The 54429-nt window shown below is 73.0% G+C and carries 56 protein-coding genes, 2 pseudogenes and 1 riboswitch (2 of these 59 running past the window's edge); of the genes and pseudogenes, 32 read left to right on the top strand and 26 right to left on the bottom strand.

Going from position 1 to position 54429, the window contains the following annotated elements; genetic code table 11:
* Both AC07FJ_RS14860 and AC07FJ_RS14855 read right to left on the bottom strand, forming a co-directional pair.
* Window positions 1-1090 carry the 5' portion of an FUSC family protein gene (locus AC07FJ_RS14860; protein ID WP_479049506.1) on the bottom strand. The gene continues 872 nt to the left of window position 1, outside the view, so the window shows 1090 of its 1962 coding nt (coding positions 1-1090); its start codon is at window positions 1088-1090; the stop codon falls past the left edge of the window.
* 64 nt (window positions 1091-1154) lie between these two features.
* Window positions 1155-1382 carry a DUF2630 family protein gene (locus AC07FJ_RS14855; RefSeq protein ID WP_479049056.1) on the bottom strand — a complete coding sequence of 76 codons (228 nt, stop codon included), beginning with the start codon at window positions 1380-1382 and terminating at the stop codon, window positions 1155-1157.
* 145 nt (window positions 1383-1527) lie between these two features.
* Here AC07FJ_RS14855 and AC07FJ_RS14850 point away from each other — a divergent pair, with 145 nt between their 5' ends.
* Entirely contained in the window at window positions 1528-1929 is a 402-nt protein-coding gene (locus tag AC07FJ_RS14850) for a hypothetical protein (protein ID WP_479049055.1), read from the top strand.
* Between the two features lie 58 nt (window positions 1930-1987).
* On the opposite strand, the gene AC07FJ_RS14845 is transcribed toward AC07FJ_RS14850, so the two are convergent.
* A complete protein-coding gene (locus AC07FJ_RS14845; protein WP_479049053.1) occupies window positions 1988-3055 on the bottom strand; it encodes an LLM class flavin-dependent oxidoreductase in 1068 nt (355 codons plus the stop codon).
* 104 nt (window positions 3056-3159) lie between these two features.
* Here AC07FJ_RS14845 and cbiE point away from each other — a divergent pair, with 104 nt between their 5' ends.
* Complete coding sequence (gene cbiE / locus AC07FJ_RS14840; protein WP_479049050.1) at window positions 3160-4422, top strand: precorrin-6y C5,15-methyltransferase (decarboxylating) subunit CbiE; 1263 nt, start codon at window positions 3160-3162, stop codon at window positions 4420-4422.
* On the top strand, window positions 4419-5168 hold the full coding sequence (cobM, locus tag AC07FJ_RS14835) for a precorrin-4 C(11)-methyltransferase (RefSeq protein ID WP_361425580.1): 750 nt from the start codon (window positions 4419-4421) through the stop codon (window positions 5166-5168). Before cbiE ends, cobM begins: the two co-directional genes overlap by 4 nt.
* Window positions 5169-5172: 4 nt before the next feature.
* Here the strand turns inward: cobM and AC07FJ_RS14830 are convergent, their stop codons facing one another.
* Complete coding sequence (locus tag AC07FJ_RS14830; protein WP_479049047.1) at window positions 5173-6291, bottom strand: cobalt-precorrin-5B (C(1))-methyltransferase; 1119 nt, start codon at window positions 6289-6291, stop codon at window positions 5173-5175.
* 11 nt (window positions 6292-6302) lie between these two features.
* Between AC07FJ_RS14830 and AC07FJ_RS14825 the strand changes: the two genes are divergently transcribed.
* The 4 genes from AC07FJ_RS14825 (at window position 6303) to AC07FJ_RS14810 (ending at window position 9194) form a co-directional block, all read left to right on the top strand.
* The gene (locus AC07FJ_RS14825) at window positions 6303-7058 is read left to right on the top strand and encodes a cobalt-precorrin-6A reductase (RefSeq protein ID WP_479049045.1); all 756 of its coding nucleotides are present in this window, start codon (window positions 6303-6305) and stop codon (window positions 7056-7058) included.
* 81 nt (window positions 7059-7139) lie between these two features.
* Entirely contained in the window at window positions 7140-7481 is a 342-nt protein-coding gene (locus AC07FJ_RS14820; protein WP_479049043.1) for a hypothetical protein, read from the top strand.
* A gap of 5 nt (window positions 7482-7486) precedes the next feature.
* Window positions 7487-8869: a hypothetical protein gene (locus AC07FJ_RS14815; RefSeq protein WP_479049504.1), complete on the top strand. Its 1383-nt coding sequence runs from the start codon at window positions 7487-7489 to the stop codon at window positions 8867-8869.
* A complete protein-coding gene (locus AC07FJ_RS14810) occupies window positions 8862-9194 on the top strand; it encodes a hypothetical protein (protein ID WP_479049040.1) in 333 nt (110 codons plus the stop codon). The genes AC07FJ_RS14815 and AC07FJ_RS14810 overlap by 8 nt, the downstream gene beginning before the upstream one ends.
* Window positions 9195-9220: 26 nt before the next feature.
* Here the strand turns inward: AC07FJ_RS14810 and AC07FJ_RS14805 are convergent, their stop codons facing one another.
* Complete coding sequence (locus AC07FJ_RS14805; protein WP_479049037.1) at window positions 9221-9976, bottom strand: GntR family transcriptional regulator; 756 nt, start codon at window positions 9974-9976, stop codon at window positions 9221-9223.
* A 174-nt stretch (window positions 9977-10150) separates the two neighbouring features.
* Between AC07FJ_RS14805 and AC07FJ_RS14800 the strand changes: the two genes are divergently transcribed.
* Window positions 10151-10768 (top strand): hypothetical protein, encoded by a 618-nt coding sequence (locus tag AC07FJ_RS14800; protein WP_479049034.1) that lies wholly within the window; start codon window positions 10151-10153, stop codon window positions 10766-10768.
* A 105-nt stretch (window positions 10769-10873) separates the two neighbouring features.
* Here AC07FJ_RS14800 and AC07FJ_RS14795 read toward each other — a convergent pair.
* Window positions 10874-11071 (bottom strand): annotated as a pseudogene (locus AC07FJ_RS14795) (alpha/beta hydrolase); the annotation flags it as partial.
* Window positions 11072-11469: 398 nt separating this feature from the next.
* On the opposite strand from AC07FJ_RS14795, the gene AC07FJ_RS14790 reads away from it, so the two are divergent.
* Together AC07FJ_RS14790 and AC07FJ_RS14785 are read left to right on the top strand one after the other, a co-directional pair.
* Window positions 11470-12126: a hypothetical protein gene (locus AC07FJ_RS14790; RefSeq protein ID WP_479049032.1), complete on the top strand. Its 657-nt coding sequence runs from the start codon at window positions 11470-11472 to the stop codon at window positions 12124-12126.
* A 229-nt stretch (window positions 12127-12355) separates the two neighbouring features.
* On the top strand, window positions 12356-12628 hold the full coding sequence (locus AC07FJ_RS14785; protein WP_479049030.1) for a hypothetical protein: 273 nt from the start codon (window positions 12356-12358) through the stop codon (window positions 12626-12628).
* 24 nt (window positions 12629-12652) lie between these two features.
* Here AC07FJ_RS14785 and AC07FJ_RS14780 read toward each other — a convergent pair whose 3' ends face one another.
* Window positions 12653-14146 (bottom strand): alpha/beta hydrolase, encoded by a 1494-nt coding sequence (locus tag AC07FJ_RS14780; protein ID WP_479049027.1) that lies wholly within the window; start codon window positions 14144-14146, stop codon window positions 12653-12655.
* A 108-nt stretch (window positions 14147-14254) separates the two neighbouring features.
* On the opposite strand from AC07FJ_RS14780, the gene AC07FJ_RS14775 reads away from it, so the two are divergent.
* Window positions 14255-14419, top strand: a complete 165-nt coding sequence (locus AC07FJ_RS14775; RefSeq protein ID WP_479049024.1) for a hypothetical protein — start codon at window positions 14255-14257, stop codon at window positions 14417-14419.
* A 241-nt stretch (window positions 14420-14660) separates the two neighbouring features.
* Here AC07FJ_RS14775 and AC07FJ_RS14770 read toward each other — a convergent pair whose 3' ends face one another.
* The 3 genes from AC07FJ_RS14770 to AC07FJ_RS14760 are packed head-to-tail and all read right to left on the bottom strand — an operon-like array spanning window position 14661 to window position 18045.
* The gene (locus AC07FJ_RS14770; protein ID WP_479049023.1) at window positions 14661-16175 is read right to left on the bottom strand and encodes a precorrin-2 C(20)-methyltransferase; all 1515 of its coding nucleotides are present in this window, start codon (window positions 16173-16175) and stop codon (window positions 14661-14663) included.
* Window positions 16172-16819: a precorrin-8X methylmutase gene (locus AC07FJ_RS14765; protein ID WP_468286420.1), complete on the bottom strand. Its 648-nt coding sequence runs from the start codon at window positions 16817-16819 to the stop codon at window positions 16172-16174. The genes AC07FJ_RS14770 and AC07FJ_RS14765 overlap by 4 nt, the downstream gene beginning before the upstream one ends.
* Window positions 16816-18045: a cobalamin biosynthesis protein CobG gene (locus AC07FJ_RS14760; RefSeq protein ID WP_479049020.1), complete on the bottom strand. Its 1230-nt coding sequence runs from the start codon at window positions 18043-18045 to the stop codon at window positions 16816-16818. The genes AC07FJ_RS14765 and AC07FJ_RS14760 overlap by 4 nt, the downstream gene beginning before the upstream one ends.
* Before the next feature lie 48 nt (window positions 18046-18093).
* Window positions 18094-18216, top strand: a riboswitch (cobalamin riboswitch).
* A gap of 54 nt (window positions 18217-18270) precedes the next feature.
* On the opposite strand from AC07FJ_RS14760, the gene cobN reads away from it, so the two are divergent.
* The 3 genes from cobN to AC07FJ_RS14745 all read left to right on the top strand — a co-directional run bounded on the left by cobN (window position 18271) and on the right by AC07FJ_RS14745 (window position 23894).
* Window positions 18271-21909 (top strand): cobaltochelatase subunit CobN, encoded by a 3639-nt coding sequence (cobN, locus tag AC07FJ_RS14755; RefSeq protein ID WP_479049018.1) that lies wholly within the window; start codon window positions 18271-18273, stop codon window positions 21907-21909.
* Window positions 21906-22625 (top strand): GNAT family N-acetyltransferase, encoded by a 720-nt coding sequence (locus AC07FJ_RS14750; RefSeq protein WP_479049016.1) that lies wholly within the window; start codon window positions 21906-21908, stop codon window positions 22623-22625. Before cobN ends, AC07FJ_RS14750 begins: the two co-directional genes overlap by 4 nt.
* A gap of 87 nt (window positions 22626-22712) precedes the next feature.
* The gene (locus AC07FJ_RS14745) at window positions 22713-23894 is read left to right on the top strand and encodes a DUF418 domain-containing protein (RefSeq protein ID WP_479049015.1); all 1182 of its coding nucleotides are present in this window, start codon (window positions 22713-22715) and stop codon (window positions 23892-23894) included.
* On the opposite strand, the gene AC07FJ_RS14740 is transcribed toward AC07FJ_RS14745, so the two are convergent.
* From AC07FJ_RS14740 to AC07FJ_RS14730, 3 genes are all read right to left on the bottom strand, one after another.
* Complete coding sequence (locus AC07FJ_RS14740) at window positions 23895-24833, bottom strand: nucleoside hydrolase (protein WP_479049014.1); 939 nt, start codon at window positions 24831-24833, stop codon at window positions 23895-23897.
* Window positions 24834-24934: 101 nt separating this feature from the next.
* Entirely contained in the window at window positions 24935-25339 is a 405-nt protein-coding gene (locus AC07FJ_RS14735; RefSeq protein ID WP_479049012.1) for a hypothetical protein, read from the bottom strand.
* A 60-nt stretch (window positions 25340-25399) separates the two neighbouring features.
* Complete coding sequence (locus AC07FJ_RS14730; protein ID WP_479049010.1) at window positions 25400-26605, bottom strand: D-alanyl-D-alanine carboxypeptidase family protein; 1206 nt, start codon at window positions 26603-26605, stop codon at window positions 25400-25402.
* A 179-nt stretch (window positions 26606-26784) separates the two neighbouring features.
* On the opposite strand from AC07FJ_RS14730, the gene AC07FJ_RS14725 reads away from it, so the two are divergent.
* The 4 genes from AC07FJ_RS14725 (at window position 26785) to AC07FJ_RS14710 (ending at window position 28927) form a co-directional block, all read left to right on the top strand.
* Entirely contained in the window at window positions 26785-27207 is a 423-nt protein-coding gene (locus AC07FJ_RS14725) for an SsgA family sporulation/cell division regulator (protein ID WP_479049009.1), read from the top strand.
* A gap of 31 nt (window positions 27208-27238) precedes the next feature.
* Window positions 27239-27658: a fluoride efflux transporter FluC gene (locus AC07FJ_RS14720; RefSeq protein WP_479049008.1), complete on the top strand. Its 420-nt coding sequence runs from the start codon at window positions 27239-27241 to the stop codon at window positions 27656-27658.
* Window positions 27659-27704: 46 nt separating this feature from the next.
* Entirely contained in the window at window positions 27705-28049 is a 345-nt protein-coding gene (gene crcB / locus AC07FJ_RS14715; protein WP_479049007.1) for a fluoride efflux transporter CrcB, read from the top strand.
* A gap of 92 nt (window positions 28050-28141) precedes the next feature.
* Complete coding sequence (locus tag AC07FJ_RS14710) at window positions 28142-28927, top strand: (2Fe-2S)-binding protein (protein ID WP_479049005.1); 786 nt, start codon at window positions 28142-28144, stop codon at window positions 28925-28927.
* 3 nt (window positions 28928-28930) lie between these two features.
* On the opposite strand, the gene AC07FJ_RS14705 is transcribed toward AC07FJ_RS14710, so the two are convergent.
* The 4 genes from AC07FJ_RS14705 to AC07FJ_RS14690 form a co-directional block, all read right to left on the bottom strand.
* A complete protein-coding gene (locus AC07FJ_RS14705; protein ID WP_479049502.1) occupies window positions 28931-29542 on the bottom strand; it encodes a hypothetical protein in 612 nt (203 codons plus the stop codon).
* A 5-nt stretch (window positions 29543-29547) separates the two neighbouring features.
* On the bottom strand, window positions 29548-30777 hold the full coding sequence (locus tag AC07FJ_RS14700; protein WP_479049003.1) for an MAB_1171c family putative transporter: 1230 nt from the start codon (window positions 30775-30777) through the stop codon (window positions 29548-29550).
* A gap of 38 nt (window positions 30778-30815) precedes the next feature.
* Entirely contained in the window at window positions 30816-31376 is a 561-nt protein-coding gene (locus AC07FJ_RS14695; protein WP_479049001.1) for a toxin, read from the bottom strand.
* 75 nt (window positions 31377-31451) lie between these two features.
* Window positions 31452-31895, bottom strand: coding sequence for a hypothetical protein (locus tag AC07FJ_RS14690; RefSeq protein WP_479048998.1), 444 nt, complete (start codon window positions 31893-31895; stop codon window positions 31452-31454).
* A 447-nt stretch (window positions 31896-32342) separates the two neighbouring features.
* Between AC07FJ_RS14690 and AC07FJ_RS14685 the strand changes: the two genes are divergently transcribed.
* Window positions 32343-33152 (top strand): VOC family protein, encoded by an 810-nt coding sequence (locus tag AC07FJ_RS14685; RefSeq protein WP_479048995.1) that lies wholly within the window; start codon window positions 32343-32345, stop codon window positions 33150-33152.
* A gap of 49 nt (window positions 33153-33201) precedes the next feature.
* On the opposite strand, the gene AC07FJ_RS14680 is transcribed toward AC07FJ_RS14685, so the two are convergent.
* Window positions 33202-34443 carry a serine/threonine-protein kinase gene (locus tag AC07FJ_RS14680; protein ID WP_479048992.1) on the bottom strand — a complete coding sequence of 414 codons (1242 nt, stop codon included), beginning with the start codon at window positions 34441-34443 and terminating at the stop codon, window positions 33202-33204.
* Window positions 34444-34641: 198 nt separating this feature from the next.
* On the opposite strand from AC07FJ_RS14680, the gene AC07FJ_RS14675 reads away from it, so the two are divergent.
* The 5 genes from AC07FJ_RS14675 to AC07FJ_RS14655 all read left to right on the top strand — a co-directional run bounded on the left by AC07FJ_RS14675 (window position 34642) and on the right by AC07FJ_RS14655 (window position 40761).
* Window positions 34642-36570, top strand: a complete 1929-nt coding sequence (locus AC07FJ_RS14675; protein ID WP_479048990.1) for a hypothetical protein — start codon at window positions 34642-34644, stop codon at window positions 36568-36570.
* Between the two features lie 19 nt (window positions 36571-36589).
* A complete protein-coding gene (locus tag AC07FJ_RS14670; protein ID WP_468286474.1) occupies window positions 36590-37363 on the top strand; it encodes a bestrophin-like domain in 774 nt (257 codons plus the stop codon).
* Between the two features lie 31 nt (window positions 37364-37394).
* On the top strand, window positions 37395-37898 hold the full coding sequence (locus tag AC07FJ_RS14665; RefSeq protein WP_479048988.1) for a flavoprotein: 504 nt from the start codon (window positions 37395-37397) through the stop codon (window positions 37896-37898).
* Between the two features lie 76 nt (window positions 37899-37974).
* On the top strand, window positions 37975-40071 hold the full coding sequence (locus AC07FJ_RS14660) for a SpoIIE family protein phosphatase (RefSeq protein ID WP_479048986.1): 2097 nt from the start codon (window positions 37975-37977) through the stop codon (window positions 40069-40071).
* A gap of 66 nt (window positions 40072-40137) precedes the next feature.
* Complete coding sequence (locus tag AC07FJ_RS14655; protein ID WP_479048983.1) at window positions 40138-40761, top strand: DUF1326 domain-containing protein; 624 nt, start codon at window positions 40138-40140, stop codon at window positions 40759-40761.
* 77 nt (window positions 40762-40838) lie between these two features.
* On the opposite strand, the gene AC07FJ_RS14650 is transcribed toward AC07FJ_RS14655, so the two are convergent.
* From AC07FJ_RS14650 to AC07FJ_RS14635, 4 genes are all read right to left on the bottom strand, one after another.
* Window positions 40839-42794, bottom strand: coding sequence for a protein-arginine deiminase domain-containing protein (locus tag AC07FJ_RS14650; protein ID WP_479048981.1), 1956 nt, complete (start codon window positions 42792-42794; stop codon window positions 40839-40841).
* A 158-nt stretch (window positions 42795-42952) separates the two neighbouring features.
* Window positions 42953-43603 (bottom strand): NADPH-dependent F420 reductase, encoded by a 651-nt coding sequence (locus AC07FJ_RS14645; protein WP_479048979.1) that lies wholly within the window; start codon window positions 43601-43603, stop codon window positions 42953-42955.
* A gap of 70 nt (window positions 43604-43673) precedes the next feature.
* Window positions 43674-44459: a DUF72 domain-containing protein gene (locus AC07FJ_RS14640; protein WP_479048977.1), complete on the bottom strand. Its 786-nt coding sequence runs from the start codon at window positions 44457-44459 to the stop codon at window positions 43674-43676.
* A gap of 41 nt (window positions 44460-44500) precedes the next feature.
* Window positions 44501-44926: an ATP-binding protein gene (locus AC07FJ_RS14635; RefSeq protein WP_479048974.1), complete on the bottom strand. Its 426-nt coding sequence runs from the start codon at window positions 44924-44926 to the stop codon at window positions 44501-44503.
* Between the two features lie 160 nt (window positions 44927-45086).
* Between AC07FJ_RS14635 and AC07FJ_RS14630 the strand changes: the two genes are divergently transcribed.
* The 3 genes from AC07FJ_RS14630 to AC07FJ_RS14620 all read left to right on the top strand — a co-directional run bounded on the left by AC07FJ_RS14630 (window position 45087) and on the right by AC07FJ_RS14620 (window position 46967).
* Window positions 45087-45938, top strand: a complete 852-nt coding sequence (locus tag AC07FJ_RS14630) for a helix-turn-helix domain-containing protein (protein ID WP_479048973.1) — start codon at window positions 45087-45089, stop codon at window positions 45936-45938.
* A gap of 11 nt (window positions 45939-45949) precedes the next feature.
* Window positions 45950-46312: a DUF397 domain-containing protein gene (locus tag AC07FJ_RS14625; RefSeq protein ID WP_479048971.1), complete on the top strand. Its 363-nt coding sequence runs from the start codon at window positions 45950-45952 to the stop codon at window positions 46310-46312.
* Window positions 46313-46391: 79 nt separating this feature from the next.
* Window positions 46392-46967 (top strand): N-acetyltransferase family protein, encoded by a 576-nt coding sequence (locus AC07FJ_RS14620; RefSeq protein ID WP_479048969.1) that lies wholly within the window; start codon window positions 46392-46394, stop codon window positions 46965-46967.
* Window positions 46968-47013: 46 nt separating this feature from the next.
* Here the strand turns inward: AC07FJ_RS14620 and AC07FJ_RS14615 are convergent, their stop codons facing one another.
* From AC07FJ_RS14615 to AC07FJ_RS14605, 3 genes are all read right to left on the bottom strand, one after another.
* A complete protein-coding gene (locus tag AC07FJ_RS14615) occupies window positions 47014-47700 on the bottom strand; it encodes a DUF4232 domain-containing protein (RefSeq protein WP_479048967.1) in 687 nt (228 codons plus the stop codon).
* Between the two features lie 173 nt (window positions 47701-47873).
* Entirely contained in the window at window positions 47874-48440 is a 567-nt protein-coding gene (locus AC07FJ_RS14610) for a DinB family protein (RefSeq protein ID WP_479048965.1), read from the bottom strand.
* A 34-nt stretch (window positions 48441-48474) separates the two neighbouring features.
* Window positions 48475-49521 (bottom strand): hypothetical protein, encoded by a 1047-nt coding sequence (locus AC07FJ_RS14605; protein ID WP_479048963.1) that lies wholly within the window; start codon window positions 49519-49521, stop codon window positions 48475-48477.
* A gap of 236 nt (window positions 49522-49757) precedes the next feature.
* Here AC07FJ_RS14605 and AC07FJ_RS14600 point away from each other — a divergent pair, with 236 nt between their 5' ends.
* From AC07FJ_RS14600 to AC07FJ_RS14590, 3 genes and pseudogenes are all read left to right on the top strand, one after another.
* The gene (locus AC07FJ_RS14600) at window positions 49758-51041 is read left to right on the top strand and encodes an extracellular solute-binding protein (protein ID WP_479048961.1); all 1284 of its coding nucleotides are present in this window, start codon (window positions 49758-49760) and stop codon (window positions 51039-51041) included.
* Window positions 51042-51450: 409 nt separating this feature from the next.
* Window positions 51451-52188: pseudogene (locus AC07FJ_RS14595) on the top strand (dienelactone hydrolase family protein); the annotation flags it as partial.
* Window positions 52189-52302: 114 nt separating this feature from the next.
* Complete coding sequence (locus AC07FJ_RS14590; protein ID WP_479049501.1) at window positions 52303-52824, top strand: S1 RNA-binding domain-containing protein; 522 nt, start codon at window positions 52303-52305, stop codon at window positions 52822-52824.
* Here AC07FJ_RS14590 and AC07FJ_RS14585 read toward each other — a convergent pair.
* Entirely contained in the window at window positions 52821-53186 is a 366-nt protein-coding gene (locus tag AC07FJ_RS14585) for a PH domain-containing protein (RefSeq protein WP_361425465.1), read from the bottom strand. The two genes, AC07FJ_RS14590 and AC07FJ_RS14585, sit on opposite strands and share 4 nt — an antisense overlap.
* Window positions 53187-53430: 244 nt before the next feature.
* Between AC07FJ_RS14585 and AC07FJ_RS14580 the strand changes: the two genes are divergently transcribed.
* Together AC07FJ_RS14580 and AC07FJ_RS14575 are read left to right on the top strand one after the other, a co-directional pair.
* The gene (locus tag AC07FJ_RS14580; RefSeq protein WP_479048958.1) at window positions 53431-53877 is read left to right on the top strand and encodes a MarR family winged helix-turn-helix transcriptional regulator; all 447 of its coding nucleotides are present in this window, start codon (window positions 53431-53433) and stop codon (window positions 53875-53877) included.
* On the top strand, window positions 53864-54429 hold the 5' portion of the coding sequence (locus AC07FJ_RS14575; protein ID WP_479048956.1) for a saccharopine dehydrogenase NADP-binding domain-containing protein. The gene runs 493 nt beyond the window's last position; only the first 566 of its 1059 coding nucleotides appear in the window; the start codon lies at window positions 53864-53866; the stop codon falls past the right edge of the window. The genes AC07FJ_RS14580 and AC07FJ_RS14575 overlap by 14 nt, the downstream gene beginning before the upstream one ends.

Below are 54429 nucleotides of genomic sequence, written 5' to 3'. Positions count from 1 at the left end.
CCCAGTACGAGCGGGGGACGGCGATCAGGGAGACGAGCGACTGCGCGATGCCGATGCACACCGCGAGGCGCAGCCCGTAGCGCCATGAGCCTTCGGAGACGAGGGCGTCGCGGGCGGCGCGCCGGGCCCGTACGGAGAGCGCGGCGGGACGGTCGAGGCGGTCGAGCGAACCGGTCTCCGTGCCGTGGACGACGGTGGCGGCGTGGCGCAGGGCGTGGTCGACGGCGCGTTCGGAGGGGGTGGTGGGGTCGGGGAGCTCCGGGTCCGGGTACGGATCCGGGGCTGCGGCTGGGGCGGGCCGTTCCCGTTCGACGGCCGCCGCGAGGGCCTCCACCGCCGCCGGGATCGCGGCGGGCAGCGGGCGGCCGCGCAGATGGGCCGCGGGCGCCGCCTCGACGATCGGGATCACGGCGTTGAGCTGCGCCAGCTGCCGCACCAGCGTCGGGTTGCGGCCGTGGTCGCGGGCGCGGCGGGCGAGGACGAGGTCGTACGCGGTGTTGAGGGCCCGGGTGACGGCGGGGCGGCGGTCCTCGTACGCGGGGGTGCCCGCCGCCGCGAGGAGCGCGGCGATGGCGCGGTAGGTGGCGGCGACGGCCGCCCGTTCCGGTACGCCGCCCCGCAGGGGCCAGCCGAGCAGCGTGAGGGCGAGGACGACCGCGCCGCCGAGGGTGAGCAGCAGCGGCGCCTTCCACCAGGGGCTCGGCATGGGCAGTCCGGCGCCGACGACGGCGTTGAGGAGGAGCAGCAGCCCGGAGACGGAGGCGACGGCGCCGATCGACGAGATCATGCCGGAGGCGAGCGCGATCAGCGTGAGCACGGCGACGGCGGCCCAGCCCTCGCCGTACACCAGGGTGCCGAGGGTGACGCCGAGCGCGCCGAAGAGCTGCGGCACGGCGATGTTGAAGATCCGCATCCGGTACGCGTCGGCGGTGTCGCCGATGACCCCGGACAGGGCGCCCATCGACACCAGGGCCCCGTACAGCGGCTGCCCCACGGCGAGGCCGACCGCGAGGGGCGCGGTGAGCGCGACGGCGGCGCGGGCGACGGCGGCCCACGGGACGGGCGCGGGCTGCGGGCGCAGGGCCCGCATCAGCCACTCGGGCGGCGCGAGCCGGACGGCCCTGCCGGCGCCTCCCCCGGTGGGGGCCGGCGGCTCAGTAGGCCTCGTCACCGGGCGGGCGGACCGTCGCCGTGTCCGGGTCCTCGCCGACCTCCTCCTTGGCGCGCCCCTGCCGCAGCAGATCCCAGCACTGGTCGAGCTGGGCCCCCAGGGAGCGCAGACGCGCCTCCTCGTCGCCGGTGAGGGCGCCGGCGCGGTCGTGCAGCGCCCGTTCCTCGCGGACGAGCGCTCCGATGTGGTCGAGGATCTGCTCGTTGTCCATGGACTCCACCTTCCCGGATCGGGGGCGGGCGTGCAGGTCGGGCGCGACGGGCGAGGGCCGGTCCCGGCGACGCTGATCCACTTGCCGGACGGCCTTCGCAGGTGTGCTCTGAGGGAGTGAAGTGAGTGCGTGGAAGGAGCCACCCATGTCCGCACCCGCCACACCCGGATACACCCGCGCCCGCCACCGCGACGAAAGCCGGACCCGGCCTCGTACGGGCTGGAAGCTGCCCCTCGTCCTCGGCTTCCTCTTCGCCCTCTACGCCCAGCACATCGAACGCGACGGGCGCACGATCACCTTCGGCATCGCGATGCTGGGCCTCGTCAGCGGCGTCGTGTTCGGCGGCCTGTACTTCCTCCTGCGCCGCACCCAGGCGTCCCTGCCGCGCGAGCTGCGCGGGGCGGCGTACGGCGCGCTGGTCGGGCTGGGCGTCGGGTGGCTGTATAGCCTGAGCGGCGCCAGCGTCCTGACGGCGGCGGCGGTGTCGCTGGTGGTGGGGGCGGGAGCGGGACTCATCGCGTTCTACCTCTTCTACACGCACGAGTGAGTACGGGCACGAGTGAGCCGTCCGCGTTCGCGTCGCCGGCGCCGGCGGGTCGCAGGCGCTAGCGGGCGGTGGCCGGGTGCGGCGGGGCCGTCTCCGGGACGCCCGCCGGGCGCAGGGCCGCGAACTCCTCGCGCAGGACGGGGACGACCTCCTCGCCGAGCAGGTCCAGCTGCTCCAGGACCGTCTTGAGCGGCAGCCCCGCGTGGTCGAGGAGGAACAGCTGGCGCTGGTAGTCGCCGGCCGTGCGGCGGAAGGTGAGGGTCCGCTCGATGACCTGCTGCGGGGAGCCGACGGTCAGCGGCGTCTGGGCGGTGTACTCCTCCAGCGAGGCGCCGTGCCCGTACACCGGGGCGTTGTCGAAGTACGGCCGGAACTCCCTTACCGCGTCCTGCGCGTTGCGCCGCATGAAGACCTGGCCGCCCAGCCCCACGATGGCCTGCTGGGGGTCGCCGTGACCGTAGTGCGCGAACCGCTCGCGGTAGAGGGTCACCATCCGCTTCGTGTGCTCCTGGGGCCAGAAGATGTTGTTGTGGAAGAAGCCGTCGCCGTAGTACGCGGCCTGCTCGGCGATCTCGGGGGAGCGGATGGAGCCGTGCCAGACGAAGGGCGGTACGTCGTCCAGCGGGCGCGGCGTGGAGGTGAAGCCTTCCAGGGGCGTACGGAAGTGGCCCGTCCAGTCGACCGCCTCCTGCCTCCACAGCTTGTGGAGAAGCCCGTAGTTCTCGATGGCGAGCGGGATGCCCTGCCGGATGTCCTGCCCGAACCACGGGTAGACGGGCGGGGTGTTGCCGCGCCCCAGCATCAGGTCGACGCGGCCGTCCGCGAGGTGCTGGAGCATCGCGTAGTCCTCGGCGATCTTCACCGGGTCGTTGGTGGTGATGAGGGTCGTGGACGTCGACAGCACCAGGCGGCGGGTGCGGGCGGCGATGTACCCGAGGAGGGTCGTCGGGGACGACGGCACGAACGGCGGGTTGTGGTGCTCGCCGGTGGCGAAGACGTCGAGGCCGACCTCCTCGGCCTTGAGGGCGAGGGTCACCATGGCCGCGATCCGCTCGTGCTCGGTCGGCGCCCGGCCGGTCGTCGGATCGGGGGTCACGTCGCCGACGGTGAAGATTCCGAACTGCATCGCCCTCACACCTCTCGAGACCGGGGTCGGTACGGGCACGGGTACCCGGCGGCGGGGCCGCCCAGAGGCGGCCGCCGCACGACCACCCGATAGGGTTCGGGCCCGTGAGCAGCAGCCCCATAGCCATCCGTCATCCGGTCACCGTCGTCGGTATCGGCGCGGACGGCTGGGCCGGGCTCGGTGACGCCTCCCGGGACGCCCTGCGCGCCGCCGAGGTCGTCATCGGCGGTGAACGGCAGCTCGCCCTGCTGCCGCCCGCGGAGTGCCGTGGCGAGCGCGTGGCCTGGCCCTCGCCGCTGCGGCCCGCCGTCCCCCGGCTGCTGTCCGAGCACGCCGGGCGCCGGATCGCCGTGCTCGCCAGCGGGGACCCCATGTTCTACGGAATCGGCCGCGCCCTCGCCGAGACCGCCGGCCCCGAGCGGCTGCGCGTCCTGCCGCACCCGTCGTCGGTCTCTTACGCCTGCGCCCGGCTCGGCTGGCCCCTGGAGGAGACGGAGACCGTCACGCTGGTCGGCCGGCCCCTCGCCTCGCTGGCCGCCGCGCTGCACGACGGGCGGCGGCTGCTGGTGCTCAGCGCGGGCGCCGAGACGCCCGGCGAGGTCGCGGCGCTGCTGCGGGAACGCGGCTTCGGGCCCAGCACCCTGCGCGTACTGGAGCAGCTCGGCTCCCCGGAGCGCGAGCGCGTCCTCACCGGCACCGCCGACGCCTGGACCCACGCGCCCGGCGACCCGCTCAACGTCATCGCCGTCACCTGTGTGCGCGCCGACGGCGCGCTGCGCCTCGGGGCCGTGCCCGGCCTGCCCGACGCGGCGTACGAGAACGACGGCCAGCTCACCAAGCGCCATGTGCGCGCCGCGACGCTCGGCGCGCTGGCGCCCGCGCCCGGCGAGCTGCTGTGGGACGTCGGCGGCGGCTCCGGCTCGATCGGCATCGAGTGGATGCGCGCCCACCGCACCTGCCGCGCCATCGCCGTGGAGCGTTCCGCCGAGCGGGCCGCACGGATCACCCGCAACGCGGAGGCGCTGGGCGTCCCCGCCCTGCGCGTGGTCACCGGGCCCGCGCCCGGTGCCCTCGCCGGGCTGCCCGCCCCCGACGCGGTGTTCATCGGCGGCGGGCTGACCGCGCCCGGGCTCCTCGACGCCTGCTGGGACGCCCTGCGGCCGGGCGGGCGGCTCGTCGCCAACACCGTGACCCTCGAATCCGAGGCGCTGCTCGCCGACCGCTACCGGCGGTACGGCGGCGAGCTCGTACGGCTCGCGGTCGCGCACGCCGTCCCGGTGGGCGGTTTCACCGGCTGGCGCCAGGCCATGCCGGTCACGCAATGGTCCGTAACCAAGCCTGGAGCACCTGGAGCAGTTTCACGATGACCGTCTACTTCATCGGTGCGGGCCCCGGCGCCGCCGACCTCATCACCGTGCGCGGCGCGCGCACCCTCGCCTCCTGCCAGGTGTGCCTGTACGCGGGGTCGCTCGTGCCGCGCGAGCTGCTCGCCGAGTGCCCGCCGGGGGCGCGGCTCGTCGACACCGCGCGCCTCGACCTGGACGCCATCACGGCGGAGCTGGTCCGGGCCCACGAGGAGGGCCACGACGTCGCGCGCCTCCACTCCGGCGACCCGTCCGTCTTCAGCGCCGTCGCCGAGCAGATGCGGCGGCTGGACGCGGCCGGCATCCCGTACGAGGTCGTGCCAGGCGTCCCGGCCTTCGCGGCCGCGGCGGCCGCGCTGAAGCGGGAGCTGACCGTGCCGACCGTCGGGCAGACGGTCATCCTGACCCGCATCGCCGAGCAGGCCACGCCCATGCCGGAGGGCGAGGACCTCGCCACCCTCGGCCGCAGCGGCGCGCTGCTGGTGCTGCACCTGGCGGCCCGATACGTCGACCGCGTCGTCGCCGAGCTGGTGCCGCACTACGGCGAGGACTGCCCCGCTGCCGTGGTCGCCCTCGCGTCCCGCCCGGACGAGGTGATCCTGCGCGGCACGCTCGCGGACATCGCGGCGGCGACGAAGGAGGCGGGCATCACGCGGACGGCGGTGATCCTGGTGGGCCGCACGCTGGCCGCGACGCAGTTCCGCGACAGCCACCTGTACTCGCCGGAGCGCGACCGGCACGTCTGCTGACGCTTCAGCCCTGCACCTCGCTGCGGCCGACGACCGTCCCGGCCCGGTCGATGCAGACGACGTCCACCGCGACCGGGGCGCCGCGCAGCACGGCGAGGGCCTGGTCGCGGGCGGTGTCGGCGACCAGGTCGCCCAGCGGCACGCCCCGCGCGGCGCACAGCTGCAGCGCGGCGAGCCCGGTGTTGGCCTCCGCCACCCGCGCCGCGAGCTCCTCGTCGGCGCCGCCCGCGCGGGCCAGCTCCGCGAGGAACCCCTTGTCGACCTGGGAGCGCGCCGAGTGCAGGTCGAGGTGGCCGGCGGCCAGCTTGGACAGCTTGGCGAAGCCGCCGCAGATGGTGAGCCGCTCGACCGGGTGCCGGCGTACGTACTTCAGCACCGCGCCCGCGAAGTCGCCCATGTCCAGCAGCGCGTCCTCGGGCAGCCCGTAGAGGGACACGACCGTCTTCTCGGATGTCGATCCCGTGCACCCGGCGAGGTGCGTGCGGCCCGCCGCCCGGGCGACGTCCACGCCGCGCCGGATGGAGTCGATCCAGGCGGAGCACGAGTACGGCACGACGACCCCGGTCGTACCGAGGATGGACAGCCCGCCCAGGATGCCGAGGCGGGGGTTCCACGTGGAACGGGCGATCTCCTCGCCGTCGTCGACCGAGACCGTGATCTCGACGTCACCGGTGCCGCCGTGCGCGGCGGCGACGCGGGCGACGTGCTCGCGCATCAGCTGCCGGGGCACGGGGTTGATGGCCGGCTCGCCCACCTCCAGCGGCAGGCCCGGCCGCGTGACCGTCCCGACGCCCGGTCCGGCGCGGAAGACCACGCCGGCGCCCGGCGGGAGCATCCGGACCGTGGCCCTGATCAGTGCCCCGTGCGTCACATCGGGATCGTCCCCGGCGTCCTTGACGATCCCGGCCATGGCGCGGTCGCCCTTGAGATCCTCGGTGGCGAGCGCGAAGGCGGGTGTCTGCCCCTTCGGCAGGCTGATGGTCACCGGGTCGGGGAAGTCCCCGGTGAGCAGCGCGGTGTACGCGGCGGTCGTGGCCGCCGTGGCACAGGCCCCGGTCGTCCACCCGGAACGGAGCCCGGTGTGCTTGAGTTGCGCACTGCGCCCACCCGTCGCCTCACCCATGGACCGTCACCGTGCACATACTCCTCCTCGGCGGTACGACCGAGGCCCGCCGCGTGGCCGAGACCCTGCACACGCAGGCCGCCGTGCGGGTGACCACCTCGCTCGCGGGCCGCGTGGCCGCCCCGCGGCTGCCCCCGGGCGAGGTGCGGATCGGCGGTTTCGGCGGAGCGGAGGGCCTCGCCCGCTGGCTGCGCGCACACCAGGTGGACGCGGTCATCGACGCCACTCATCCCTTCGCGGACACCATCAGCTCGAACGCGGCCCGGGCGGCCGCCGCAGCCCATGTTCCCCTGCTCGCCCTGTGCCGTCCCGGGTGGGCCCCCGTCGAGGGGGACGACTGGCACCTCGTGGACACCCTCCCCGAGGCGGCGGACACGGCCCGGCGGCTGGGCCGCCGCATCTTCCTCACCACGGGCCGCATGGGCCTCGCCTCCTTCGCCCACGTCACCGACGCCTGGTTCCTCCTCCGCTCGGTCGACCCGCCGGAGCCCCCTTTCCCGCCCCACCTGGAGGTCCTCCTCGACCGGGGGCCCTTCACCCTGGAGGGCGAGCGCGAGGTGCTGCGCCGCCACGCCGTCGACGTCCTGGTCACCAAGGACAGCGGCTCCACCGCGACGTCCCCGAAACTGACGGCCGCCCGCGAGGCCGGCCTCCCGGTCGTCGTGGTCCGACGGCCGCCGGTGCCGGCGGGGGTCGCGTCGGTGGGGACGGTGGAGGAGGCGGTGGCGTGGGCGGCGGTTCAGTGTCGCGGGGGCAGCGGAGTGTGATCGCGGCAAGGCGTATGCGCCTGACGACGAGGACCCGCAAGTCCTACAATCGTTGATCACGAAAGCGAATCGGGGGGTCAGATGTCAGCACACAACGATGGATTCTCGGCCAATGCCGCGTCGATCAATGGGAACTCGAACCTGTTGGTGGAGCTTGCCGGACTGCTTTACCAGGGCCGTCCCGACGGTGAGCTGACGGTCATGGCCCGGGTGCCTCGTACGCACCCAGAGGTCTCCGCAACGCTCGACGCGTTTGCGCGCTTCAGCAATGACCAGTACCTGGACACGGTGTCCCTCCTGGCAGCCCTGTCCACCAAGCTGAGGGAATCCGGCAGCGACTACGTCGAGGTCGACCAGGCAACGCAAGCGGAGTTTCACAAGATCCTCGAACAGGGACGCTTCGTGCCGTCCGAGGATCGGTGACCGCCATGACGTACCGCGTGGATGTCGAGTTCCTCGAGTTGTGCAACCCCGCACTCATCGAACGTAACGCGCAAGAGTACCGGCGCCTTCACCAACTGCTGGAGTCAACCGACATCGCATTTCTCAAGGCCTCACGTACCGAGTGGGTGAGTGTGGCCAACGACCTTTACACCAAGCGGCTTAGGGAGGCAGAGAGCCTAGCCACCCACCTGTCGTCCGCTTTCCGCACCGCCTGGAGGGCCCTCATCGACTACGCCGATGCCGTTGAGCGCGCCAAGAAGTGTTTCGACGACGGCCGTAGCAGCGAGGTGGCGCTGTCCGGGGTCATGTCGAGGGTTGCCGAACCCGTCACGGAGACGGCGCAGCGTGCCGAACCCATGCGCCAGTGGGAGGACCTTCGCAAGAGGACCAGTGCCCTGGACTGGCTCGCGGAGATCACCGTTGATGTCGACGAGATAAGGGAGGAGGCGGAGCGACACTACGATGCGGCCAAGCAAGCCTTTGGCGATGCGGAGCGGATCGAGCGCGAAGCGCGGCGGACGTGTGTCGCTGAACTCGCCAAGGCTCAGGGATCAATTCCGGACTTCCGCGGAGATGTGCCGCACCCTTCGGTGCTGCTCGCCGGAATGCCAGCCTTCCGGCGGGAAGTCGGCGAGGCGCAGAACGACCCCAATGCCGCGCTGCCCGGTGTCGGCCCCAGGGTCGACGGCATCGCTCCCGCCGTGGGCGGTGACCGTGTGTCGCCGAAGCTACAGGAGATCCGTTCCCGGCTTGATGGATTGCCGCCCGCGATGGACCAGAATCAGTGGCTGCCGTCCAACTCCGACAACGACCGGCGTGAGTGGATCCGCACCAATCGGCAGCACATCATGGACGCCGCCGAGTACACAGGCCTGCCAGCCGACATGATCGCGGGCATCGCTTGGCAGGAAGTACAGGGCGATCCGAAGTGGGTCGATGACGTGAGCGAGAACTACCGTCGGAACCAGTACGAGGTGTGGCCAGAGTTTCAATGGGTGGCCGACAAAGTCGGCCTTACCGGCGAAGCGGATCAGACTTCCATGGGGCCGATCGCCATTCAGCTACGCCGCTCGGCCGAGGTACTGGGTTACGACCCGGAAAACATGACGCAGGCCCAGCGAGACGAGGTCGAGGCGGCGACGCAGGACCCGTCAACCAACATTTACATAGCGTCGGAGTACCTTGCGCAGCTTAAGGCGGAAAGCTCCTTCGCCGATGTGCCGCCAGAGCGGATGACGTCGGCGCACTACCAGGAACTGGCGGCCCGGTACAACGGCGGTCCGGGTTGGCAGACTGATGACGCCCAGGCGTACGGTCGTGGCTTCAGTCGCAATCTGGACGACGCGAGGCAGGCGCTGAGTGACTGAGCAGGGAGCGAAGGGAGCCACGAGCAGGCGGCTGGCGGCGCTGTTCGCGACGGCCCTCTGCGTCGCTGCCCTGATCGTGCTGCACACCGTCGGCGGCTTCTTCGTACTCAACGCGCTGCTCACCGAGTCCGAAGGTCCCTGGGACGTGACCGTCACCGACACCGTCCGGCTGATGGCCGTACTCGGCTTGGGAACCGAGTTGGTGGCGACGGCCATTACGGCGGCTTTCGTCGCAGTGGGGCGCATACGACGTTGGTGGTACGCCATTTCCGCGTGCCTGATGCTGATGGCGATCGCCCGGATGGTGCTCGCGCCGGGGCCGTGAGGGCTTCCGAACCGGCCTTGCCCCGCTCATGCGTCGAAGGCGTACTCCAGGACGTACGAGTTCGAGTCCAGCGTCATCTCGTTGAGCTCCACCGCACGGCCGTCGCCTGTGAGGGCGGTGCGGCACACCAGGATTACCGGCGTCCCCGAGGGCAGGGCCAGGCGCTCCGCCTCGTTGCCCGAGGGCATCCGGCATCGGATCTCCTCGCGGAAGTGCACGGGCTCGTGTCCGAGCTCGGCGAGGCGGGCGTAAACGCCGCCAGGTCCGGTGTCCACTTCGGTGATCGCTGAGCCCGCGACGATATCGCTGGGCAGGTAGGACGTGGCGAGCATGACCGGCTTGGCGTCAAGGACGTAGCGACGGCTACGTACACAGACCAGCCTTTCGGGCGCCAGGCCCAGCGCCTCGGCGACGCGTGCGTCGGCCGGGGCTTCGGTCACTTCGATCTGGTCAACGGAGAGCGGTCGGTCCTCGATGTCTGCTGCCCAGATGGACTTGCCGGAGCCCCACTGGTCTCGGGACAGCCGAGGGAGCCCTCGCCTTCGGAGCGGCTTGAAGGCGCGAACGAAGACGCCCGCACCCTTGCGCGCCTCGGCCACGCCCTCGTTCTGCAGGACGCCCAGAGCCTGGCGTGCGGTCATCCGCGCCACCTCGTACGTGGCCATGAGGTCGTTCTCGCCCGGCAGCCGATCGCCGGGCCCGTACACGCCCGCCTGGATCGCGGCTTTCAACTCGTCCGCGATGCGCTGGTACTTGGGCTGACGGTCGTTGCCCTGCGCCATGAACCGATCACTTCCTTCCTCTCTAGACACCTTAAAGGGCCCTTCAACCGCCTCGCATAGGCGTGCCCTCCTCGAACATCTCTAGAGATGCCTTGACGGGGGTCCGGCAGTCACGCTTTCCTGTGGGTCACATCTCTAGAGATGTCTCGGCGCCTGAGAGAGCGGAGTACCTCCATGGGCAAAGCCCCTGAACTGCAAGATCCGGCCGCGCGCCTCGCGGAAGACCTCCACCTCGCCTTGCTGGCTCGCGGATTCCACATCCTCATGCACGCCACGGAGGCCATCCATGGCCGTTCGTACGTACACGTCGAGCCGCTGCGCGACGACGTGGCCGGTCGTCTGCTCGACGTTCTCGGGCCGCCGGCCCTGGCCCGCTCCGACGCCGAGCCCGGGGACATGGCGCAGGCGGCCCTGAAGAACCTTCGCCAAGCACTGTTTGCCGCAGGCCTCACCCTGCCCTCCCTCGGCCTCGACGGCCCCTGCATGGACGGCGGCAAATACCTCGTCACCCTGGGCCGCGCACGTCCGGACGTGGTGGAACGGCTCGCCACTGTCATCAAGCGGGGAGCATCCATGAGGGACCTGGAGGCAGGTGAGCTCGTACGTGACGCCGCCACGGGCAGAGTCGGTCTCTACGTGGAGACCGTGAACGGTCGCCATCGGATCCGCCCCGCCAACGGCGGCGACGCATGGGACGCGGAACCGGAAGACGTCCACCTCGCCACACCCATAAGGGAATTGCGCGCGAAGGCAGCAGAGGCGAACGCACGGAGCCGCGGCGAGGTTCTGTGACGCGGCTGCGCCTTCCTGCGCCACCACGTCGTCGACGCCCTCGTCACCAAGGGCATCGGCCCCTGTGGAGGACTGAGGCGGTTTGCCCGTCGGCCGATGGTGCGGTCAGGTACCAGGGCAGTACGTGTCCCGGTCCGGGCGGTCGCCCGTCAGGAGGAAGTCCGTCACCGCCGCGTCGCCGCAGGCGTTGCCGTTCGCCAGGTAGGAACCGTGGCCGCCCGCGTCGACCGTGACCAGGCGGGCGCGGTCGCCGAAGGACTCGCGCATCTTCAGGGCGCCGGCGTACGGGGTGGCGGGGTGGCGGGGTGGTCTGCGAGCCGGCTGACGAGCATTCGCCACACCGTCGAGTTCCGCTCTGAGTGTCATCCAAACTTTTGAGACCAAGCTCAATAGTCGATATTCACCTGAGGGGAACTTGAGCTTCCGAACCGCGAAGATCGGCCATTCTATTCCCCGGTTTACTCGGTCTGGACGGTCGGAAGGCCCCCGGGGGTGCATGGATGGACATTTCGTCCGGATTGTCCCATCAGGGAATCTGGCCACGCGCTAAAAGCGTCTGTCGGCGGATGTCTGGTCGGGATTACTGTCCATTTCGCCTCCAGGATCTCTGGAGGCGCGGGCACTCCCCAAACGCACACGGTTTCCAGGCCATGACGTGCGCCGGGGGCCGTGCCCGCACCGACCAGCGAAGGAACATGCTAGTGAAGTCAAACCTCGGCCGCATCAGTGCGGCCGCCGTGCTTGTGGTGCTCGGCATCGGCACAGCTGCGCCGGTGGCCGTTGCCTCGACGGCCAGCGAGGACCCGTCGACCGGTGAAGTCCTTGTCGGGGTGGACGTCGAAGGGCAGGAGCTTGAGGAAGACCTGCCCATCCCAGGCGAACCCGAGGACAATGTCGCACCGGTCGAGGACGTGACCGACAAGGTGCCCTACGGCCTTCAGTGCAAGCCCGGTTGGTTCTTCAAGGCAACTCAGAACCCGAGGAACACTATGGACGTCAAGTATCACACCTTCGTCGAGAACAAGACGTCCAGAGCCCTGGAATTCAAATTCACCTCCAAGAAGTCGGGGACTACCGAGATCGGGGGATCGGTGACCCTCAGCGGGGAGATGAAGGTGGTGGTTCTCGGCTCGATCAAGGCAGAGATAAACGTAAATGCCAAGAAGAGCTGGACTTCGGAAACCGGAATCGAGGCCTATGGAAAGGTCCCGGCGAAGAGTACAGCATACGGCGACTACGGAATCTTGAAGGAAAACGTCTACGGCTACAAGTACTACCGCGGTAGCGCCTGTCAGAAGGCGAACAAGCAGTACATGACCGTCTGGGCTCCTTACCGCGAGGGCTGGAGCATTCGCTAGCCACGACAACCGGCCCAGGCGCCTGTCCTCACCCTTAGGAGACCTCTTGCGTCGCTACCTCCTCACCGCTGCCGCCGTGGCCGCGTTGCTCCTCGTCGGGGGCTGCTCCGAGCGGCCTGAGGCGAAGGGGCCGGACCAGGCTCGTCCGACAGCCCCGTCGGGCCGGCCCACACAGGCGCCTTCCGCACCGTCACTCAGCCTGGACCTGCCCCCACGGGCACGGATCCTGGTGGCCGAGACCACGGGTAACGGCGAGAGGGAACTGCCCGCGTTCACCCCGGAGGACGGGGCCTACACGGTCTACGCGGCCTGTGCGGGTAAGGGCAAGGTGTCCATCGGAAGTCGAGACAGCACCGCCAATTCCCACCCGGTCGCCTGCGACGGAGTACGTACCGTGGGGGTCGTTCACGTGGAAAAAGAGGTCCAGCGCCTCGTGGTCCGGGTGGCCGGGGGAACCTCCGAGTGGAAGGTCGCGGTCGTCGCCGGAAGCCACCAGCCCTGACACAGCTGTGCAACCCCCTTGCCGTCAGCTACCAGGGCAGTACGTGTCCCGGTCCGGGCGGTCGCCCGTCAGGAGGAAGTCCGTCGCCGTTGTGTCGCCGCAGGCGTTGCCGTTGGCGAGGTAGGACCCGTGGCCGCCTGCGTCGACCGTGACCAGGCGGGCGCGGTCGCCGAAGGACCCGCGCATCTTCAGGGCGCCGGCGTACGGGGTGGCGGGGTCGCGGAGGTTCTGGAGCATCAGGATGTTGGAGGGGCCTTCGTCGGTGATGCGGGTGGGCTTGTCCGCGGGGGTGTCCTTCCAGAAGGAGCAGGGCGTGATGTTCACCGGCATGCCGGCCGTCAGGGGGTGGCGGGCGCGGTCGGTCGTCACGGCCTGCTGGTGAGCGGGTATCGAGGAGGGCCACCGGACGTCGTTGCAGACGACCGCGATGATGACGGCCGCGTCGGTGTCGCTGAGGGCGCCTGCGACGTCGGGGGTGAGGGTCGGTATCGCCTGGGGGTCCTGGGCGGCGCGGATGAGGCCGGCGACCCGGGTGAAGTCGTGGCTGTTGAGGGCGTTCTGGAGGGACTGGCGCAGGCGGTTGCCGGTCAGGGGGACGCCCGGGGTGGTGGTCGTCCGGGGCGCGTGGTCCAGCTGCGCCGCCAAGGCGAGGAACAGCGGGCGCACGGCCTGCGGGCGGTCCGCGAGGCGCAGGTGCTCCGGGGTCGTGGGAGCCGAGGCCCAGGCCGCGAAGTCCGGGAACCGGTCCTCGGCGCCCCGCGCCATGTTCGCCAGCCAGCCGCGCTCCACGCGCGAGGGGTCGGGGTCGCCGTTGCTGTCCAGGACCCAGCGGTCCGTGCGGTGCGGGTACTTCTGCGCGTACACGGCGCCGACGTACGTCCCGTACGACACTCCCCACGCCGACAGCCGCTCCTCGCCCAGCGCCTCGCGGAACCGGTCGATGTCGCGTACTTCGTTCGCCGTGGTGAGGCTGCGCAGCACCGGGCCGCCATGGCGGGCGCAGGCCTCGGCGACGCGCCGGGAGCGGGTGACGTTCTCGGCGATGGAGCCGTCCGGGGAGGGCCACGAGCGCAGCGTCACCAGGTGCCGGTCCGCCTCGGGCAGGCGGCAGCTCGCGGTGGTGCTGCCGCCCACGCCCCGCGGGTCGAGGCCGACCAGGTCGTACGCCCCGGACAGCTCCTTCCGCAGCGCCTCCCCCTTCTGGGAGAGCATGCGCACCCCGGAGCCGCCGGGCCCGCCCGGTATCACCAGCAGCGTCCCGCGCCGGGCCTCCGGGCGCTCGCTGCGCAGGCGCGAGACGGCGACGGTGAGCTGCGGGCCGTCGGGCTCGCGGTAGTCGACCGGCACGGCCAGATCGGCGCACTCCTGCCCGGGCAGCGCTCCCTTGTGCGTACAGGAGCCCCACGCGAGGGCGGGAGCGGCGGCCCCGGCGGAGGGCGCGGTGAAGGCGGTCAGCGTCGCGGCGACCGCCGACGCGGCGACGGCGAGCGCGAGGGTTCGTAAGGTCCGAGTGGTCATGCCCCGACGATCCCCGACCGGCCTGGTCCTGCCCATCCGGCGGACCCGACAGCCGGTGCGGGGGCCAGCACCAGTGCGACCAGGGGCTTCGCCTGCCACGCTGGGCCCATGACGAAGGAAACCGCCGGCGGCCCCCCGCAGGTCGACGCCGCCACCACTGACGTGCGGCACAAGCTGGACGAGCTCATAGCCGACTTCGACCGGCTCCACGGGCGGACTGATCCCCGGCGCGTGGCCGCCAAGCTCACCGGCGCTGTTCCCGACGCCACCTGACGGCGGCTATCCGGCGCCGAATCGCGCCAGATGCCCCCGCAGCGCCGCCTCCATGTCGTCGACGCCGCCCTCAGCCGGCAGAGGGGACGGCGTCTCCTCACCGTCCTCCACGGCGAGGCTCGACATCCAGCTCCGCGCCGGGGAACGCCTCGCGCAAGGCGTTCCCCAGTGCGGGCAGTGTGGCGCGCCAGGCACCGCCGTCGTCCGCGGGCGGGTAGAAGGCGCCGTGCGGGGCGCGCCGTCACGCCTCCGGGTACCTCCGCGGCGTCCACGCCACCACGCGGCCGTCGCCGGCGCCGGAGCCGTCGGTCCGCCGCACCGCCTGGGTTTGGGAGGAGCCGATCAGCAGCAGGGTGCGCATGTCGACCTCCGTCGGGTCGAGGTCCATCAGCGGCAGGACGCGGACCGACTCCTCCGGGCCGCCGACGTCGCGGGCGACGACCACCGGGGTGTCGGGGGCGCGGTGTTCCAGCAGCAGCTCGCGGGCCTTGGCGACCTGCCAGGTGCGGGAGCGGGAGCCGGGGTTGTAGAGGGCCAGGACCAGGTCCGCCGAGGCGGCCGCGCGCAGGCGCTCGGCGATGACCTCCCAGGGCTTGAGGCGGTCCGAGAGGGAGATCGTCGCGTAGTCGTGGCCCAGCGGGGCGCCCGCCTTCGCCGCGGCGGCGTTCGCGGCCGTGACGCCCGGCAGGACGCGGACCGGGATGTCGAGGTACGGGTCCTGGGAGGCGACCTCCAGGACCGCCGTCGCCATGGCGAAGACGCCCGGGTCGCCGCCCGAGACCACCGCGACGCGGCGGCCGCGCCGGGCCAGGTCCAGGGCGAACTCGGCGCGCTCGGACTCGACCTTGTTGTCGGAGCCGTGGCGCCGCTGGCCCGGCCGGAGCACCGGCACCCGGTCCAGGTAGGTGGTGTAGCCGACGAGGTCGTCGGCGTTCACCAGCGCCCCGCGTGACTCCGGTGTCAGCCACGGCGCGCCCGCCGGGCCGGTACCGACGACCACGACCTCGCCGCCGGTCTCCCGCGCCTCCGGGACCTCCGCGTCGATGCGCGACGGCAGCACCGCCACCGAGAAGTACGGCACGGTGTCCGCGTCGACCGAGGCCAGCGCTTCCGTGCGCTCGCCGGACATGAACGCCCGCTCCACGTACCGGGCGTCCTCCAGCCGGCCCGCCCGCTCCAGCGCGCGCCGCACCGTGGGGAAGGTCCGGCCGAGCTTCATCACGACCGCCGAGTCCGTGGCCGCGAGCCGCGCCGTCAGCTCGTCCTCCGGCAGCGTGCCGGGGATGATCGTCAGCACCTCCTCGGCCTCGCACAGCGGCTCACCGAGCCGCGCCGCCGCCGCGCTCACCGACGTGACGCCCGGGATGACCTCGGTGTCGTAGCGGTGCGCCAGGCGCTTGTGCATGTGCTGGTACGAGCCGTAGAAGAGCGGGTCGCCCTCCGCCAGGACCGCGACCGTGCGGCCGGCGTCCAGGTGGGCGGCGAGCCGGGCCGACGCCTCCTCGTAGAAGTCGTTCAGCGCGCCCCGGTAGCCGCCCGGGTGGTCGGTGGTCTCCACCGTCAGCGGGTACATCAGCCGCTCTTCGATCTGGTCCTCGCGGATGTGTTCCGCCGCGATGGACCGGGCGATCGACCGGCCGTGGCGCGCGCAGTGGTACGCGATCACGTCGGCGGCCGCGATGGCCTTCACCGCCGCCACCGTCATCAGATTCGGGTCGCCGGGCCCCAGCCCGACCCCGTACAGCTTCCCGCTCATGCCTGGATCTCCGCCTCGTGCGCGATCGCGTTGATCGCCGCCGCCGCCATCGCGCTGCCGCCCCGCCGGCCCCGGACCACCAGGGACTCCAGACCGGGGAAGGCCGCCAGCGCGTCCTTCGACTCGGCCGCGCCGATGAAGCCGACCGGGATGCCGAGCACCGCCGCGGGGCGCGGCGCGCCCGCGTCGATCATCTCCAGGAGCCGGAAGAGCGCGGTCGGGGCGTTGCCTATCGCGACGACCGACCCCTCCAGGCGGTCGCGCCACAGCTCCAGCGCGGCGGCGCTGCGCGTGGTGCCCAGCTCGGCGGCGAGGGCCGGCACGGACGGGTCGGAGAGCGTGCAGACCACGTCGTTTCCGGCGGGCAGCCGCTTGCGCGTGACACCGCTCGCGACCATCTGCGCGTCGCAGAGGATCGGCGCCCCGGCGCGCAGCGCCTCGCGGGCGCGGGCGACGACGTCGGGCGTGTAGGCGAGGTCGCGGACGAGGTCGACCATGCCGCAGGCGTGGATCATCCGCACGGCGACCTGGCTCACGTCGGCCGGCAGGCCCGCGAGATCCGCCTCGGCGCGGATCGTGGCAAAGGACTGGCGGTAGATCTCCGCCCCGTCCTTCTCGTAGTCGAACACTCTGCTCTCGCTCATCTCGTCGGTCCTTGTACGGTCACGGTCGTCTGGTACGCGCCTTCGGCGGTCGCCACCACGTCCACCCACGCGACGCCTTGGGGATGGCCGCACCGGCGCGCGCAGCCCGACCAGTGGACCGGCAGGCCGCCGTCCACCGGGCGCGCGTCCGCCCGTACGTCGGCCAGGGCCTTCGCGCAGCCCGGCCGGCCCGTGCAGGCGGTCACGCCGGCCCACGGCGAGTCGGCGCGCGTGAGGAACCCGGCCCGGTCCAGCGCGCGCAGCCGCTCCTCCGCGGCCGCCCGGTCCGGGAAGCCCGGCAGTACGAAACCGCGCCACGGCGTGACCCGCACCTCCTGGGCCGGCAGCAGCGCCCGGAACTGCGCCGTCGTCACCCGGCCCAGCCGGGCCAGCACCGAGACCGTGTCCTCGCCGAGCACCCCGGGCGCGAGAGGTGCGCCCGCCGGGACCACGGCGTCCCGCACGGGCTCCGCCGCGATCGACGCCTGCCGCAGGTGTCCCGCCACGTCCACGTCCTGCCCCGCCGGCAGCTCCCGCACCCGCCACGCGCCCGTGCCCGCCTCCCGGGCCGCCGCGAGGAACGCCTCCGCCGCCGCCAGCGCGGCCCGCGGCGCGTCGGCGCCCGCGACCCGGTACGCGCCCGGGCCGCCGGCCCGCACGAGAGCCGTGCCCGCCGGTTCTGCGAGCAACGTCACATCCGGGGCCAGCGCCGCCACATCCCCCCGGCCGTCGTCCACGGCGAACAGGAAGCGCCCGGACAGCTCCAGCGTCCACTCCTCGGCGCACAGCAGCGCGTCCAGGCGCGCGGCCCACGCCCGCACCTCCGGGCGGGCGAGCGGCGAGACGACCATGTTCCGTACGCGCTCGTGCCGTTCGGACTCCGGCAGCAGCCCGGCGTCCCGCAGCAGCTCCGCGAGGCCGAGCCCGCAGCCCTCGCCGAGGCCCCGCAGTTCGAGGTTGCCGCGCGAGGTGAGGGAGAGGTGCCCGTCGCCGAGCCGGTCCGCCGCGTCGGCCAGCGCCAGGATCTGACGAGGCGTCAGTACGCCGGTGGGGATGCGCAGTCGGGCCAGCGCACCGTCGTCGGCCCGGTGCAGCCGCAGCGCGCCGGGGCAGGCGTCACCACGGTCGCGTACGCGGTCACGGTCACGGTCCCGCGCGCTGTCCCGTATGTGAGCTTCGCCCCGGTCCTGAGGCATGGGTGGGCTGGGCGGCATGGCGGCGAGCATACGCGCAGCCTCTACTATGCAGACGGCACAGGGTCCCAGGGCCCTAGGGAGGAAGCCCGGTGGGAATCCGGCGCGGTCCCGCCACTGTGAGTCCGCCGACGACTCCGCCGACGACTCCGCCGACAACGGAGACGACGGAGACGACGGAGACGACGGACGAGTCAGGAACTCCCGCCACCCACGACCACCCGGGGCGAGGACACCCCGAGGAAGGCCCGGCACGCCGTGATCCTGCTGCTGTCGCACTCCGACACCGACCTGCTGAGCGCCCGCGCGGCCGAAGGCCCGGTCGCGTACCGGTTCGCCAACCCCGCCCGGCTCGCTGCGAATGGGGGTACCTCCCATGCCGAAGGCGATGGGGGAGACCTGCCCGGGCTGCTGGACGGCGCCGACCTCGTCGTCGTACGCCTCCTCGGCGGCATCCGCGCCTGGGAGGAGGGCCTCGACGCCCTGCGCGCGAGCGGCAAGCCGCTGGTCGTGCTGACCGGCGAACAGGCCCCCGACGCCCAGCTCATGGAGACCTCCACCGTCCCCATCGGCATCGCGGCCGAGGCGCACGCCTACCTCGCCCACGGCGGCCCGGACAACCTGGAGCAGCTCGCCCGCTTCCTGTCCGACACGGTCCTCCTCACCGGCCACGGCTTCGAGCCGCCGGCCGCCGCGCCCACCTGGGGCCCCCTGGAGCGCGAGAACCGCACCACGACCGGCCCGACGGTCGCCGTGCTGTACTACCGCGCCCACCACATGAGCGGGAACACCGCCTTCGTCCACACCCTGTGCGACGCCATCGAGGACGCGGGCGGCCAGGCGCTGCCCCTCTACGTGGCGTCCCTGCGGGCCCCCGAGCCCGAGCTGCTGGACACCCTGCGCACCGCCGACGCCGTCATCACCACCGTCCTCGCCGCCGGCGGCACCAAGCCCGCCGAGGCCCAGGCCGGCGGCGACGACGAGTCGTGGGACGCGGGCGCGCTCGCCGCCCTCGACGTACCGATCCTCCAGGCGCTGTGCCTGACGAGCCCGCGCTCCGCCTGGGAGGAGAACGACGAGGGCCTCTCGCCGCTCGACGCCGCCAGCCAGGTCGCGGTACCCGAGTTCGACGGGCGGCTCATCACGGTGCCGTTCTCCTTCAAGGAAATCGACGCCGACGGCCTGCCGGCGTACGTCGCCGACGCCGAGCGCGCCGCGCGCGTCGCCGGGATCGCCGTGCGCCACGCCAAGCTGCGCCACATCCCGAACGCCGACAAGCGCCTGGCGCTGGTCCTCTCCGCGTACCCCACCAAGCACTCCCGCATCGGCAACGCCGTCGGCCTCGACACCCCCGCCTCCGCCGTCGCGCTGCTGCGCCGACTGCGCGAGGAGGGCTACGACTTCGGCACGGACGAGGTCCCCGGCCTGGCCTCCGGCGACGGCGACGAGCTGATCTACGCGCTCATCGAGGCCGGCGGCCACGACCAGGAGTGGCTCACCGAGGAGCAGCTGGCCCGCAACCCGGTCCGCATCCCGGCCGCCGACTACAAGCGCTGGTACGCCACCCTCCCCGAGGAGCTCCGCGAGGGCGTCGAGCGGCACTGGGGCCCGCCGCCCGGCGAGATGTTCCTCGACCGCTCCCGTACCGCCGAAGGCGACCCAGACGGCGATATCGTCCTCGCCGCCCTGCGGCGCGGGAACCTGCTCATCCTCATCCAGCCGCCGCGCGGCTTCGGCGAGAACCCGATCGCGATCTACCACGACCCCGATCTGCCGCCGTCGCACCACTACCTGGCCGCGTACCGCTGGATCGCCACCCCGGCCGCCGACGGCGGCTTCGGGGCGGACGCCATGGTCCACCTCGGCAAGCACGGCAACCTGGAGTGGCTGCCCGGCAAGAACGCCGGCCTGTCCGCCGCCTGCGGCCCCGACGCCGCGCTCGGCGACCTGCCGCTGATCTACCCGTTCCTCGTCAACGACCCGGGCGAGGGCACCCAGGCCAAGCGCCGCGCCCACGCCACGCTCATCGACCACCTGGTGCCGCCGATGGCGCGCGCCGAGTCGTACGGCGACATCACGCGCCTGGAGCAGCTGCTCGACGAGTACGCGCAGATCTCCTCCATGGACCCGGCCAAGCTGCCCGCCATCCGCGCCCAGATCTGGACGCTGATCCAGGCCGCCCGGCTCGACCACGACCTGGGCCTGGAGGACCGGCCGGACGACGACGGCTTCGACGACTTCCTGCTCCACGTCGACGGCTGGCTCTGCGAGGTCAAGGACGCGCAGATCCGCGACGGCCTGCACGTGCTGGGCGGCGCCCCGACCGGCCCCGAGCGCGTCAACCTGGTCCTCTCCATCCTCCGCGCCCGCCAGATCTGGGGCGGCACGCAGTCCCTGCCCGGCCTGCGCGAGGCCCTCGGCCTCGACGAGTCCGCCGCCACCCGCACCACCGCCGACGACGCCGAGGAGAAGGCCCGCGCGCTGGTCGAGGCGATGGAGGCCGCCGACTGGAACCCGGCCGCCGTCGCCCGGGTGGCCGAGGGCCACGGCCCGGACGTGGCGCGGATCCTCGACTTCGCCGCCCGCCAGGTCGTCCCGCGCCTCGCCGCCACCACCGACGAGCTCGACAACGCCGTCCACGCCCTGAACGGCGGCTTCGTCCCGGCCGGCCCCTCCGGTTCCCCCCTCCGGGGCCTGGTCAACGTCCTGCCAACCGGCCGCAACTTCTACTCCGTCGACCCCAAGGCCGTCCCCTCCCGCCTCGCCTGGGAGACCGGCCAGGCCCTCGCGGACTCGCTGCTCCAGCGCTACCGCACCGACAACGGCGACTGGCCCACCTCCGTCGGCCTGTCCCTGTGGGGTACGAGCGCGATGCGCACCGCCGGCGACGACGTCGCCGAGGCGCTCGCCCTCCTCGGCATCCGGCCCGTCTGGGACGACGCCTCGCGCCGCGTCACCGGCCTGGAGCCCATCCCGCTCGCCGAGCTGGGCCGCCCGCGCGTCGACGTGACGCTGCGCATCTCGGGCTTCTTCCGGGACGCCTTCCCGCACACCATCGGGCTGCTGGACGACGCCGTGCGCCTCGCCGCCTCGCTCGACGAGCCGGCCGAGGACAACTACGTACGGGCCCACGCGCAGGCCGACCTCGCCGAGCACGGCGACGAACGCCGCGCCACCACCCGCATCTTCGGCTCCCGGCCGGGCACGTACGGCGCGGGCATCCTCCAGCTGATCGACTCGCGCGACTGGCGCACCGACGCCGACCTCGCCGAGGTGTACACGGTGTGGGGCGGCTACGCGTACGGGCGCGGCCTGGAGGGCAAGCCCGCCCGCGCCGAGATGGAGACGGCGTACAAGCGCATCGCGGTGGCGGCCAAGAACACCGACACCCGTGAGCACGACATCGCGGACTCCGACGACTACTTCCAGTACCACGGCGGCATGGTCGCGACCGTCCGCGCGCTCAAGGGCACGGCCCCCGAGGCGTACATCGGCGACTCGACCCGCCCGGAGAGCGTCCGCACCCGCACGCTCGTGGAGGAGACCTCGCGCGTCTTCCGCGCCCGCGTCGTCAACCCGCGCTGGATCGAGGCGATGCGCCGCCACGGCTACAAGGGCGCGTTCGAGCTGGCGGCGACCGTCGACTACCTCTTCGGGTACGACGCCACGACCGGCGTCGTCGCCGACTGGATGTACGACAAGCTGACGGAGGCGTACGTCCTCGACCCGGAGAACCGCGCGTTCCTCCAGGAGGCCAACCCCTGGGCCCTGCACGGCATCGCCGAGCGGCTCCTGGAGGCCGAGTCGCGCGGCATGTGGGCCAAGCCCGATCCGCAGGTGCTGGAGCAGCTGAAGCAGGTGTTCCTGGAGACCGAGGGCGACCTGGAGGACAAGTGACCGGCGGCGCGGACCTCAGCGCGCACCTCACCGTCTCCGCCGAGGACGAGGAGCTGGACGAGCTCCTCGACCGCGAGCTGACGGCGTTCAACACGGCGGCCACCGGCGCCGACGACCACGCCGACGTGTACGTCCGCGCCACGGACGGCACGACGGGCGAGGTGGTCGGCGGGCTCACCGGCTGGACGTGGGGCGGCCTCGGCGCGGTCGACATGCTGTGGGTGCGCGAGGACCAGCGGGGCACCGGCCTCGGCACCCGGCTGATGCGGGCGGCCGAGGACGAGGCGCGGCGGCGCGGCTGCGCACGCATGACGGTCTCCTCGTACACCTTCCAGGCGCCGGCCTTCTACCGGCGCCTCGGGTACGTCGAGACGGGCCGCGTCCGGGGCGTCCCGGGCGGCCACGTCGACGTGTACTTCGAGAAGCCGCTGGACCCCTCGGCGGCGGCCCCGCCGTTCCAGGTGGCCGTGGTGCTGGACTACCCGGCCGACGCCGTGGAGGACGCCCTCGCCCACGAGGAGCGCACGCTGGAGCTCCTGCCCCGCCATGGCGGCCGGCTGGAGCGGCGGCTGCGCACGGCGGACGGCCGCTCGGAGGTCCACCTGCTGGCCTTCCCGTCCGAGGAGGCCTACCGCGCCTTCCTGGCGGACCCGGAGCGCACGCCGGACGGGCGCGTCACGGCGCGGGTGCTGGAGGTCGGCGAGGTGTACGACTGAGCCGCCGGCGGCTGCATCGTTCGATGTAGTCCCGGTTCGTCCGCGCTCACGACGATTGCGGCGGGGCGCGCCGGAACGATGGAACGCATGACCGACACACTGCGCGCTCCCGTACGGACCGGCACGAAACGGCTCGCCCTCCTCGACGTCCTGCGCGGAGCGGCCATCCTCGGCACCCTCATGACCAACGTCTGGGTCTTCACGGCCCGCGGCGCCGAGTGGGGTGTCCTGCAGGGGAGCCTCGGGCAGGTGACGTTCGGATCCTTCCCCGAGGCCGCCGAGGGGGTGTTCCGGCTGCTGGCGGACGGGAAGTTCCTGTCGCTGCTGACGATCCTCTTCGGCGCCGGGCTCGCCATCCAGTACGCCTCGGCGGCGCGGCGCGGGCAGCCGTGGCCGGGGCGGTACAAGTGGCGGGCGCTGTTCCTCTTCGCGGAGGGGACCGTGCACTTCGTGCTGGTCTTCGCATGGGACGTGCTCATGGGGTACGCGGTGACCGCGCTGCTGGTGGCGTGGCTGCTGACGCGCTCCGAGCGGGCGCGGCGCCGGGTGATGTGGTGGGCGGCCGGTGTGCACCTGACGCTCATGGGCCTGCTGACGGCGGTGCTGGCCACCGCCGACAACGACCCGGGCGGCGCCGGTGGGGACGCGGTCTCCCCGGCCGTCGTCGAGCTGTACGCGCACGGCGGCTACCTCGACCAGGTCGCCTTCCGGCTGGAGAACGCCATCGCCCTGCGCCTGGAGCCGGTGCTGAGCTTCTTCCTCCTGCTGTTCCTCTTCCTGCTGGGCGTACGGCTCTTCCGGGCGGGCGCCTTCGGCGCGGACGAGGCGGCGCGGCGGCTGCGGGCGCGGCTGCTGGCCTGGGGCCTCGGGCTCGGCGCGCCGCTCAACGTGGCGGTGGCGCTGGCCGGTTCCGACTACTTCCTGCTGGGCCGCTACGGCGCGGCGCCGCTCATGGCCGTCGGCTACATCGGGCTCATCGGGGCGCTGGTGGACCGGGCGCGCCGCCCGGGGCCGCTGATGACCGGACTCACCTCGGTGGGCCGGACGGCCCTGTCCGGGTACGTGCTGCAGAACCTGCTGTGCATGCTCGCCTCGTACGGCATCGGCCTGGGCCTGGCCGCGCGGCTGGGCGACTCCTGGCGGCCGTGGTGGGTGATGGGCCTGTGGGCGGTGGTGTGCGCGGTGCTGATGGTGGGCTCGACGCTGTGGCTGCGCCGCTTCTCCCACGGCCCGCTGGAGTCCGTGCAGAAGTGGGCGCTGCGGCGCTGATCAGCGGGCGCCCAGGACGCGTACGGCGTCGACGATGAGGTCCCAGAAGGCGGGGACGTCCACGTCGACGCCGACGTACGCGTTGGGCGCGGCGCCCGTGACCCCGTCGAGGTCGACGACGGTGGCGCCGCGCGTGTGCGTGCCGGTGAGCTCGATGACGACGGGCGCGTGGACGAGCGTGACGAGGCCCGGGTCGATGAGGTGGGCGACGGTCAGCGGGTCGTGCAGCGGCGGGGCCGGGAAGCCGAAGACCTCGCGGTAGGTGGCGCCGAAGTACGTGAGCAGCTCGGTGCACAGGCGGGCCAGCGGCGTACCGAGGGCGTCGATGCGGGCGACGACGTCGGGGGTGGCGAGCGCCTTGTGGCTGACGTTCAGGCCGATCATGGTGACGGGAAGGCCGCTGGTGAAGACGATGTCGGCGGCCTCCGGGTCGGACAGGACGTTGAACTCGGCCGCCGGGGTCCTGTTGCCGCGCCCCGTCGACCCGCCCATCAGCACGATGCGGCCGATCCGCTCGCCCAGCTCGGGGTGGGCGAGCAGCAGCGCGGCGATGTTGCTGAGGGGGCCGGTCGGTACGAGCGTGACGGGCTCGGGGTGCGCGAGGAGCGTGTCGTGCAGGAAGGTCACGGCGTCCCGGTCGTCGACGGGCACGGTCGGCTCCCCGAACCCGGGCCCGTCGAGCCCGGACTCGCCGTGGATGTTCCGCGCGACGATCCCGGAGCCGTGCAGCGGCCCCGCGAGGCCGGCGGCGATGGGCACGCCCTCGATCCCGGCGACGGTGCAGACGCGACGGGCGTTGAGGGTGGTCTTCTCCACCGTCTGGTTCCCGGCGACGGTGGTGATGCCGAGCAGCCGGACGGCGGGGTGCGCGGCGGCGAGCATGATCGCGAAGGCGTCGTCGTGGCCGGGGTCGCAGTCCAGGATCACGGGGACGGGCATGGCGGCGGCCTCCTGACGCGCGTGCGTACGGGACTACGCTCCCGCGTCCGGGGCCGCCGTGTCACGGACCTCCGCGGGACCGCGCCCGGTCGCGTGCCCGCTCACTTCAGCGGCTTGCACACCTCGGTGACCGGCTTGGCGGCGCCGTCGGGCGTGTAGGTGACCCTCTTGCCGTCCTTGTGGAACGTCACCTTGTACTCGCGGTTGCTCTCGCCCGGCTTGAGGATGGCCTGGACGAAGTGCCCGGTGCCGTCCACGACGATCGCCCGGCCCTGGTCGATGAGCACGAAGGCGTTGCCCTGCCGCAGGCCGCAGAACGGCAGCCCCTTGACGCTGGTGATGGCCTCGCCGACGCGGTACGTCGGCGACGGCGTGGGCGCCGGGTGGGGCGCGTGCAGGGCCGCCGGGGCGGAGGCCGGGGCGGCCGCGGCCGGGGCGGAGAACGCGGCGCCCACGGCGAGGACGCCGGCGCAGGCGCCGGTGATCAGGTGGCGGGACACACGCATGGCATCGGTCCTTCCGGGAGGGGCCCCGAGCACGTCATGAGTAGCCCGTTTCGCAGATCATTACTCCAACGGAGTGTCCACGCGCCGCCGCACCCACCACAGCGTGGCCGCCGCGATACACGCCGAGATGACGAAGGTGGCCGGCAGGAAGAGGTGCGGACCGTCGTCCCGCACGGGGGCCTCCGCCCGGGCCCCCGGGGCCGCCGGGGCGCCCGACGCGGCGGGAGCGCCCGCCGCCGCGGGAGCGGCCGACGCCGCGACGGCCGTGGTGTCGGGGCCGCGCTTCGGCGGGGCCAGCAGGGAGCCGACCGGGTGCGCGCGCGGGGCGGTGGCGAAGCCCCAGTCGAGCAGCTTGCGCGCCTCCTCGTAGACGGCGTACGCGCCGCCGGAGCGCGGGTTCATCACCGTGACGACGAGCGTGCGCCCGTCCCGGCGGGCGGCGGCGATCAGGGTGTGGCCGGCGCCGCTGGTGTAGCCGTTCTTCACGCCGAGGATGCCGGGGTAGCGGGCCACGCCGTCGTCGCCGGTGAGGAGCCGGTTGGTGTTGCGGATGCCGTACGACCAGCTGCCCGCCGGGAACTTCGCGTACGGCGTCGCGCAGTAGCGGGCGAAGTCCGGATCGCGCAGGCCCGCGCGGGCGAAGACCGCGAGGTCGTACGCGGACGAGACCTGGCCCGGCGCGTCGTAGCCGTCCGGGGAGACGACCTTGGTGTCGCGGGCGCCGAGCGCCTCGGCGGTGGCCTGCATCTCGCGGACGGTGGCAGCCCAGCCGCCGTTGAGGCCCGCCAGCACGCGCACGGCGTCGTTGCCGGAACTGAGGAACACCCCGCGCCACAGGTCCGCCACCCGGTAGGTGATCTCCTCCTTGATGCCGACCAGGCTGCTGCCGTCACCGATCCCGGTCAGCTCGTGCCTGCTGACCGTGTGCGGTCGCTCCGGCGACAGCCCCGGCAGCGCGGCCAGCGCGAAGAGCACCTTGAGCGTGGAGGCGGGCGGCAGCCGCTTGTGCGCGTCGTGTGCGGCGAGCACCGCACCGCTGCGGGCGTCCGCGACCAGCCACGAGCGGGCGCTCAGCACCGGCGGCCGGGCCACGCCCGGCGGCAGGCGGACCTGGGTGCCGGGACGGTGCAGGAGGGACGCGTCCACGGCCGCGGCGGGGCGCGGCGGGGCGGGCTCCACCGGGAACGGCGGCGCGGCGGGCGGGAGGGCCGGCAGAAGGGAAGGCCCCAGGTAGAGGGCGGCGGCCGCGAGCGAGCTGACGATCATTCAGTCACGTTAAAAAGCCGCCGTCAGCCCCGCAGGGCGAGTGCGCCGTACGGACGACAGCGTGCCCCGGCCGCATCAATCGCCGCTGGGCGGGCACTGGGAAAGCTCGGGCACCGAACCGGTCGGCACCGAACCGGCCGGCACCGAACCGACCGGACGAGCTCTCCCGGAGGGACGACATGCAAGCGGACGCGGTCCTGCGCGACAAGGTCTTCATGCGGCTGCTCCCGCAGACGGGCCAGGAGATCCCCGTACTGGCGCACATGGCGTACGACCCCCAGGACCCGTACGCCGTCACCGTCAACTTCACGCACGGCGGCTGGACCTACGCCGAGTGGCGGCTGGACCGCGACATGCTGCGCGACGCACTGAAGGGCGTGACGGGCGGCGCGGTCGGTGAGGGGGACGTACGCGTGTGGCCGGAGGTGAACGGCACGCGCGAGGAGCTGTGCATCGAGCTGATGCACAGCGCGGTCTTCACGGCGTGGGCGCCGTCGATGCGGGGCTTCCTGGACCGGACGTACGCGGCGGTGCCGGCGGGCGAGGAGCACGTGGAGCTGGACGCGTTCCTCGCGGAGGTCCTGCGGACCGGGAGCCGGTGAGTCCCTGAGACCGGCCTGACACCCTGGCCCCATGGGTGTCGTACGGAATGAGGAGCTCGTCGTCGTGGGAGCGGTGGCGGCCGGGGGCGCGCTGGGGGCCGCCGGCCGGTACGGGGTGTCGCTGGCCTGGCCGGCGGCGCCGGGCGGCTTCCCGTGGGCCACGCTGACGATCAACGGCGTGGGCTGCGCGCTCATCGGTGTCCTGTTGGTGGTGATCACGGAGGGCGGGGTCCCGGTGCACCGGCTGGTGCGGCCGTTCCTCGGCACGGGTGTGCTGGGCGGGTTCACGACGTTCTCGGCGTACGCCGTGGACATCGAGCGGCTGCTGCGGCGGGGCGACGCCGCGACCGCGCTGGCGTACCTGGTGGCGACGGTGCTGGTGGCGCTCGCCGGCGTCTGGGCGGCGGCCCGGCTGACGCGCCGGGCGCTGGTGCGGAGGGCGGTGCCGTGAGGGCGGGCGCCGGAGACAGGCGGGGCCGTCCGGTGGCGGTGACCGGGTGAACTGGCTCCTCGTGATCGTCGGCGGCGCGGTCGGCGCGCCGCTGCGGTACCTGACCGACCGGGCCGTGCAGGCCCGGCACGACTCGGTCTTCCCCTGGGGCACCTTCACGGTCAATGTGACCGGCTGCCTGCTCCTGGGCCTGCTGACCGGCGCCGCGTCCGAGGCTCAGCTGCTGCTGGGGACGGGGCTGTGCGGGGCGCTGACCACGTACTCGACGTTCTCGTACGAGACGCTCCGGCTGGCCGAGACGGGCGCGAAGCCGTACGCGGTCGTCAACGTGGCGGCGAGCGTGGCGGCGGGTCTGGCGGCGGTGTCCGCGGGGGCGGCGCTGGTGCGGTGAGTGCCACGGAGTGACTGTTCGGCGCGCGCACCGATGTGACGGCTGGTAATAATGAGGCAAGGCTTGCCTAACTCCGCCTCCCGAGGATGTGTATGCCCGCCACCGCCGTACTGCCGCAGCGCCCCGCCCTGGCGCCGGTCGCCGACGCGTACCGCCGGATGGCCGCCGCCTCGCCGTACCTGCGGATCGAGGTGGCCGAGCAGCCCGCCCCGAGCGGCGACTGGGTCCGCGCCCGGCGGCTCGCGGAGGACCCCGACGCCGTGGCGACGGTCGTCGCGGCCGAGGAGCGGCGCATCCACGAGACCTACGGCGTACGGCCGCGGCCCGACGTCGCGCCCACCTGGGTGCTGCACCGGTACGCCTTCACCGCCGCGCTCGCGATGAGCGGCCCCTGGTACCTGGAGCGCCGGGTGCCGCGCCTGACGGCCGACGGCGTGACGTACGGCTGGCGGACGCGGCGGCTCGTGGTGGCGCCCGGGACGGAGACCGTCGCCGCCGCGTCCGAGGCCGTCCTGGAGGCCGAGCTGCGCGACGCCGTGGCCGCGCACCTGGCCCCGGTCCTGGAGGCGTTCCGGCCGCTCGTACGGCGGGGCGAGCGCGGCATGTGGGCCCTGGTCACCGACGCGCTGGCGCAGGGCCTGTGGCACCTGGGGCGCGGGCTCGGCGACCCCTGGGCCGCCGCGCGCGCCGCCGACGCCCTGCTTCCGGGCGGCACGGCCCCGCTCCCGGGCGCGGCCGCCTTCCGCCCGGACCCGGCGCCGGAGGCGTGCGGCGAGCCGACGCGCACCCGCGTGAGCTGCTGCCTGCTCTACACGCTGCGGCCGGAGGACATCTGCGCGACCTGCCCCCGGCAACAGCGCAGGTCCTCAGCCGCGTAGAGCTCAGACGAGCAGGAACGCCGCCGCCGTCGCCGCGCCCAGACTCGCGCCCGCCACCGTCTGGGCGACCGTGTGGTACCGCAGCGCCACGCGGGACCAGCACACGGCGGCCGTCATGGCGTAGGCGAGGAGCCACCAGGGGGAGTGGACCGCGGAGAGCAGGGCCACGACCGCCGAGGCGACGGCGGAGTCGACGGAGATCTTCCAGACGGTGTTGACCGCCAGCAGGCCCACGGTCATCGCCCACAGCGCCAGCATCGCGACGAGGATGCCGGTCGGCGCGTGGCCGAGGGTCATGACCAGGGAGCCGGTGCCGATGGACCCGAGGATCACGAAGAAGATCGGCGCGCGCTTGGTCCGGTCGACGACGTGCCGGTCGCCCCAGGTGCCGCGCTTGCGTTCCCACTCGATGTACCCGGCGGGGACGAGGCCCGCGCACAGAGCGCCGAGGAGGCCCCACAGAAGACCGCTCCAGTGGCCGGCTGACGCGTAGCCGATGGCCGTCATGCCGACCAGCAGGACGTTGCGGGGCTGCAGGACGTCCGTGACGGTGCGGGCCACCCGCTTCGGCTCGGCGGGCTCGATGTCCTCGCCGGGTTCGGTCCGCTCGGTCATGCCGCTCATGCGCGCTCCTCCGCGAGCTCCGCGAGCCGGACCGCCCGCTCCCCGTCGACCGTTCGGTACGCCTCCGCGACGCAGACGAGCCACGCCACCTCGTCGTCCTGGTCGGTGGCGTGCTTCGCCTCGATGGCCGCGGCCCTCCCGGCGGGCGCGCCGGCCGCCTTGGCGGCGAGGGCCGCCTTGATCCAGTACGCGTCCGCCAGCGGCCCCGGCTCGCCGCCCGCCGCCTCGCGGGCCGCGTCGACCAGGCCGTCGGGGACGTAGTGCCGCAGCTTCTCGACCGCGTCCGCGATGTCGGCGGCCCAGCGGTCCACGCGCAGGTCGGCCGGGGTCCCGAACCGGGTCAGCTCGCGCGCGAGCGAGGCCGGCGGCTCGAAGGGCTGGTCGGGGAAGGCGACCATCAACTCCCGCCACAGCGGGTGCAGTTTCGCCTGCGCCCGCCACAGCTTCACGCGCCGCCAGCCCTTGCTGAACGCCGGGATGGACGCGCCGACCGCGAAGAAGGCGAACAGCACGACCTGCGCGAGTTCCGTCACCTTGTCGAAGGTCTGGGCGAAGGCGTGGCTCGGCTGCTCGACGACGCTGATCCACAGGAACAGCGTCCGGCTGACGGTGTATCCGACGCCGATGAACATGGCGGCCGTCATCATGCCGAGCCCGACCCGCAGGTGGCGCAGCGTGGCACCCGCGGTCGCCAGGGCCCACTGGTAGGCGCAGACGGCGGACGCCGCGCCCAGGTAGAGGTAGAAGACACTCATGTAGAGCGTGGCGCCCCACTGCCCGGCGTGGTCCGAGACGAAGCGGTCGGAGGGGACGGACCGGTCCACGACGGTGAAGAAGAGCACGGTCAGCAGGATCAGCGTGGCGACGGACGCCTTCGCCGCCACGTGCTGCACCATCCGCGCGAACCGCACGTGGCGCGGCACGGCGCCGCCCTCCGGGTAGTGGCCGTAGATGGCGACGATGTAGCTGAGGATGGCGAGGATCGCGATGGTCGCCGTGTAGTGCTTGATGAGGACGGCGAGGTCGACGACGGGGCTGTTGTTGAGCCCGATGCGTACGGCGTGGGTCTTGGTCCACAGGGCCGCGGCGAACCCGGCGTAGCACCCCCACAGGGCGCGGCGGCGCTTGTCCTCCTCGTCGCCCCACAGGGCGGCGGGCATGCGCCACAGCGCGACGGCGGTCATGAGGCCGGCTATGAGGTAGCCGGCGATGTCCAGGGCGGTCACGAGGGGTCCTTCACGACGAGTCCTTCACGACGGGTCCTTCACGACGGGTCCTTCTTGGTACGGCGGAAGAGACCGCGCCGCCGGTGGGCGACGGGCCGGGAGAGCGAGTTCGCGAGGCGCCCCACCATGTCGTCGCTCGTCACGTCCCGGGCCATCCGGGGGATGAGCGAGGCGCCGAACTCGGCCACCCGTTCGTCATGGGTGTCGTACTGCGCGCGCGCCTGCACGGTGGCGCCCGAGTGGAGGACGCGCGCGATCAGCGAGGTGTCGAAGACGGGGAGGAGGCGGCGCAGCTGCTCGGCGTCGAGGCTGGTGCCGTGGTCGAACCACTCGTGGCACAGCTCGTGCAGGATGACGTGCTGCGTCTGGTACGCGGTGGGGCGGCGGCGGTAGAGGACGAAGCTGGTGTTCCCGGAGGTGAGGCGCAGCCCGCAGGCGGCGTTGACGCGGGCCAGGCGGTCGGGGAGTTCGCGCAGCACGATGGTGCGGCCCCGGGCCGCCTCCATGTTGGCGACGAGCGCCTCGATGGTGAAGGGGGCGGGGATGGGCAGGTCCGCCAGACCGGCTTCGCACTCTTTGCGCAGTTTGCGCAGGGACATGGATGCTGCCTCTTACGTCCGTCCGACTGTCCACGCGCCGGGGTCACGCGTGCGTGTGACATGCGGTCGGCGAGTTTACCGGCCCTGCCCGTCGCCCCCGTCCTCCCTCTTCTTCGTCTCCTCCAGCAGGGAGAGCGCGAACTCCAGGAGCTCCGCCGGGATGCCGTCCTCGTCGTTGCCGCGCGCCGCCACGCCGCTGATCTCGCCGGTGCGGCGCTTGGCGAGGAACTGCAGTCCGGCGACGACGTCGTCCACGACCTCGGACTCGTCCTTGAAGAAGCGCCAGTCGACGCCGAAGCCGAGGCCGAGCGCCTTGAGGATGTCCTCGGAGGGGTGGGTGACCTTGCCGGCCAGGATGTTGGAGAAGTAACTGTGCGACAGGGAACCGCCGCGCTGTTTGACGAGGTCCGCGAAGAAGCGCCCCGAGATCTTCTGGCCGGGGAAGGTCTTCTCGACCATGTACTCGACCTTCTGCTGCAACGTCCGTAGCTCGGGCGTGCGTTCTTCGCCGTTGGTCATCCGGGTCCCCACGTTGCGCGATAGTCGAGTGCGGTCGACGGGCTCGTACTGTAACCGACCCGGAACGTCGGCGTCTTTGCACCAGCGACACAGCGGAGCTTCTCGCTTCCGCGTCAAATCCGGACTTGCGCAAGCACTCTACGTCACTGTTAACTCGAAAAAACACGGGCGGGGGGCCACGAGGGGAGTCCCTTGCCCGTGTGACAGCCGTGTGCACGCGGGGCCCGACGGAGTGTGCCCCGTACAAGGATGTAGCCCATCGCGACGGGGGATGCACGATGGGCTACATCCGCATTATGACACCTCGTCATGCGCGGAGGACAGGCGCCCCGGCGGAGAATTAGCGGCCGTTTACCTTCCGCCTCGGCGCGCGCGCCGACGGATGCCTCATTAGCGTGACAAAAGGGACCACGTTCGAGGTGTCGAGTCGGAGAGAGACGGAAGACCATGGCGGTACTACCTGAGGGAACCCCCTGCTGGGCGGACGCGATGTTCACCGACCTGGAGGGCGCGAAGAGCTTCTACGGTGACGTGCTGGGCTGGACCTTCGGCGAGGCGACGTCGGAGTACGGCAACTACACGGAGGCGTACGCGGACGGGAAGGCCGTCGCCGCCGTCGTACCGCCCATGCCGGGGCAGGAGGGCCAGGAGAGCCGGTCGGAGTGGTGCCTGTACTTCGCGTCGCCGGACGCCGAGGCCACCGCCCGCAAGATCCGCGACAGCGGCGGCGAGGTGGTCATGGGCCCGATGACCGTCGGCGACTTCGGCACGATGGTGCTGGCCCGCGACCCCGGCGGCGTCGTCTTCGGCGTCTGGCAGGCGGGCATCCACGAGGGCTTCGCCGCGCGGGGCGTGCGCGGCGCGTACTGCTGGGCCGAGGTCTTCACCCGCGACCCCCAGAAGGCCGACCCCTTCTTCGCCTCCGTCTTCCCGTACCGGGTCAAGCGGATGGAGGCGCCCGAGGACATCGACTTCGTCGTCTTCGACGTCGGCGACGACACCGTGCTCGGCCGGATGCGGATGACGAGCGACTTCCCGCCGGAGGTCCCGCCGTACATCAACGTGTACTTCGCCGTCGACGACTGCGACGCGGCGGTCGCGAAGGCGACCGCGCGCGGCGGGGTGCTGCGGTGGGGGCCGATGGACACGCCGTTCGGGCGGTTCGCGTCGCTGACCGACCCGCAGGGCGCGGCGTTCTCCGTCATCGACATGGAGCGGACCGAAGGCGAGATGCCGAGGATGACCGAGGTGTCCTGACGCCGAGGCGGCGGGGCTCAGTCCTCGGCGGCGGGCGTCCTGCGCTGGCTCAGTCCTCGGCGGCGCCGGCTTCCGGTGCGCCGGGCACCGTCGTCACCTGGCGCGGGGGCGTGTCGGCGGAGCTGCTGTCCGGCGAGAACAGCGCCATGCCGGCCAGGACGGCCGCGACGAACGCCACCGCGCCCGCGATGGCGCTCGCGACCCGGGGCCGCCGGCTGACGAACGCCCGCGCCTCACCGAGCCGCTGCGGGGCGGGCGCGGCCCGGCGCCCCCGCCCGCCGCCGGGGGCGGTCCGGGGCAGCGCGTACGTGGCCGGCGCCTGCGCCGGGGCCGGAGCCGGCATGGGGGCGGGCGCGGGCATGGGCGCGGGTCTCTGCGCCCGCCGGGGCGCCGGCGCGTGGGCCGGCCCCGGCCGGGCAGCGGACCCCGGCATGGAGGCCGGCATGGGAGCCGGCATCGGCGCGGGCATCGGTTCCGCGCGGACCTGCCAGGCACCCGAGCCGAACCAGTCCGCGACCTGCTGCGCCGACGGCCGGTCCTCCGGCTGCTTGGCGAGCATGCCCAGCAGGTACGCCTCGAAGGCGGGCGGTACGTCCGCGCCCAGCCCGCGCGGCGGCACCGGCGGGGTGTCGATGTGCTGGTACAGCGTGGCGGTCGCCGTGTCCGCCTGGAACGGCGGGCGGCCCGTCGCCAGCTGGTACAGCACGCAGCCCAGCGAGTAGACGTCGGACGCCGGGCCCGCCGGGCGCCCGAGCGCCCGCTCCGGAGCCAGGTAGAGGCTCGTGCCGACGATCTGCCCCGCCGTCGTGAGCGCGGCCGCCGGATCGTCGACGAACCGGGCGATGCCGAAGTCGCCGAGCTTGACCGTGCCGTCCACGTCGGACATAAGGTTGCCGGGCTTGATGTCCCGGTGGACGATGCCCTGCCGGTGCGCGACGGCCAGGCCCGCCGCAGTCTGCGCTGCGATGGCCGCCACGCGGGGAGCGCGCAGCCGGCCCTCGGCGGCGAGCTCCTGCGCGAGGCTGCGGCCCTCGACGTACTCCATCACCAGGTAGAAGCGGCCCTCCCACGCCCCGAAGTCGAAGACCGCGACCACGTGGGGGTGGCTGAGCCGGGCCGCCGTCTGGCCCTCCAGCCGGAAGCGCGCCGCCGCCTGCGAGTCGGCGTCGTCGCCGAGCATCAGCTTGACGGCCACCGGCCTGCCGAGCACCTCGTCCGTGGCCCGCCAGACCTCGCCCATTGCGCCACGGCCGATGGCTGACTCCAACCGGTACCGATCCGCCACCAGCACGTGCGCACCAACCTCTATCCCGATCAAACCCGATCGACCCTGGGAGCAGGGTACCGACCCGGGAGATGAGGGTCGGTCAGCAAGGTCGCCGCACAGGAGGGTTGCCGCTCGTCCATCGTGGTGCACCCGCCGCACGAACAGCGCAACCGGGAGTCGCCCGGCTTTCGGGGCTCCGGCATATTGACGAACGCTGATGCCGTGACGGACGCCGCCCGGCCCAGGCCCATGACGCGCGCCAGACCCCTGCTCTTCGCCGCCGGAGCCCTGCTCCTGGTGGCGCACGCGAGCGGGTGGCCCCTGGCGTCGCGGCCCCCGCGGGCTGCCGCGGACGGGGTGGGCAAACACGCCCTCGGGCTCTCGGTCACCGTCAACAAGCACCCGACGCCGGAGGCGGAGCGCATCGGCATCCGGGTCGGCCACGTCGTGGTCAAGCGGTACCGGGTGACCAATCGCTCCGGTGCCGACCTGCACCGGGTGACCGTCCACGACCCGGCCGTACCGGCGGGCGCGGTGCGCTGCCCGGGCGGGCAGGGCTTCTGGATGCGCGGGCTGACGTCCGTCACCTGCGTCTCGCGGGTGCCGGCCCTGCCGGGCCACCACGCCGCCACCGTGCGCGCCCGCGCGCAGGTGCCGTCGGTGGGGATGCGCGTCGAGGCGTCCGCCAGGGCCGCGTACCAGGGCGTGGGCGGGGCGCTGACGCTCGCCGTGGGCGTCGCGGTACGGGACACGGGGGCGGGGGCGGCCGGCGCGGTGGTGCGGTACACCGTCACCAACCCCGGAAACCGCACCGTGTACGGCGCCCGGCTCACCGACGCGGCGCTCGGCAACCCGCCGGTGAGCTGCGGGGGCCGCCCCGCGGTGCCGCAGGCGCTGCCGCCGGGGGGCGTCGTGGTGTGCGTGGCGCGTCTGGAGGGGCTGCGGCCCGGTACGTACCGGAGCGCGCCCGAGGTGCGGGGCAGCGACCGGCTGTTCACGCTGGGCCCGACGTGCGAGCGGCCCGTGCCGCCGCCGACGCTGGTGGCCCGCGCGATGGCGCCGTTCGCGGTACGGGCCCCCCGGCCCCGCCCGGTCCCGCCCCCGCCGGGACCCCCGGGCCCACCGGCTCCACCGGGGCCGCCAGGGCCGCCGGGGCCTGCTCCGGGGCCGCCTGGGGTGCCGGGTGTTCCGGGCGTTCCGGGCGTTCCGGGTGTTCCCGGCGTGCCGGGGGCGCCGCTGCCCCCTGGTGTGGTGCCGGTGCCAGGGGCGGTGGTGCCGCCGTTGCCGCCGGTATTGCTGCCGCCGGGGATCGCGGCGCCAGCGCCGGTGCCGGGTGTGGCGGGCGTGCCTGGTGTGCTCGGTGCGGCGGGTGCTGCGGGTGCTGCGGTCGTTCCGGCTGTTCCGGCCGTTCCGGGGGTCGTAGGTGTTGGGGCCGGGGCCGCCCCAGGCGTGGTGGCGGCCACCGGTACGGGGGTCGCCACCCTCGCCGGTGCGACGGGCGCCGCTGCCGGTGCCGCCGCGGCCGCGGGCGCGGGCTTGGGAGCGGCCGCCCTCGCGGAGGCGGCCGCGGCTGCGGGCGCCGCGCCTGCCGGTGCTGCGGCTGCCGGTGCCGCGGGGGCGGCCGCCGCGGTGCCGGGAGCCCCCGCCGCACCTGGGGCGGCGGCGGTACCCCCTGGGACGGTGGCGGTCCCGCCGGGGGCAGCAGCAGCTGTACCGCCGGGGGCGGCGGCGGCTGTACCGCCGGGAGCGGCGGCAGCCGTACCACCAGGCGCGGCAGCGGCGGTCCCGCCGGGCGCGGCTGTACCGCCCGGAGCCGCCGTACCTCCCGGAGCGGCCGTACCGCCAGGAACAGCGGTCCCGCCAGGCGTCACCCAGCAACAACAGCAGCAACAGCAACAACAACAGGACCAGCAGCAACAACAGGATCAGCAGCAACAGCAGGACCAGCAGCAACAACAGCAGCAGGACCAACAGCGACAAGACCAGCAACAGCCCCCCGGGCAGCGGACGCAGCCGGACACCGATCGGGGGCTCATCGCCCGCGCCGGGGCGTTGCTGGCCGAGGACGAGGGGACGGGCCTCGCCGTGTTCCTGTTCCTGCTCTTCCTGCCCGTGGCGATCGTCGCCGTGATGGCGGGCCGACGCCTGTGAGAGCGAGCGAGGAAGCCCTATGAACCATGTGGTGAGCACGCTGGCGATCGGCCTCTTCGGCGCGCTCCTCGCCGCCGGCGGGGTCGTCCTCTGGCGTCACTACCGGCCGGTCGAGGACTGCGAAGCCGACGGCGGGGACGTCGTCGAGTACCTCTCCATGATGATCGCGCTCCTCTACGCGCTGCTGCTCGGCCTCGCCCTCGTCTCCGTGTGGGAACTGCGGGGCGACGCCGGTTCGAACACGTCCACCGAGGCGGGCGCGCTGCACCAGATGACGGTCCTCGCGGACGGCATGCCCCCGGCGCAGCAGAAGCGCATCGAGATCATGGCCGAGCGGTACGCCGTCCATGTGGTCCAGCAGGAGTGGCCGCTGCTGGAGGCGCAGCAGCCGCTGGGTGAGCAGGGCTGGGTGCTGCTGCAGCAGCTGCGCGCGGTGTCGGAGGCGCCGCCCGACGCGACGCCGGCGCAGGAGGTGACGGCCCTGGAGATGCTCGGGCAGCTCAGCGTGCTGGACGAGGCGCGGCGGGGCCGGGAGTCGGCCGCGGGCGACTCGCTGTCGCCGCTGCTGTGGGCGGGGCTGGCGGTCGGGGCGGTCCTCTCCTTCTGCATCGTGTTCTTCTACGGCGTGGGCCGTACCTGGAGCCACTTGGTGATGCTGATGGGCATGGTCGGGCTGACGGTCTTCCTCGCCGTGCTCATCCACCACCTCGCGACGCCGTTCGGGGAGGTGATGGGGGTGGCGCCGGACCCGTTCACGGAGTACTTCCCCCGGGCGGCCACGGCGGGTGCCTGACCGCCGCGCGGCACCCGGCACACTGACCCGCATGCGCGAGAAGCCCTTCCTCTACGTCGTCGTCTGCGCCGCCGGTATCGCCGGGGACGTCCGCAGGCTGATAGCCGCCGCCCAGCAGAGCGGCTGGGACGTCGGCGTCATCGCCACCCCGCACGCCGTGCCCTTCCTCGACGTACCGTCCGTGGAGGCGCAGACGGGTTACCCGATCCGGTCCGCCTGGCGCCGCCCCGGAGACCCGCGGCCGCTGCCGCCCGCCGATGCCATGGCCGTCGCCCCGGCCACGTTCAACACGATCAACAAGTGGGCGGCGGGCATCGCCGACACACTCGCGCTCGGGACCCTCTGCGAGGCGTACGGCGCGGGCGTGCCCACCGCCGTCGTGCCGTGCGTGAGCGCCGAGCTGACCGCCCACCCGGCGTACCGGCAGAGCCTGGAACGGCTGCGCGGGATGGGCGTACGGATCGGGGACGGCAGCGCCGCCGCCGGGGGCTTCCGGTGGGAGGAGGCCCTGGAGCTCCTCGCGCGAACGGCCTGACCCGGGCTCCCGCGCGCCCGCCGGGCGGCGGCGCACCGGCTGCGGGCGCCGCCGTTGTGGAGGGACGATGGGAGGCATGGGCGGTGCGGATGGGCTGCGGGCCGAGCGGGAAGCGGTCGACGGCGCGGAGGTGGGGCCTTCGCCGGTCGGCGGCCTGCTCGACGTGCTCGGCGTGGCGGCGATCGTCATCGACGCGGACGGGCGCATCGTCCTGTGGTCGCCGCAGGCGGAGGAGCTGGTCGGCTACAGCGCGCACGAGGCGCTGGGCAAGTACGCGGCCCGGCTGCTGGTCGCCGAGGAGCACTTCGAGCTGGTGCTGCGCCTCTTCGAGCAGGTGATGACCACCGGCCAGAGCTGGGCGGGCGTCTTCCCCGTACGGCGGAAGGACGGCACCACGCGGCGGCTGGAGTTCCGCAACATGCGGCTCCTGGACGACCTCGGGGACTTCTACGCCCTCGGACTCGCCACCGACCGGGAGAAGCTGCGCCAGGTGGAGCGGGACCTGGCGCTCTCGGTGCGGCTGGTGGACCAGTCGCCGATCGGGCTCGCGGTCCTCGGCCCCGACCTGCGGTACGTGGCGGTCAACGCCGCGCTGGAGCGGATCGACGGCCTGGATGGCGAGGAGCACCTGGGCCGGACGGTCGGCGAGGTGCTGCCGTACCTCGACGCCGACCGCACCGAGGCGGCGATGCGGCGCGTCCTGGAGACCGGCGTACCGCTGCTGGACCGGCAGGTGGTGGGGCGGGCGCCGGCCGACCCGGACCACGACCACGCCTGGTCGGTGTCGATGTACCGGCTGGAGGACGTGGCCGGGCGGGCCATCGGGCTGGCGATCTCCGTCGTCGACGTGACGGACCGGTACCGGGCCACCGCCGAGGCGGAGCGGGCGCGGGACCGGCTGGCCGTGGTCGCGGACGCGTCCGTACGGATCGGCACCACGCTCGATCTGGAGCAGACCGCGCGCGAGCTGGCGGACGTCGCCGTGCCGGAGCTCGCGGACATCGCCGCCGTCGACGTCCTCGACACGGTGCTGGAGGGCCGCCCGAGCCGGATGACGGCCCTGTCCGACGAGGAGGGCCCGGCGGTCTTCCGGGCGCTGGCGGTCTCGGCGGCGTACCCGACGCCCGCCGTGGAGGCGGCCGACCCGCCGGGCGAGCTGGCCCGCTACGGCGCCGACCGGCTCGTCACCCGCTGCGTCCGCACCGCCCGCCCGGTCCGCGAGGCGCACCTCGACGAGCGGACGCTGTCCTGCGTGGCCCGCGACCGGCGGGCCGCGGACCTGCTGGCCGAGGCGGGCGTCCACTCGTACCTGGCGGTGCCGCTGATCGCACGCGGCGAGGTGCTGGGCGCGCTCGACCTGAAACGGGCCCGCAACCCGGAGCCGTTCAGCGAGGACGACACGCTGCTCGCGTGCGAGCTGGCCGCCCGCGCGGCGGTCTGCATCGACAACGCCCGCCTGTACCGGCAGCAGCGGGAGACCGCGCTGACGCTCCAGCGCAGCATGCTGCCGGAGACGCCCCGCGACCTCGTCGGCCTGGACGTCGCCTCCCGCTACCAGCCGGCCGGGGCGCGCAGCGAGGTCGGCGGCGACTGGTTCGACATCATCCCGCTCTCCGACGAGCGGACGGCCCTGGTGGTGGGCGACGTGATGGGCAGCGGCATCAACGCCGCGACCAGCATGGGCCGGCTGCGCACGGCGACGCAGACGCTGGCGCGCCTGGACCTGGAGCCGGCCGAGGTGCTGCGGCACCTGGACGAGATCACCGCCGGCATGGAGCCGTCCCTCGCGACCTGCGTGTACGCGGTGTACGACCCGCACCGGGCGGAGTGCCGCCTGTGCACGGCGGGCCACCTCCCGCCGGTGGTGGTGCGCGGCGGCCACACACCGGTGCTGGTGGACCTGCCCACCGCGCCCCCGCTGGGTGTCGGCGGCATCCCGTTCCGCGAGGTCACGGTGGACCTGGAGCCCGGCGACCGGCTGGTCCTCTACACCGACGGCCTGATCGAGACGCGGGAGCACGACATCGACGTACGCCTGGACGCCCTGCTGGCGCTGCTGCGCACCCTGGGGGACCGGTCGCTGGAGGAGTCCTGCGACCGCCTGCTGCGGGAGCTGCGGCACCCGGGGGACCACGACGACGTGGCGCTGCTCATGGCGTGCCCCTCCGGATGACGCCCCCCGGTGCGGTGCGCGGCCGGACTAGCCTGGAAGCAGAAAGCCCAGCCACCGGGAGCAGTCATGACCTGGAGTATTTCGGGCAACTATCTGGCTGGTTGCTCGTGCGCGATGGTGTGCGGGTGTCCCGTCGACGCGACGCCGCGCGACCCGGAAGGGCGTGAGCGCTGCGTCGGCTGCGCCGTCTTCCACGTGGCCGACGGCCGCCTGGACGACGTGGACCTGTCCGGGGTGGACTTCGCCTTCTACAACGAGTTCCCCTCCCACCTGACCGCCGGCGACTGGAAGGTCGGCGTGGTGGTCGACTCGGGTGCGAGCGACGCGCAGGCCGATGCGCTCGACCGCATCCTGTCCGGCCGGGAAGGGGGCGCCTTCGGCGAGCTCGCGCAGTTCTACGGCGAGTACCTCGGCGTGGAACGGGCGGCCGTCTCCCTGTCGGACGGGGACACGCCCCGGCTGGAGGTCGAGGGCAGGACCCGCATCGCATTCGAACCGCTCAGGGGGCCCGACGGGACGCCCACGACGATGAAGAACGCGATGTTCGGATTCGCCCCCGAGTTCACCCTGGGCCGCACCACCGGCGAGTCGGACGCCTTCGGGCTGTCCTTCCAGGCGTCGTACGGCGAGACGTCCGACTACGCCTTCGCCGGCGAGCAGCCCGAGGGCGCGCCCACCGGCCGCGCCTAGCCGTAGCCGTAGCCGGATCCACTGGAGGAACACGGGAGGAGGCCGTCGGGCCTCCCCCCGCGTTCACGCCCGCACGGCTACGGCTTCCACCACGCCCCGGAGGCGTCGCGCAGCGTGTTGGTGCCGCAGTGCACCTCGCCCATGCCGAGGTGGTAGGTGTCCCAGTCGTTGATGTACGACACCTTCAGCCCGGCGCGGGTGTACGCGTCGGTGACGGCGGCCGTGAAGACGTCCTTGCCGCCGATGACCGGGCCCCACTGCTTCGGGGCCAGGTACCGGTCACGCCCGAGCAGGACGCCGTTGACGGCGCCGGGGACGTACGCGCTGGTCATGACGGTCTCGGGGCCGGCGGGGCCCGCGGCGCGCTCGCCTTCGCGGGGGATGCGCTTCTGCTGGCCGTACTCGTCGACCGCGTCGGGCACCTCGCCCGCGCCCAGGCGCTTCAGCCGCGGCACGCGCTCCCCGCGCTCGCCCTCCTCCGTCGCCTCCGCCTCCGTGCCGCGCGTGTAGAGCGCGGGGACGCGGACGACCTCGGCGTCGGTGACGCCGGTCTCGCGCTTGAGCGTCTCCAGGTTCGCCGCGATGCGCTGCGCGGCCATCGTGTTGTCGGCCACCAGCCACTTGGAGGCCAGCGCCTGCGCGATGGTCTCCTTCGGCGCGGGCAGGTCCGGGCTGTCCGGCACCGAGAACATCCGGGTCTTGCCGTGCCCGGCGTCCCGCGCGTCGCGCAGCAGCTTCAGCCCCGCCTCGGGGTCGGCGACGGCGATGGTCCAGCCGCGCGCGGTGCCCGGCGCCGGGAGGAACTGCACGAACTCGTCGACGTGCCCCACGTGCAGCCACGACGTGTCCAGCAGCAGCGGGTCCTGGAAGCCCTGCGACGCCAGCAGCGTGCGCATCGCGACGGCCGGCTTGGAGCCGGTGTCCTTGCGCTCGCCCATGATGATGCGCCCGGCCGGGAAGGAGCGCCCGCCGTGCGCGTACGGCGGGATGGTCTCCAGGTTGCCCATGGAGTTGAGGGTCCACTCCTCCTCGTCGCGGACCCCCGAGACCTGGACGACGCCGACGCCCCTGCCCCGCAGCTTCTCGAACAGCTCCCGCCCGGACTCGCGGTCCGGCTGGGCCGAGCGCAGCATCACGCGGATCACCTGGCGCCCCCCGCCGGGCGCGGTCATGCTGACGTATCCGGGCTCGACGAAGTCCTGGGCCCAGATGTCCTGGTACTTGTCGAAGGTGACGACGGGCGCGGCGATCCCCGCCCCCTTCGCCTCCTTCGCCAGCCCCGCCACGAAGGTCTGCTGGCTGCGCGCGAACGGGTCGTCGCCGGGGACCTTGGTGACCAGCATCTGCTGGGCGTTCTGGAGGTGGTGGTGGGTGAGCAGCGGCGCCACGCGCAGCGTGATGTCGTCCGAGGTGCTCTTCCCGCCGGCGGTGACGGTGAGGCGCAGGACGGCGCGGCCGCCCCAGCGGGTGGTGTCACGGATGACGTCGGTGGCCTCGACGCCGAACTCCACGCCGGCGCGCAGCTCGGAGGCGGTCAGCCGGGTCGTGGGCGTCACGCGCACCCAGGTGCCGGAGCGATTGACGAACACGCGGGTGTTCTTGGCGCCGTTGACGACGCCGAGGGTGCCGGTCGCGCCGTTCGGCACGTCCTTCATCGGCACGGACCGTACGCGCGCCAGGTCGGCGGCGTCGGCGGAACCGTTCACGACGGTGTCGGCGGCGTCGTTGCAGGCGGCGAGCCGGGCGTCGGACAGCGGCTTGCCGCCGGCCCCGCTGGTGGGGCAGCGCTTGGTGTCGTCGTCGATGTTCGGCAGGACGACCGCGCCCCGGGCGGCGCTCCAGGTGTCCTCCCCGGCGCTGTCGCTCACCCCGGCGACGTCCACCCGGCCGTCCCGGTTCACGTCCGCCCGCAGGTCGGCCTGGGGCGGAGCCGGCGCCGCGAACACGGGCGCGGCGAGGGCGACGGGCGCCAGGACGGCACCTATGACGGATATGGCGAGGCTCGCGCGTCTCGCGTGGCTCGTACGCACCATGCGTCCTTCCATGGGGGATGGCTTGTCGAGCCGGAAGAGTCCGCACGGGGCCGGTGCGTTGCCTGAGATGGCCGGGTCTGGCCGGTTCCCGACCGGAGGATGACAGGGAATGATCGGGGATCCGCCTTGGGCATGACGACGCGTCCCGGCACGCTGGTCTAGGACTTCGCCGGCAGCACCACCCTCATGCCGAAGCCGTACGACTTCAGGGCGCCCGCGAGCGGGATGAACAGCATGCTGTAGTGCTCCTGGCCCCGGGCGGTGTCGATGCCGCCGAGGTCGAGCAGCGCCTCCGGGGGCCAGCCCAGGTCGTGCAGCAGCCCGGAGACCGTGTGCTTGGCGGCGGCGTCGTCGCCGGAGAGGAAGACGGTGCTCGGGCCCTCCAGCGAGCCGGGCGCGACCATGACCGTCGCGTCGACCGTGCACAGCGTCTTGACGACCCTGGCCCCCGGGAACGTCCGCTGGATCTCCTCGCCGAGGCTCTCCACCGGGTGGGAGAGGGTGTTGTCCTCCCGGAACCCGACCGCCACGTCGAGCACCACCTTCCCCGCGAGGGCCGGGGCCCCGATCGTCTCCAGCAGCGGTACGGACGCCGTGCCCGGCGTCGCGTTGACCACCACATCGGAGGCTGCGACGGCCCCGGCGGGGTCCATGACCGCGACCTCTCCGTTGACCGCGGTCGCCAGTTCCGCCCGCAGCTCCGCGTCGTCCGCCCGCCGCGAACCGAACACGACGTCGTGGCCCGCCGCCGCCCACGCGGCGGCAAGTGTCTTGCCTACATGGCCTGTTCCGAGGATTCCGATTCTCATGGCCCGACGTTATGGCGGGCCGGTGCGCCGGGGCGTCGGCCTGAAGACCGGTCCCGCCGGGCCATCGGCCCTACGCCGCAGGGCCCGCTGGCAGCGCCGGGGGCGTACGACTGACCGTGCGCCCCAGCGCGGCGGCCGCCCGCGCGAACTTCGCCGCGTCGATGACGGCCGCGCCGCCGGGGTCGTTGTTGAAGTACACGTACACGTCCTCCGCGTCCGTCCAGGCGTCCGCGATGCGCCGCGCCCACGAGGCGAGCGCCTGGCGCCCGTAACGCGGCGGCGGATCGGCGAGGCCGGCGTGGAAGCGTACGTACCCCCAGGGCGCCGTCCGCCACAGCGGCGTCACGGGCCTGGAGTAGCGGTCCGCCCAGCAGAGCGCGGCGCCGTACCGCTCCAGCACCGCCCGCAGCGCGCGCTCGTCCCGCCACCACGACGCGTGGCGCAGCTCGACGGCCACCCGTACGCCGGCGGGGAAGCGGCGCAGGCACGCGTCGAGCAGCTCCACGTCCGCCTGGAGGTTCGGCGGCAGCTGCACCAGCACGGGCCCCATCCGCTCCCCGAGCCCCGCCGCCCGCCCGAGGAGCCGCGCCACCGGCTCCTCGGGCTCCCGCAGCCGCTTGATGTGGGTGAGGTACCGGCTGGCCTTGACCGCCATGACGAACCCCTCCGGCGTCCGCTCCCGCCAGGAGGCGAAGACCTCGGTGCTGGGCAGCCGGTAGAAGGCGTTGTTGTTCTCGACGGTGGCGAAGTGGCGCGCGTACTCCTCCAGCCACAGCCGCTGCGGCAGCTTGGCGGGGTAGAGCACGCCGCGCCAGTCCTTGTACTGCCACCCCGAGGTTCCGACGAGCAGGGCCATGCCCCATCCCTGCCCGCCCGGGCCCGGTCCCTATCGGGTCCCTACCGCCCGCACTCCACCCAGAGCAGCTTCCCGGGCCTCCCGTGCAGCCCGCCCTGCAGCTCGTACGCCCCCCAGTTGTCGGCGCAGCTCTGCACGAGGTGCAGCCCGCGCCCGCGCTCGTCGTCCGTGCCGGGGCTGGGTACGACCCCTCTGAAGGGCGCCGGGATGTGCGGGTTCGCGTCCCACACGCTGAGCCTCAGCCGTACGGGCTCTTCGAGCGCGCGGAGGCGGAGGGTGTAGGGCTCGGCGGAGTACCGGTGCGCGTTGGTGACGAGCTCACTGGCGAGCAGCTCGGCGGTGTCGAGGAGCCCGGCCATGCCGTGGGCGGCGAGGACGGTACGGAGGGTGTGGCGGGCCACGCGCGGGGCGCGGGGATCGTGCGGGAGGTGGAGGGTGTAGGCCCAGGACGGCGATACGGTGGCCATGGAAGTCTCCGATCACGGAGGTGAGTTGGTTGGTGCCTGGTGGCTCCTGTGAGGAGGCTAGGGCCCGTGCAAGTTCTATTTGCATAGAGCGCACTAAGTACTTTGAACAACCGCTCGTGTGAGTGAGCGTACGAACTGGGATTCCGGGAGGGGGCGGTGCATGGCCCGCCGGTCCGCACCTACCGCACGGCGCACCCGTGTCGCCACCGAGCTGCGCAAACTACGCGAGCGCGCCGGGCTGACGGCCACCGAGGCGGCACGCCTGCTCGGCACCAGCCAAGGGCAACTCAGCAACGTGGAAACGGCCCGTTTCGGTGTCAGCGGCGACCGCATCCGCGCCATGGCGCAGGCGTACTCCTGTGGCGACCACGCCTTCGTCGAGGCTCTCGTGAGCATGAGCGAGGATCGGCGGAAGGGCTGGTGGGAGGAGTACCGCGACATCCTGCCCGCCGACCTCATCGACCTCGCCGAGCTGGAGCACCACGCACACGGGCTGCGCGGCGCGATCACGGCCCACGTACCAGGACTGCTCCAGACCATCGACCACGCCCGGGAGATCTTCCGCCAGGCCGTGCCCGAGATGCCGCCTCCGGAGATCGAACACCGCGTCTCTTTCCGGATCAAGCGCCAGGCAGTCCTGTACGGCCCGGCGCCCCGGCCGTATCAGGCGCTCGTCCATGAAGCCGCGCTACGCATCGAGGTCGGCGGACCGGCCGTCGCCCGTACCCAGTTGAAGCACCTGCTGGACATGAGCGAGCGCGACCACGTCACCATCCGGGTCGTCCCGTTCAAGGCCGGTGCGGTGCCTGGCTCCGGCCAGTCGATCTACTACGCGTACGGGCCGGTCCCGCAGCTGGACACCGTCCACCTCGACCAGTCGCACGGGCTTGCCTTTCTCGACGCCGAGGCCCAACTGGAGAAGTACCGGGCCCTGTTCGACCGCATCGAGGCGGTCGCCCTCTCGCCGGTCGACAGCCGCGACCTCATCCACAGCATCAGCCGCAGCCTGTGAAGGGAAAGCGCATGAACGCGACCGCCTGGCAGAAGTCGTCCTACTGCGCCCAGGGCGACTCGTGCGTCCACGTGACCGCGACAACGGACGGCCGCGTCAGAATCAGGGAAAGCGCGGACCCGAGCGGGTCCATACTCACGATCACGGAAGGCGACTTCCGCATGCTCCTCCGGGCCCTGAGGGCAGGGAGCGACTCCGTACCGGGGTTCGAGCTGTCGTACGGCCCGGGGGACGAGGTCCGCCTGCGCGTGGCGGGCGGCGGTGTGGTCGTGACGACGAGCCGGGCGCGGTGGGACGCGTTCGTGCGGGGCGCGGTAGCTGGGGAGTTCGACCACCTCGTGGAGGAGTGGAGCGCGAACGTCCGCGTGAGGTGAGGGCGCGGCGGCCGCCCCGAGACGGACGCGGGTCGGATATCCGGTGGCCGGTCCAGACACCGGTGGGCAAGATCGCGGCATGCATGTCTTCCCGCACCTGACGCAGCAGGGGACCCTCGTCATACAGCGCATGGACGGATCAGCCGCAGCGCGGGCCGAGGACGCGTTCCGGCTGATCTATGCCGAGGCGTTCGCCGAGTCCCCCTACAACGAGACCGAGGACGACGTCGCCGCCGCCTTCCGCCGCTTCCCCTCCCAGGCGGGCAGGCACGGCTTCCTCGCTGCCTTGGCCCGCACCGAGGACGGCGAGCCGGTCGGCATGGCGTACGGCTTCCCGCTCGCGCCCGACACCGGCTGGTGGGACGAACTGACCGAGCCCGTGACCGCCGACCTGCGACGGGAGGACGGGCGCCGGACCTTCGGGCTGATGGAGCTCGCCGTGCGCGTTCCGTGGCGCGGGCAGGGCGTCGCGGGGCGTCTGCACGAGACGCTGCTCGACGGCGTGGAGGCCGAGCGGGTACTGCTGAACGTCCATCCCGGAAGCGAGGCGGCGTCGGCTGCCTACCGGGCGTGGGGATACCGCAAGGTCGGCGAGGCGCGGCCGTGGGGGACGGGCGCGGACCTCCATGACGTGATGCTGCACGATCTGCGCTGAAAGCAGTGCCCTGCGCGGGCCGTGCGCCGGAACGCAGCGAGCCGGGTCAGTCCGAGAAGGGAACGGCATCAGCGGGGGACGTGTGCCAGTTGGTGACGATCGGCTGGTCGACGACGAACGAGCCGACGTTCAGGGACACCGGGTGCGGGTCGTCGTTGGAGACGGAGACGATGAGGCTGGTCAGCTCCTTGCCGCCATTCTCCTTGGTGGTCTTCGGGTTCACGCCGGCGTAGGCGGCGACCCCCTTGCGCAGCGTGATCCCCTGGCCCACGGACTGCTCCGCGGGCTTGGCGGCCGTTCCGTCCGATCCGAAGGCCACGACCGGAAGCGCGGCGGGCAGGACGCAGGTGATGCCGGGCTTGGCCGTCGCCTTGATCAGGAAGTAGCCGCCTGCCTGGGACTCGGAGGTCACGCTCCAGGAGATGTCGTTGGTGCCGCAGCTCTGCCCGTAGCCGCTCTTGTCCGCGGCCGTGTCGTCGCCGTCCGTACCGGAGTCGGCCGGTGAGCCGCTTCCCGCTGCCCCGCCGCCGGAAGGTGTCGAAGCGCGGGAGCCGCTGCCTCCGCCTGCCTTGTTCCCACCCTCGCCGCCGCTGGGCGCCGTCGGGCTTGCCTGGCCGGACGGCGTCGAGGTCCCCGACGCCGACGACGTGTCACCGCCCTCGCACGCTGTCATCAACAGGCCCGCGCTGAGTACGGCGGTGACGGCAAGAGTGGTGCGCAGACGACGGTTCATCACGGATGTCCCTTCCGGGGCGACAGCTGCGAGGGCGCCAGGTGCTCGGTAAGCGCGTTGACGAACGGGAAGACGTGCCACTCCCGATCGCCGGTTCATGCCGTCTCACGGCAAGGACGGTTCCGTCACGCGCCTGTGACACGGCTCCGCCGACCCCGGGCACGGCGCCCCGGTCACTGCCCCACCCTCCCGTCGACGCACTCGCGCAGCAGGTCCGCGTGCCCGCAGTGGCGGGCGTACTCCTCGATCCGGTGGACCATCAGCTCGCGGATGCTGATCCCGTCCCTCCCCACGCGCTCGCCCAGGTCCGGGTACCCGGCCAGGGCGGCGTCCGTCGCGGCCTGTTCGCGCTCCAGGTCGGCGTACGCGGCGTCGACCACGGCCTGGTCGGCGACGGCTCCGTCGAAGTCCGCGTCGCGGGCGCCGTACAGCTTCGGGAGCGGGTCGGCGTCGCTGATCCAGTCGCGCCAGTCGCGTTCCACCTCGGCGAGGTGCCGGACCAGGCCGAGCAGCGACATCGTCGACGGCGGGACCGACCGGCGGGCCAGCTGCTCGGGGGTGAGGCCCTCGCACTTCATCCGCAGGGTGAGGCGGTAGTTGGACAGGAAGTCCAGCAGCGTCGCGAGCTCGCCCTCCGGGGTGACCTCGTTCTCGCGGGGGTCGTCCCCAGGGTCGGCCCACATGTCGGGGTAGACGGTCGCCTGGGTCCAGCGTGCGGGTCGGTCGCTCATACGTCGCATGGTCGTCTGCGAGGGCGCCCCCGCGCCACCGGGTTTACTGGATGCTCCAGCGGTGCGGATGCTCCGGATCGGCGGGGCAGGCGAAGACGTTGAGCTCGCCGGAGCGGCCCACGGTGACCTCGGTGGGAGTGACGTACGGGCGGGTGGGCCGGTCCCGCTCCTCCAGCGGCATCCAGCTGCCGCTGCCGCCGTCCCACTCCGAGCTGTCGATGGTCAGCAGCAGGCGCATCGGTGTCGCGCAGCTCGTGCAGTCCATGGGGTACGGGTCGGTCTTGTGCCAGGAGGCGAAGCCGCCCACGCGCCAGCCGGGCGGGATGGACAGGTCGTACTGGTAGCCGATGGGGTGCGCCGGGCAGCCGCAGGCCGACGGCTCGGTCTCCGTTTCGAAGGCCGCCGCCTCGAGGGCCTCCTCCCAGGCGTCGATGCGGGCGCACAGCTCCTCGGGCAGGAGGCCCGCGAAGGGGTACGTGGCCACCTGCTCCGGGTGTAGCACGCAGGGCTCGGGGACGAAGCCGTCGGAGCCGACGACCGGCGGCTGCGGCGGCGTGGTCAGCACCTCGCCGACCTCCCACGACCGCCGCCAGCGCAGCTGCAGCTCCAGCTCGTAGCGGCCCGGGCCGTGCGCGCTGAACGGGCACCAGAACACCTGGAGCAGGTCGCAGTCGCCCGGCCCCTCCGGCAGGTCCGGGACGTCCCGCCGGTACAGCTGCGCGAGGCCGATCATCGGCAGCGGGCCGGTCCCGCGCTCCCCGGGGAGCCTGTGCTCCCGGTGCAGCTCCTCCAGCAGCTTCCGCTCCTCGTCCGTGGGGCCGGGGTCCTGCTCGCGGGCCCACGCGGCGGACAGGACCTCGCGGTAGCGGTGGACGTCCGCCGGCCGGCGCCCCTGGGCGCGCCCGTGGGCCTCGCCGCACACCGGCCACGGCTCGTCCGCCGGCCACAGCATGGGGCCGCCCACGGAGCTGGCCGACACCTCCGGCACGCCCCGGCGCGGATGGAGTCGCGTCGTGGTTCCCCGGAAGGCGGCCAGCTCCGGGAAGAGCGCCTCGACGTCGAGCGGGCGCGGCGGCGTAGTCCTCGTCATGAACGCGACCCTAAAACGGTGCCTGCCGAAGCCTTCGTCAATGCTCCGTACGGGCGCCGCATTGGACACCGCGGAAGGGTCTACGCGCGTCGTCTTCGGCGTCGGCATATCGGAAAACACCAGCCGCAACAGCCGCAGTTGGAGCAATGGCCACAACCGCCGAGTAGGGGGCGCAATACGTCCGGAGCCGGGGGAGAATTCCGGCCGCACCGTCCAAAAAGCAAGAGGAAATATTCGTGCGACCAAGATTCTTCGGCGCGTCCGCCTCCGTGGCCGCACTCGGACTGCTGGGCTCCCTCGTCACCGGCTGCGGCTCGTCCGGGAGCGGCGGCGACAAGACGACGCTGCGCCTGGTGGCCGCCGAGTACGGCACCAGCCCGGCGACCAGCTCCAAGGCGTACTGGGACAAACTGGCCGCCGCCTTCACCGCCGCCCACCCCGGCAAGAAGGTCGAGGTGACGCTCTACCCGTGGGCCGACGTCGACCGCGAGGTCACCCGCATGGTGAAGGAGGGCAACGCCCCGGACGTGGCGCTGATGGGCGCGTACTCCGACTTCGCCGCGGAGGGCCGGCTCTACGCCGCCAGTGAGCTGCTGTCGGTCAGGGCGGAGTCGAACTTCCTGCCGCCGCTCGCGGAGGCGGGCTCGTTCCACAACACCCTCTACGGCCTGCCCTTCGTGGCCAGCAGCCGGCTGCTCTTCTACAACGAGGAGCTGTTCGAGAAGGCCGGGGCGGAGCCGCCGAAGAAGTGGTCGGACCTGAAGGAGGCGGCCGAGGCGCTGAAGGACGAGGGCGTGTCCTACCCGTACGCGCTGCCGCTCGGGCCCGAGGAAGCGCACGCCGAAGCGATGATCTGGGAGCTGAGCAACGGCGGCGGGTACGCCGACGACGGCGGCGGCTACAGCATCGCGTCCGAGGAGAACACGCAGACGTTCCGCTGGATCAAGGACAACCTGGTGACGCCCGGCCTGACCGGCCCGGTCCCGCCGGCCGAGCTCAACCGGCAGGAGGCCTTCGCGGCCTTCCTGCGCGGCGAGGTCGGCATGCTGAACGGCTACCCCTCGCTCCTCCACGAGGCGAAGGCGAAGGGCATCAAGGTCGGCACCCTGAGCATGCCGGTGTCGGACACGCTGGGCGAGGGGCGGGTCCCGCCGTCGGTGGGCGTCGCCGACTGGATGATGGCCTTCAAGCACGAGGACAACCGCGAACTGGCGGGCGACTTCCTGGAGTTCGTCTACCAGGACAAGAACCTCAACGAGTTCGCCGGGCGTTACCACCTGCTGCCCTCGACGGTGACCGCGACGCAGACCAACAAGGACGCGGCGGCGGACGCCAGCGGCGAGCAGTTCCTGGCCGCGCTGCGCGGTGCCCGGCTCTACCCGGTCAACGAGCCGTCCTGGCTGCAGGTCAGCAACATCATCAAGCGGAACATCGGCAAGGCCGTCGCGCCGAACGCCGACCCGAAGCTCGTGCTGGAGGGGATCGCCCAGCAGGCTCGCGAGGTGTCGAAGCAGAAGTAGGGCCCGTAGCAAGGCGAGTTGGCCTCGCACCAGAGCCGGGTCCAGGCCCAGGTCCAGGCACAGGGCCGGAGCCAGAGCCAGTTGGCCTCGTACCAGGGCCAGTAGGGCTCGTACCAGGGCCGCCCTCGGGAACCTCCCGGGGATCGTCCTTCCTCCAAGGCCGTACGGCGTCGACCGGACGCCCGGCCCCCCGTCGCCCGCCGTGTGCCCACAAGGCGCCCGCGGCGACGGCCGCACCTTCCGTGCGGTCCGTCGGCAGGCTAGGGTCTGCCGTCATGAATACCGGGACGGCCTCGCGCCACTCACGGATCGGTGACCCGGTGCTCTCCTGAGCGCCGCCCGGGCTCCGCCCTCGTCGTGTTGATCACTGGTTTCCACATTCCACAGGTCAACCACGACAGGAGAGCTCTTGCCCACCACGACACTGCTGGTTCCCACCGCGGACGGCCAAGCCGACGCGTTCGCCGCCTTCCCCGAGGGTGGCGGGCGGCACCCGGGGGTGCTGCTGTACTCGGACGCCTTCGGCCTGCGCCCCGTGCTGGAGGACCGCGCCCGCGAGCTCGCGGGGCACGGCTACTACGTGCTCGTCCCGAACCTCTACTACCGGCACGGCCCGGCACCGGTGACCGAACTGCCCGCGCACATCGGGGAAGAGGTCCGGCCCGAGATCATCGGGCGGCTGATGCCCTTGGTGGAGCGGCACACCACCGCACGCGTCCTGCGCGACGCCGACGCCTACCTCGGGTTCCTCGCGGCTCGGCCCGAAGTCGCCACCGGACCCGTCGGCGTGATCGGGTACTGCATCGGCGCCGCCCTGGCGATGCGGACCGCCGCCGCCCGCCCCGACCGGGTGGCCGCCGTCGCCGGGTTCCACCCGGGCTTCCTGGTGACCGACGCCCCCGACAGCCCGCACCGCCTGGTCTCCGGGCTCACGGCCCAGGTCCACCTCGGCCTCGCCGAGGGCGACATGTCACCCGAGGCCATCGGCGAGCTCGACCGGGCCCTGGAGGGCGCCGGTGTCGCGTACACCACCGAGGTCTACCCCGGCACGGTGCACGGCTTCACCATGCCCGACACCGACGCCTTCGACGCCTCCGCACTGCGGCGCCACTGGGACCGCCTGCTCCCCCTCCTGGGCCGCGCCCTGCCCCACGACCGCGGGGGCGTCGTCGGCGCGGACGGAGGGGCGGAGGGATGCTTGGGTGGACGGCCCGAACATCCGGAAATCCGGGAGTTCCTCGCCTCCCTGCGACCTGGCCAGGTGCTGTCCGGCACGGTCGCGGCGATCGAACGGTTCGGCGTGTTCGTGGCCCTGGACGACGGACCCGCGCACCCGGTCTTTCCGGGCGTCGGCTTCATCTCGGTTCCCGAGCTGTCCTGGCAGAGGTTCGACGCGCCTTCGGACGTCGTCCGGGTCGGGCAGCGGGTGTCCTGTGAGTTCCTGCAGTTCGACACGTGGAACCTGGAGGCCCGGCTGTCGTTGCGGGCGATGCGGCCGGACCCCTTCCAGGCGTTCGCCGACCGCGTCCCGGTGGACCGGGAGCTGCGGGGACGGGTGACCCAACTCGTGCCGTTCGGCGCCTTCGTCGAACTCGCCGACGGCGTCGAAGGTTTGGTCCACGTGCGTGAGCTGGCCGGGCCGTCGGTGGAGGACCCGGCCGAGGCCGTCCAAGTGGGCGACGAGGTCACGGTGGTCGTCACCGAGATCGACCGGGAGCGGCGCAGGCTGGGGCTCTCCCAGAGGCGGGCCGCCGGGGGTGCACCTGCGCCGCGCCGCGGCTAGCGGGCCACGAACTGCGTCAGGATGGCCTGCACCTCGTAGATGTCGACGCCCTTGGTGAAGGTCTTCTGGATCGGCGTCTGGCTGCCCGAGAGCCAGAGCTTGAGCTCCGCGTCGAGGTCGAAGGTGCCGGCGGTCTCGACCGCGAAGTGGGTGATGCTGCGGTACGGGATCGAGTGGTACTCCACCTTCTTGCCCGTGATGCCCTGCTTGTCGACGAGGATCAGGCGCCGGTCCGTGAAGAGGATCGTGTCGCGGATCAGCAGGTACGCGGCGTGGACCTGCTCGCCGTTGCCGAGGAGGCGGGCGTAGTCCTGCTGCGCCGTCGCCGGGTCGATGGTGTGGGCGTTTCCGAACAGCGCCATGGCAGGCCCCCCAGGTGGTGATGTCGCGTGATCGTCGCACTGTATACCCGGCGCGGCGCTCACAGCAGGGTGCCGAGCAGGGCGATGAAGGGCGGTACGGACCGGCCGAGCGTCCCGCGCCACAGGTGCGGGGCGGAGGCCGGCAGGACCAGTCCGGCGGCGGTCAGGAAGGCGCGCGCGTCCGATGGTGCGGGAACCGGCGAAGTAGTTGCAGAGTGGGACTGGATAGTCCTAAGTTGCAACCATGTCCGGCTCCTCCGACGGCGCTTCCGCGGAAGCGTTCTCCGATGCCCTCGTCGACTTCGTACGGGCCTTCGGCCTGCTCGACCCCGCTCGCACGCCGTGCGGTGCGCCCATGTCGACCGCCGAGGCGTACGCGCTCACCGTGCTGCGCCAAGGGCGGGTCCCGCAGCGCGTGCTGGGGGAGCGGCTGAGCCTGACCAAGTCCACCACCAGCCGGCTCGTGGACCAGCTCGTGGCGCGGGGGTGGGCCGACCGGGTGCCGGACCCCGGGGACGGACGGGCGCAGCTCGTCGGCCTGACCGAGGACGGCGTACGGGTCGCCGCCGACGTGGCGCGGCGGCGCGCCGAGCGGCTGGGCCGGCTGCTCGACCGGGTGCCCAAGGCGCAGCGGCCCGGCGTGATCCGGGCGCTGCGCCTGCTGGAGGAGGCGTCCCGTGAGGAGCGGTAGCGGCGGCGCGCTCCCGAGGGTGCTCGTCATCGGGGGGTACGGCGCCGTCGGCGCCGCCGTGACGTCCGCGCTCGCGCGGTGGTTTCCCGGGCGCGTGGTGCCCGCCGGGCGGGACGCGGCCCGTGCCCGGCGGCTCGGCGGCGTACGGGTCGATGTGACCGCGCCGCCCGGGGTGTTCGTGCGGGAGGTGCTGGAGCCGCTCGGCGACATCGGCGTGGTGGTGTTCTGCGTCGAGCCGCCGGACGCCGGTATCGCCCGGGCCTGCCTGGAGCGCGGCGTCCACGTCGTCGACGTCGGCGCGAGCCGCCGCCTGCTCGACGCGGTCGCCGCGCTGGACGCCCCGGCGCGGGAGGCGGGCGCCACCGGCGTGCTCAGTGTGGGGGTCGCGCCCGGGCTGACGAACCTGCTGGCCCGCCGCGCGCACGAGGCCGTCGGCGGGGCCGAACGCCTCGACCTGACCCTCCTCTTCGGCGCCGGCGAGCACCACGGTGTCGACGCCCTGCGCTGGACCCTCGCGGGGCTCGCCGAGCCCGCCGTCCCGGGGGCGCGCCC

This window comes from Streptomyces sp. NPDC045998 (assembly GCF_056430285.1).
Note: the sequence above shows the minus strand (reverse complement) of the source record. Positions and strands in the feature narration are given on the sequence as shown.

Excerpts from the sequence above, each read along its gene's own strand:
- AC07FJ_RS14730 (WP_479049010.1), bottom strand. The coding sequence starts at position 26,605 with ATGATCGTCAGCTCGCTCGCGGCCGCCGCCCTCTACCTGGGGCCTTCC.
- AC07FJ_RS14695 (WP_479049001.1), bottom strand. The coding sequence starts at position 31,376 with ATGTCCCTGCGCAAACTGCGCAAAGAGTGCGAAGCCGGTCTGGCGGAC.
- AC07FJ_RS14745 (WP_479049015.1), top strand. The coding sequence starts at position 22,713 with ATGACCGACACACTGCGCGCTCCCGTACGGACCGGCACGAAACGGCTC.
- AC07FJ_RS14760 (WP_479049020.1), bottom strand. The coding sequence starts at position 18,045 with ATGCTCGCCGCCATGCCGCCCAGCCCACCCATGCCTCAGGACCGGGGC.
- AC07FJ_RS14635 (WP_479048974.1), bottom strand. The coding sequence starts at position 44,926 with ATGGCCACCGTATCGCCGTCCTGGGCCTACACCCTCCACCTCCCGCAC.
- AC07FJ_RS14765 (WP_468286420.1), bottom strand. The coding sequence starts at position 16,819 with ATGAGCGAGAGCAGAGTGTTCGACTACGAGAAGGACGGGGCGGAGATC.
- AC07FJ_RS14685 (WP_479048995.1), top strand. The coding sequence starts at position 32,343 with ATGGCGGTACTACCTGAGGGAACCCCCTGCTGGGCGGACGCGATGTTC.
- AC07FJ_RS14800 (WP_479049034.1), top strand. The coding sequence starts at position 10,151 with ATGGGCAAAGCCCCTGAACTGCAAGATCCGGCCGCGCGCCTCGCGGAA.
- AC07FJ_RS14845 (WP_479049053.1), bottom strand. The coding sequence starts at position 3,055 with ATGCAGTTCGGAATCTTCACCGTCGGCGACGTGACCCCCGATCCGACG.
- AC07FJ_RS14780 (WP_479049027.1), bottom strand. The coding sequence starts at position 14,146 with ATGACCACTCGGACCTTACGAACCCTCGCGCTCGCCGTCGCCGCGTCG.
- AC07FJ_RS14740 (WP_479049014.1), bottom strand. The coding sequence starts at position 24,833 with ATGCCCGTCCCCGTGATCCTGGACTGCGACCCCGGCCACGACGACGCC.
- AC07FJ_RS14665 (WP_479048988.1), top strand. The coding sequence starts at position 37,395 with ATGCGCGAGAAGCCCTTCCTCTACGTCGTCGTCTGCGCCGCCGGTATC.
- AC07FJ_RS14615 (WP_479048967.1), bottom strand. The coding sequence starts at position 47,700 with ATGAACCGTCGTCTGCGCACCACTCTTGCCGTCACCGCCGTACTCAGC.
- AC07FJ_RS14645 (WP_479048979.1), bottom strand. The coding sequence starts at position 43,603 with ATGAGAATCGGAATCCTCGGAACAGGCCATGTAGGCAAGACACTTGCC.
- AC07FJ_RS14630 (WP_479048973.1), top strand. The coding sequence starts at position 45,087 with ATGGCCCGCCGGTCCGCACCTACCGCACGGCGCACCCGTGTCGCCACC.
- AC07FJ_RS14775 (WP_479049024.1), top strand. The coding sequence starts at position 14,255 with ATGACGAAGGAAACCGCCGGCGGCCCCCCGCAGGTCGACGCCGCCACC.
- AC07FJ_RS14655 (WP_479048983.1), top strand. The coding sequence starts at position 40,138 with ATGACCTGGAGTATTTCGGGCAACTATCTGGCTGGTTGCTCGTGCGCG.
- AC07FJ_RS14625 (WP_479048971.1), top strand. The coding sequence starts at position 45,950 with ATGAACGCGACCGCCTGGCAGAAGTCGTCCTACTGCGCCCAGGGCGAC.
- AC07FJ_RS14670 (WP_468286474.1), top strand. The coding sequence starts at position 36,590 with ATGAACCATGTGGTGAGCACGCTGGCGATCGGCCTCTTCGGCGCGCTC.
- AC07FJ_RS14610 (WP_479048965.1), bottom strand. The coding sequence starts at position 48,440 with ATGCGACGTATGAGCGACCGACCCGCACGCTGGACCCAGGCGACCGTC.
- AC07FJ_RS14580 (WP_479048958.1), top strand. The coding sequence starts at position 53,431 with ATGTCCGGCTCCTCCGACGGCGCTTCCGCGGAAGCGTTCTCCGATGCC.
- AC07FJ_RS14620 (WP_479048969.1), top strand. The coding sequence starts at position 46,392 with ATGCATGTCTTCCCGCACCTGACGCAGCAGGGGACCCTCGTCATACAG.
- AC07FJ_RS14650 (WP_479048981.1), bottom strand. The coding sequence starts at position 42,794 with ATGGTGCGTACGAGCCACGCGAGACGCGCGAGCCTCGCCATATCCGTC.
- AC07FJ_RS14805 (WP_479049037.1), bottom strand. The coding sequence starts at position 9,976 with ATGGCGCAGGGCAACGACCGTCAGCCCAAGTACCAGCGCATCGCGGAC.
- AC07FJ_RS14660 (WP_479048986.1), top strand. The coding sequence starts at position 37,975 with ATGGGCGGTGCGGATGGGCTGCGGGCCGAGCGGGAAGCGGTCGACGGC.
- cobM (WP_361425580.1), top strand. The coding sequence starts at position 4,419 with ATGACCGTCTACTTCATCGGTGCGGGCCCCGGCGCCGCCGACCTCATC.
- AC07FJ_RS14705 (WP_479049502.1), bottom strand. The coding sequence starts at position 29,542 with ATGACCGAGCGGACCGAACCCGGCGAGGACATCGAGCCCGCCGAGCCG.
- AC07FJ_RS14640 (WP_479048977.1), bottom strand. The coding sequence starts at position 44,459 with ATGGCCCTGCTCGTCGGAACCTCGGGGTGGCAGTACAAGGACTGGCGC.
- AC07FJ_RS14855 (WP_479049056.1), bottom strand. The coding sequence starts at position 1,382 with ATGGACAACGAGCAGATCCTCGACCACATCGGAGCGCTCGTCCGCGAG.
- AC07FJ_RS14830 (WP_479049047.1), bottom strand. The coding sequence starts at position 6,291 with ATGGGTGAGGCGACGGGTGGGCGCAGTGCGCAACTCAAGCACACCGGG.
- AC07FJ_RS14725 (WP_479049009.1), top strand. The coding sequence starts at position 26,785 with ATGCAAGCGGACGCGGTCCTGCGCGACAAGGTCTTCATGCGGCTGCTC.
- AC07FJ_RS14770 (WP_479049023.1), bottom strand. The coding sequence starts at position 16,175 with ATGAGCGGGAAGCTGTACGGGGTCGGGCTGGGGCCCGGCGACCCGAAT.
- AC07FJ_RS14815 (WP_479049504.1), top strand. The coding sequence starts at position 7,487 with ATGACGTACCGCGTGGATGTCGAGTTCCTCGAGTTGTGCAACCCCGCA.
- AC07FJ_RS14720 (WP_479049008.1), top strand. The coding sequence starts at position 27,239 with ATGGGTGTCGTACGGAATGAGGAGCTCGTCGTCGTGGGAGCGGTGGCG.
- AC07FJ_RS14850 (WP_479049055.1), top strand. The coding sequence starts at position 1,528 with ATGTCCGCACCCGCCACACCCGGATACACCCGCGCCCGCCACCGCGAC.
- AC07FJ_RS14710 (WP_479049005.1), top strand. The coding sequence starts at position 28,142 with ATGCCCGCCACCGCCGTACTGCCGCAGCGCCCCGCCCTGGCGCCGGTC.
- AC07FJ_RS14820 (WP_479049043.1), top strand. The coding sequence starts at position 7,140 with ATGTCAGCACACAACGATGGATTCTCGGCCAATGCCGCGTCGATCAAT.
- AC07FJ_RS14605 (WP_479048963.1), bottom strand. The coding sequence starts at position 49,521 with ATGACGAGGACTACGCCGCCGCGCCCGCTCGACGTCGAGGCGCTCTTC.
- AC07FJ_RS14585 (WP_361425465.1), bottom strand. The coding sequence starts at position 53,186 with ATGGCGCTGTTCGGAAACGCCCACACCATCGACCCGGCGACGGCGCAG.
- AC07FJ_RS14735 (WP_479049012.1), bottom strand. The coding sequence starts at position 25,339 with ATGCGTGTGTCCCGCCACCTGATCACCGGCGCCTGCGCCGGCGTCCTC.
- AC07FJ_RS14690 (WP_479048998.1), bottom strand. The coding sequence starts at position 31,895 with ATGACCAACGGCGAAGAACGCACGCCCGAGCTACGGACGTTGCAGCAG.